Origin of the sequence: Paenibacillus oryzisoli, from assembly GCF_050467285.1 — a bacterium.
GTDB lineage: Bacteria > Bacillota > Bacilli > Paenibacillales > NBRC-103111 > Paenibacillus_E > Paenibacillus_E oryzisoli_A.
Genome location: NZ_JBCMUN010000001.1, coordinates 576716 through 634386, shown reverse-complemented (window position 1 = coordinate 634386; position 57671 = coordinate 576716). Strand labels below are relative to the sequence as shown.

Below are 57671 nucleotides of genomic sequence, written 5' to 3'. Positions count from 1 at the left end.
AATCATACCGTTCCTCTTTAAACGGATCGCCATACATGTGATACCCGTTCCGCTCCCAAAAGCCCGGCTTATCCTTCGGCATAAATTCAATGCCGCGCAGCCACTTCGCGCTTTTCCAGAAATAGAGATGCGGTACGACCATACGCACTGGGGCGCCGTGTTCCGGCGTAAGCAGTGTTCCGTTATGCTTAATGCCGAGGAACGACGTCTCCCGCAGGAAATCTTCCAGCGGCAGATTCGTCGTCCAACCGTGCTCGGCGTGCAGCATAACGTGCGTCGCTTCCGGCTTCAACTTAACTCGACTCATGATCTCGGAAACGGCGATCCCTTCCCACTCGTTGTCCAGCTTGGACCACGTGGTAACACAGTGAATATCGTTGGTAAACTGCCTGCGAGGCAGTGATATAAATTCTTTATAGGTAAACGTGTACGGTTCCTCAACTAGCCCAAACAGGCGCAAATCCCATTTGCTCATGTCATTGTAGTAAGGAACGGATCCGTAGTGCAGCACAGGCCAGTTCTGCGTCAGCGTCTGCCCTGGCGGGACACGGTTGCCGTGCGCCTGCGAGGCGTTTTGAACGTTCTCCATCTCTTGCCCTCCACTACCCTATGCCTGGCCGGTGTATTCGGCGTATTCCGCTGCAGTTAGCAAGCCTTCCAGGGCATCCGGACCGGAAATTTCCACTTCCACCATCCAGCCTTCGCCGTAAGAGGACGTGTTGACCAGTTCCGGCGAGCTCTCCAGGCTGCCGTTCACCGCCGTCACTTTACCGGAAACCGGACAAAAAATGTCCGATACCGTTTTGACCGATTCCACACTGCCGATACTTTCATGCGCTGTAACCGCTGCGCCAACTTTCGGAAGCTCTACAAACACGATATCGCCGAGTTGATCTTGCGCAAATGCCGTAATGCCGATCCGCACCGACGTATCCGACAGCTTTTCCACCCATTCATGCTCTTTCGTGTATAAAAGATTAGCTTGTACGTCACTCATCGTTTCACGCCTCGCTTATTTGCAAATTTTGCTTATAGCTTAATCCAGACGGAATAGCAAAGTCAAGGAGAACAAAGATAAGCAGCTCCGCCGTCCTTTACGGACGGTAGTGCTTACTGATGACATGGAGCCGCTTCGAGGAAATACGTTCTGACATGTTGCAAAATGCGCAATCCGCGCCATTTTCAAAATTTCAGGTTGACATTTTGCACCAGTTTAAGCACATAATGAATATAATTTCATATAGGCGAATGAGGATATAGGGAGAGACCGCAACGCACGCTCGCGGCGCCGAAGGAGTAAGCCGTCACCGGTGAATCTCTCAGGCAAAAGGACCTGTATCGGACGCAACTCTGGAGAGCTTCGAGCCCAGCCATACAGGCGGGGCGTCGGACACCCAAGGGGAAACTTGACGGCAGCTAAAGCCGCGAGGCAACTCTCAGGTAAATAGGACAGAGCAAAAGGTATGTTTGGGCTGCATACTTTTTGCTCTTTTTGGCATTCCTGTAAAAGAGCGCTTTTTAAAATGCGGATGAAGGTGAGGAAGCTACATGCTGAAACGAACGCCGCTTTACCCGGTTTATGCGGAGCACGGTGGCAGAGTGATTGATTTTGGCGGCTGGGAACTGCCTGTCCAGTTCAGCTCGATTCAGAAGGAGCACGATGCCGTCCGGCAGCAAGCGGGGCTTTTTGACGTGTCCCATATGGGCGAGATTCTTGTGGAAGGACTGGGCGCGCAGCAATTCCTGCAAAAGCTGACCACCAACGATGTCGCGAAGCTAGCAGACGGCCAATGCCAATACAGTCTCATGTGCTACCCGAACGGCGGGGTTGTCGATGATTTGCTCGTGTACAAAATGGCCGATACCCGCTACATGCTTGTGGTGAACGCCTCCAATATTGAGAAAGATCTGGCTTGGCTCACGGAACATGCTTCGGACGGTGCCCAACTGACCAATATGTCCGACCAGACGGCTTTACTGGCGCTGCAAGGTCCGATGGCGGAACAGATTTTGTCCAAGTTAACCGATGCCCCCCTGAGCACGCTCTCTTCCTTTCATTTTCTCGAAAATGTTTCCATCGCCGGCATTAATTCGCTGCTCTCCCGCTCCGGTTACACCGGCGAGGACGGTTTTGAATTGTATGTGAGCGCCAAGGACGCCATTCCGTTGTGGCAAAAGCTGCTGGAAGCCGGCGGGGCACACGGCCTGCTGCCCGCCGGTCTGGGCGCGCGCGATACGCTCCGCTTCGAAGCCCGCCTGCCGCTGTACGGGCAGGAGTTGTCGGCGGAGATTACGCCGCTAGAGGCGGGACTCCACTTTTTCGTCAAGCTGAATAAAGGGGATTTCATCGGCAGGGACGCCCTCCTGGAGCAAAAGGAAAAAGGGTTGCCGCGCAAGCTCGTCGGCCTTGAAATGCAAGAGCGCGGCATCCCCCGCTCGCACTACAAAGTGTATGCCGACGGCAAGCCCATCGGCGAGATCACGACCGGCACGCAGTCGCCGACGTACAAGCGCAATGTCGGCCTCGCGCTGATCGATTCGGCCTACAGTGCCCAAGGAACGGAAGTCGCGGTAGAAATCCGCGGCGCGCAGGTGAAGGCCGTCGTCGTGCCCACCCCTTTTCACAAAAAGAAGTAGCCGCCAGGGCGGTTTGAAAGGAGATTGCCTGCCATGTCTTATGCCCATCGTTATTTACCGATTACCGAGCAGGATCAGCAGGAGATGCTGGACACCATCGGCATCTCGTCCATGGAGGAGATGTTTCAGGATATTCCGCAGGCCGTTCGGTTCCAAGGCACCTTGGACGTGTCGCCCGCGCTGGATGAGCAGGGCCTGCTGCGCTATATGCGGAAGCTGGCCGGCCGCAATGCGGATTTTCATCAGTATGCCAGCTTCCTTGGCGCCGGCATTTACGATCACCACCTGCCGGTGGTGATTAACCATGTGATTTCGCGTTCGGAGTTCTACACGGCGTACACGCCGTATCAGCCGGAAATCAGCCAAGGGGAGCTGCAGGCGATTTTCGAGTTTCAGTCGTACATCTGTGAGCTGACGGGCATGGCCGTGGCGAACGCTTCGATGTACGACGGCGCGACGGCCCTCGCGGAGGCCGGCGCGCTCGCCAGCGGCGCTACGAAGCGCAGCCGCCTGCTCGTCTCGCGCGCGGTGCACCCGGAAGCGCGCGCCGTGCTTCGCACGACCGCCCGCGGGCTGAACCTCGAGGTCGTGGAGATCGCCGTAACGCCGGAGGGCGTCACCGATCTGGCCGACCTCGCGGCAAAAGCCGCAGCCGGCGAGCCGGCCGCCGTGATCGTCCAGTCGCCGAATTTCTTCGGCTGTCTGGAGGATCTGGCGGCGGTGGAGCCGCTCGCGCACGGCGCGGGCGCGCTTATGGTCGTGAGCGCGAACCCGCTCACGCTCGGGCTGCTCGAGGCGCCGGGCAAGCTCGGCGCCGACATCGTCGTCGGCGACTGCCAGCCGCTAGGCATCCCCGCTGCGCTGGGGGGCCCAAGCTGCGGCTACTTCGCCGTCGCCGAGAGCTGGATGCGCCGCATGCCGGGGCGCATCGTGGGGCAAACCGTCGACCGCGACGGCAAGCGAGGGTTCGTGCTCACGCTCCAAGCGCGGGAGCAGCACATTAGACGTGAAAAAGCCACGTCGAACATCTGCTCCAACCAGGCGCTTCTCGCGCTTTGCGCATCGGTGTACCTGTCCACGATGGGCAAAAAAGGCATTCAGGACGTCGGCAAGCTCAACGTCCAAAAAGCCCATTACGCGGCTGCCAGACTCGCCGCGTCCGGCAAGCTGCAGCCGGCTTTCAGCGGCAGCTTTTTTAATGAATTCGCCGTCAAGCTGCCAGACGGCGCTAATCCAGAGGAGCTGAACCGCCAGCTCCTGGAGCAAGGCTTTATCGGCGGCTACGACCTCGGCCGCGATTATCCCGAATACGCCGGGCACATGCTGATTGCCGTCACCGAGCAAAGAACGCGCGAAGACATCGAAGGCTTCGCCGAAGCATTGGAGGGTCTTCTATGAGTGAACAACCGAACCTGGATCTGAGCGGCAAAGCGCTCATTTTTGAAATGAGCCATCCCGGCCGCGTCGCGTATTCGTTGCCGGACTCGGATGTCCCGGAGCAAGCACTCGACGAGCTGCTGCCCGCCAAATTCCGCCGCACAAGCGAGCCGGAGCTGCCCGAGGTGTACGAGGTCGATGTGATCCGCCATTACACCGCGCTGTCCCGCCGAAATTTTGGCGTGGATAACGGCTTTTACCCGCTCGGCTCCTGTACGATGAAATATAATCCGAAAATCAACGAAGACGTCGCCCGCTTTCCTGGCTTTGCGCATATTCACCCGTATCAGCCGGAGGCGTCGATCCAGGGAGCACTTGAGCTGCTGTACAACTTGCAGCGTGACCTTGAAGCGATTACCGGCATGGACCGCGTCACGCTGCAGCCGGCGGCCGGCGCGCACGGGGAGTGGACCGGGCTCATGATGATCCGCTCCTACCACGAAAGCCGCGGCGAGAAACGCACCAAAGTCATCTGCCCCGACTCAGCGCATGGCACGAACCCGGCAAGTGCTACGGTTGCGGGCTTCCAGACCGTCACGATCCGCTCCAATGAGCGCGGTCTCGTCGACCTCGACGAGCTGCGCGGCGCCGTCGGCCCCGACACCGCCGCGCTCATGCTGACGAACCCGAACACGCTGGGTCTGTTCGAAGAACAGATCATGGAAATCGCCGCCATCGTTCATGAGGCCGGCGGCCTGCTTTACTACGACGGCGCGAACGCCAATGCCATCATGGGCATCACGCGGCCGGGCGACATGGGCTTCGACGTCGTGCACCTCAACCTGCATAAAACGATGAGCACCCCGCACGGTGGCGGCGGGCCCGGCGCCGGCCCTGTCGGAGTCAAGGAACGGCTCATGCCGTTTTTGCCGACGCCGCTTGTCGCCAAGCGCGAGGACGGCAGCTTCTATTTGGATACGAATGTTCCGCAGTCGATCGGCCGGGTGAAAGCTTTTTACGGCAACTTCGGCATTCTGGTTCGCGCCTACACCTATATTCGCACCCTTGGACCGGAAGGCCTTCGCAAGGTGTCCCAGTACGCGGTACTGAACGCCAACTACATGCTGGCGCGGCTCAAGCCATACTATGATGTGCCGCATCCGCGCTTTTGCAAGCATGAATTCGTTCTCTCCGGCAACCGGCAAAAGAAGCTCGGCGTCCGCACGCTCGACATTGCCAAACGGCTGCTGGACTTCGGCTATCACCCACCGACGATCTACTTCCCGCTCAGTGTTGAGGAATGCATCATGATCGAGCCGACGGAAACCGAGAGCAAGCAGACGCTGGACGCTTTCGTCGACACGATGATCGGGATCGCGAAGGAAGCGGAAGAGAATCCCGAGCTTGTGCGTAACGCCCCTTACACCACGGTCGTCTCCCGGATGGATGAGGCGCTCGCGGCTCGCAAACCGGTGCTGAACTGCTCCTGCGGATAAACGAAAACACCCTCCATCTGCGCACATTCTCACGAGAATGGTGCAGGTGGAGGGTGTTTTATTCAATCTTTAGGGTATGGCTTGCCGTTTTTATCAGGCTATTTGGTTACGACGCCGCTTCTCATGCGCTAACGCATCATCCTGTTCCACCTGCCGCCCGCAGGTGCAAAACCGTGTCCAGTCTCCTTACTCCGCCAGCCGTTCCACCAACTGATGCGAGCTCATCACCAGATCCGCTCGAATCGTACAAGCCTCCGGCCGATCCAGACTATCGATAAAGTGTTTCACAACCCCTGCGAAGCCGCGGCGCTCAAGCACAGTGCTCCAACTGCCGAATCCCCGCAAGCGAGGCTCGCAGCCCCGTTCATAGAACACGGCCGACTCTAGATTCGTCACCTCGACGGAGCGTCCGCTGCCGTGCAGCTCGACCTTTTCCAAATCGACGCCTGCCAGTCTGACCATGCTGTACGTCCCGATTGCGCCACCGGCCCCGAAGCCGAGGCTCCCCGATGCATGCAGCAGCCTGCCTTCGCCATCAACATGTTCATGCGATGTCTTAATCTCATACGGTTCTTCCCCGAGCCATAACAGTAAGTCCAGCATATGAATCAGATCGTCATAGACCGTTTCTTTGGCGCTGTGCCCCTGCTGTTTGATGCGATGCTTGACCGCGGAACACCAATCAAAGCCGCCCCCTTGGGCAAGCCATGCCTTCGCTTCCTGATACAGCGGTGCGAAGCGGCGGTTAAAGCCGGCCGCCAACAAAATCCCCTTTTGCTCGGCATACGAGGCCATTTCAACCGATTCTTTCCAGTCGTACGATAACGGCTTATCGACGTACACGGCAACACCGCGCGCCATGCAGCGCATCGCAATCTCGTAATGCGTCGGCGTCGGACTATGAACGAAAACCGCGTCCAGCCCGAGCGCCAGCAGCTCGTCCAGCGACGTCGTACCGAACGGAATCCGGTACTTCGCCCTCAACCGCTCGACAGTGGCGGGCGTATAACTCATCAAACCGACCACGTCCACGCTTTCATCCACCGTGAGCAGTGGTAGATACACTTTTTGGGCAATGTCGCCAAGCCCGATGATGCCAATTCTTTTTTTCGCCATCCTATACTCAGCCCCTCTTCACTGGTGTCCCCAGCACGTGACGTCCAACCCACAGCCCAAGTATGAGCAAAACCACGCCAATACATGTAGACACACCATAAATTTGTACCCACAGCGGGGCATCCGTAATGAGTGCATAAATTTTACCGCCAGCCACCGGTCCCAGAAAAGCTGCAAACCCAGTAATCGCGGAATACGTTGCAATATACATCGGCCGCTCGCTTTTCGGCGTGTCGCCAATCGTAAATGCAAAAACCATCTGGTTAAAGCCGCCCAATCCGATCCCGAGAATAATATGGGCCGTAAACAAAATCAGCACCGCAGGCAGGAAGGAAATCGCGCCCCACACTAGACACGCCAGTGCAATGACCGGCAGCGACCACAAAAGCAGCGTCTGCGCCGAATGCCGCGCGTTCAGATTGCCCCACACATAGTAGCTCGCCATCATAACCAGCGTATGGACGACCGTAATATAGGAAACCATGCTGTATGAAATCCCCATGAGCTTCAACATGACATACGAGAAAAGCGGTACCGCCAGCCCCTGCACGAACAGAAAAACAGCGAGAAAAACGATCGCTTTCAAAAAGCTCCGATCCAGCAAAGGCTTCCGGATCATCCCCATCGGGTTCGCTTCTGCCGAAGGTTCGAACGGGGGGTTCGGATACCGGCTAAACGCAATCATATTGAGCACGACGCATACGGCGACGATCATGAACACATAGCGAAAGCCCTGCTCCCCCGGAAACTTATCGAGAATTTGCCCGCCGATAAACAAAGCAAGCGAGCTGACGCCGCCCAGAATCGTATTCCGCAGTCCAAAATAGCGCCCACGCACCGCCGTAGGCACCATATCGCTGATCATCGACGTCCACACGACGCCTCCGGCGGCATTGCCGAGATGGGCGACGGTATAGAGGACGATGTACATGAAAACCCACATTTTTTCGGGAAAAAGAAAAGGAATCAGCCCAACGGATGCCCAAAGAATCCGATGCGACGAGCCGAAGATCAGCAGCAGGCGCTTGCGGTTGGTGAATTTTTGCATGACGACGGCCATGCCGATTTGCACGATGTTCACGATGGTCGTGATCGCGAGCACAAACCCGATTTCGGTCGAAGTCGCGCCCAGATTCAGCAAGTATCCCGTCAAAAAAGGCCCGCCGAGCAGTTGGAAAATAATAACCGCCGGAAAGCCTTCGAACACTGCTACGCGCATGCCGCTTCGGTAGGAGGATGGTTTTCTAGATTTGCGAACCAGCTCTATCTTACTCATGGTGCCTGAAACCTCCAATTGTGGGACTTGCTAGGAAAGCGCGATCTGCTAGTTTACAACCTATAGGGCGCGTATGGTAAAATAGGAGTGATTACCTAATCTACCATGTCAGGCGGGATCACCTACTTATTATGAAACCAAAAATGTTTGGTCTACTTGCCAGCTTTCTCCTCTTCGTGATTTTCATTGTACTCTCTCTTGTGTATCAGTCAACCATTTATTTGTATATCGCCAGCGCGCTGCCGATCGTCATCGTACCGTTCCTTCCGGATATTCGGACGGACCAATATGTGAAAGCCAATCGCACGGATGGCAAAGTTCGTCTGATCGCGATGGAAAATAAAAACGGCGCCGACACCGATTTTCTCGTGCTACTCGTTGAGCCTGGCTACCTCCGCTGGAATCGCGGCCGGTTGTATTTCAACCTCGCCGATGTCATGCAGGATGTGTATATCAAGCCCGATCCGATGGCTGCGACGATCACCGTGCTGAAATACGATCTGCACCTGCACCGCCGCAAAAAGAACTGGGTCGGCATCACCCTGCCACAGCTCGCGCAGCGGACTGAGCAGTTGTCCTACACGACAGACGAAATCAACCGCCTGCTCATTTCCGTCTCCGACCTTCAGGAATTGATGCAGGCGTCGGTCAAACGTCCGGCTGCCGTCGGGCAGCAGCATATCGGCGCATAGCGAAGCGAATAGGCATACAACAAAAACACCCGCTTGAACCAGGAACGACTCCTGTGTCATCAGCGGGTGTTTTAGTTATGATCAAGTTAGGCTAGGCAGCAGCTCTTTCGGCAGGCACAGAACGCAGACCACCGACAACAGAACGCTGCCGCAGAGAGCTGACCGTAGGTTAGGCGCATGAACTGGAATTTCTCCTGCTTATTTTCGCATTTTAAGGCCAAATTGGGAGCTGAACTGGAATTTCTCCAGTCTATCAGACCGAATGTGGCGTAAATAGCGAAAATCCGTGAAATGAACGGGAGGTTTTCCAGTTCAGAGAAAGGAAAACCGCCGGACTGGCAGCATGAACTTGAGAAATTCCAGTTGAGCGCCGCGCCGCGACGCCATGCCATGCCACGTCACGCCTTGTCCCTCCGCTCCTCACGTTTTCCTCCTCCTACTCCCAGGAAGCCCCAAGCCCCATCGCCTCGCCGCACAAGTAGGCCGCCAAGGTGCGCACCATGACGCCCGTCGCGCCTTTCGGCTCGATGCCTTTGGCCGACCAGAGCCATGCGGTGCCGCCGGTATCGAGGTGGATCCAAGGCGTTTCCTCGGCAAAATAGCCGATGAACAGCCCTGCCGTGATCGCGCCGGCCCAGCGGTCGGAGGAGGTGGCGTTCTTGATGTCCGCCACATCGCTTTTCAGCATCGCCCGGTACTCCGGATAGTTCGGCAGCTGCCACAGCTTCTCGCCGGCTCCGCCTGCTGCCGTAAGCAGCGGCCGCAAGAACGCGTCGTCATTCGTCACGGCGCCTGTCGCCACATCGGCGAAAGAGATCAGGATCGCGCCGGTCAGCGTCGCGACGTCGATCAAGCGGGTCGCGCCCAGCGATTTGGCATAGGTAATGCCCTCCGCCAAAATAATGCGGCCCTCGGCATCCGTATTCAGCACTTCCACCGAGTGCCCGCTCAACAGCGTCACAATGTCCCCCGGCCGGTACGCCGCGCCGGACGTCATGTTCTCCGCCGCGGGAATGACCACGGTCAGATTCACCTTCGGCTTGAGCTGGCCGACGACATGCAGGGCCCCGAGCAGCGTGGCGGCTCCGCCCATATCGCTGATCATCTCCTCCATGCCGTCCGGTCGTTTCATCGAGATGCCGCCGGTATCGAAGGTGACGCCCTTGCCGACGAGGCCCAGCATGTCGGCGCTGTCCGGATCACCCTTGTACTGCAGGGTGATCATCCGCGGCGGGTGCACGCTGCCCCCGCCGACGGCCAGGACGCCGCCCATTCCGCGGGCGGCGATCTCGTGCTCGTCCAGCACTTCTATGGCGAAGCCGTAGTGCTGGGCGAGCATCACGGCTTCCGCGGCCAGCGAAGCCGGCACAAGCTTATTGCCCGGGAGGTTCGTCAGATCCCGGGCATAGTTCGTGCCCTCCGCCACCGCCTCAGCAGCGGCGATCGTGCTCGCGAGAAGCGCTGCATCCGCAGGCGCTTCCAGCTCAAGCACCGCCTGCCGCAGCTCCGCGCGGGCAGGCGCGTCTTTCCGGTACGCCGCGATGCGGTACGTACCGAGCAAGAGCCCTTCGGTCAGCGCGTATACGGCTGACCGCACCTCCAAGCCGCTTGGCGTCTTCACGGCCAAGCGCTCCAGGCGCAGCGCAAGCATCTTGCGCGCGGCAAACACCGCGGCTGCGCGCAGCGTATCGCGCGTCGGTTGCGGGCCGAGCCCCGCAACCAGGACGTACGCGTACGGCAGCAGCCCGTAGGTCGGCAGCGCCTCAAGTTCGCCTGAGGCGCCCGTAAACACGCCCTTGGCGACGAGGTCCGCCAAGGCACCGTCAAGCTGCGCTTGCCCGAGTACTCCGGGTCCGCGCAGCTCCGCTTTCGTCAGACAGACGAGGATCGCGTCTGCCCCCGCCGCATTATCCGTCAACGCGGTAAACGGCGCCGCAGTAATTTCCATGACTTTTTCAAACATACCCATGTCTCCTCACTGTCTAGTAAAAAGAAGCCGCCCGCTGAATCACCGACTGCATCGGCAGCTCGTACGGACATTTCGGCTCGCACAGCGGATTCACCTTGCACGGATCATGCTCCGCACAGCCTAATAGTTTATCCTTTTGCCGCTCAAAAAATCCGTTCCCCTTCGGCAGCAAGCCGAATTTATCTCTGAACTTCGACGAGATCATCACGTCCGGGATCGCAATTTCCAGCGGACACGAGCAATAATTGCAGCGCCGGCAGTTATGCTGACCGAGCTCCAAAGCGAGCTGCTCCATCTCCTTGCGCTCCGCATCGCCAACTTCCCGCTCCTGCGCCGCAATATTTTCCTGCACTTCCTTAATGCTGACCATCCCCGAAATCGTTACGTGAACGTCCTGACTGTACGGATACCGAATCGCGAGGTCCACCGGTTGAATAAAACCACCCGACAAAGGCTTCATCGCCACTTTCATCAGGTCCATTTCCGTCGCTTTCGGAATGAGTTCATCCAGCGCAAATGGCTGCGCCAAGTTCAGATGGAACAGAATCTGGGAAAACTGCCCTTTGCTGATCCACTTCACAAGCAGATCCGGACGATGACCGGAAATGCCGATAAAGCGCACCTTGCCCTCGCGCTGAGCCTCCAGCGCCGCCTTATAGGCGCCTTCGGGAGCCATCGCTTTTTGATACTCCGTTACGTTGTTGACATAGTGAATTTGCAGCAAATCGACATGGTCCGTCCGCATACGAACCAAGCTTCGCTCAATCTCCGCCTTCGCAGTCTCATAATCCCGCGCTCCCGTCTTGGTCGCAAGGAAATATTCGCTTCTTCGATGCGAGATGCATTCCCCGATAATCTCCTCGCTGTTGCGGTAAGCCGCCGCCGTATCTATGTAATTGATGCCGTGATCGAGCGCGTAATTCAGCGCCTCTCTCGCTTGCTCCAAGGGAACGCTCGGCAAATTCATGGCCCCGAAGCCTAATGAAGAAACCTGATAACCCGACTTTCCAAAAGTTGAATATCTCACAATCCGTTCTCCCCTCCACGTTTTCCCTCAACGATTGCTTGCATGTGCAACTATTTCATTGTAATACAACTTCCCTCTTCTTGCTATGAATGGTGTTTAAATAAAAAACGGCCAAACAGGCCCTATCGCCCTGTCTGGCCACTTCGCAGCAATTCGCTGCGCACCGATTATCTCCGCTTATCCTCATCCTTGTTCGAATCCGAATCCCGATTCCAAGTCCAAGGGAATCCTTTGTTTTTGTCCTCATGCGTCTGAGACGGGGTCGCTTTCTCCGTAGGCTTCACTGTAGGTTTGCTTGAAATGGTCGGCTTACTCGTAGGCTTCGCGGTTATCTTTGGGGACGGTGTAGGCGTCGGCGCCTTCGTCGATGAAGGCTTCTTCGTCTCCTCTACGCGTCCCCTGCCGCCCCGGTCGTCATTGCCTGTTATACCGAAGCGGTTATCGTTCCGGTTGTCGTCGACATTGCCGCCACGGGTGTTGCTGTCTTTACCGTTATCTTTATCGTTATCCTTACCATTGTCCTTACTGCTATTGCCGTTATTGCCATTATTGCTGCGGTCATTGCTGTTGCCGCGATTGTTGCGGTCGTCGTCTTCGCGACCTTTCCCGAACGTTGGCTCGTTCCAACCCATTTTATTCCCTAATGTCGGCAGCGGCTTCACGCTTGTTTTGCCTTGTGCATTGCCGTTGCCTTTGCCATTCTGGCTGTCATTCTTGCCCGGCGTGCTGCCGGTCGCCACACGCTTTTCTTGGGCCTCGCGCATCTTCTCGCTTAACTTTCCTGACTTCTCGTCGTCCAGCAAGCGCTGCAAAGAAGATTTATCGATCTGCTTCTCCGGCTTGACGATGCTGGCAATTCCGCTGTTCTCTTTCGCCAGCTGATGAATCGACGTCGATTTCAAATCGTCGATCGAGACGTCAACTCCGCTGTCCACCGCGTTCAAATAGATTGCATACTTCCCGGCGGAAACCCCACTGGCCTGCGCTTGCTCTCGAATTGCCTGCGGTGCGGCAAAGGCGGTAACTTCGTAATTGCTCACTTGGTCGGGATGGCTCGTTTCGATATGCTTGTCGACCTGAGCTTTGAGCTTCGTGGCAATTTCCTCATCGCTTACCTTCGCTTTCTCGTTCACAACGGTCGAAGAAATGACGATGTCGCCTTCCCCTTTTCCGAGTGCGCCTTGCTCCGCCTTATCGAGAATGTCGGAAGTGACGCTCGTAAGCGACTTGCCCTTATACGCAACGTCCTGAATCAATTGATCCCCATCGCTGTTCAAACCGTGCAGGTCCACAACCACTTCATTCTTATCGATGCCGATTTCGACGCTCGGATTGATGTCGATGGTCACATAAGCCGCTACCATGCCGGATGCGACACCACCGGTCAACGTCGACACAAGGACAAAGCAGACGACTATGGCAGCGGCCAGCCCCGACACGATCGCCGTTTGCGGGATGCGGAGCCGCCTCTTTGCAGGCGTATAAATAATTTCTTCACCGATCTCACAGCTTCTCGTTCCTCTTGGAATCTTATCGAAGCGCCCCTCCGGGTTCATCACGATAATGGAATGCTCGCCAAGTTCCATTACAATTCCCTTGTTCATGCTCGTTCTTCCTTTCTCAAGCTTCCTCATCGCGAATATGTAAGTAATCCCGTAAATACGGATACGGTCCGTTAAAAATAAGTGCAATTGCGATCAGATATTTGCGATTTCGCTCAAGTGTTTTCCTGGATACCTGCACCTGTTCAAGCAGCTCCTTGATCGGCAGCTGCCGCTTCGACAGCAGAATCCGCATCAGCTCAGGGTCCTGTGCCAGCGTGCGGCCGATGCCGAACAGCATTTGCCGGGAATCGTCATGCTTCGGAGAAGCGTCAGTCAAATCGGAAAAGGCAATGCCGAAATCGCTGAGGCAACGATTGAAATCCACAATCTCGCTGCGCCTCTCTTCCGTGCCCTTCTGCTTCTCATAGGCTTCGATCGCCTGATGAACCTCAATCGGATTCATCACATGATCTTCTTCGTCCTCCTGGTCGAAAGAGCTGTAAGGAATTTGTCCTTTAAACCGCTGCTCTTTGCGCAAGAAATCGATCAAGCGCCGCCTGATCACCGTCTCGGCAAATCCAAGAAACGATCTGCCCATGACGGACGAATACTGATTGATCGCCTCGTTAAACGCCGCAAGCGCAATGCTGAATTCGTCGTCTCTTGCGGGATCGATGAATCTTTTACAGAAACGGCTCGTGACTTTGGCGACGTAAGGCTGATAATCGCTGATAAATTGATTCCGAAGTCGCAGGTCTCCAGATTGGATTTGATGTATAGTTACCTCAAGGGAAGAGGCAAGGGGCTCATTTTTTTCTCGGGATCCTTTCTTCCCAAGAAACTTGTTGAATAGTACCAGCAGCACCGTTCCACCTCACAGTATAGTAGTTTCGTCCCGAAGGCATCTAATTAGGGGGGTCCGTTTCGTAAAAAAACAAATAATTTACAGCGACATTATACCATAGAACCCTAAAAGAGCACCTAGTGGCAAATAAATCCTTGGGCACGGTATCAATTTGATTAAGAATCCCTTACAATTATAGTAAAGGAGGGGTCCATTTGGACGCAAACAATCAATTTGGCAAATTCCTTGAATCACTGCGAGGTAAAGCCTCCTTGCGCAAAGCCGCGCTGAAAAGCGGTCTTTCTCATGCTTATATCCGGGATCTGGAACTTGGGCGCAACCGGAGCACCAATGATTCGATCAAACCCTCCCCGGAAACGCTGCGCAAGCTCGCCGCCGCTTATCAGTATCCTTATACGGACTTATTAAAACGAGCTGGCTACCTGGAAGAAGCCCCTCCTGTCCGTGCGTTGCTGGATACGCCGTTGGATGATGTGTGGTACGTCGAGTTCGGCGTACAGTCCATTCGCTTCGTCTCCCAAGAAAGCAGGAAAGAAGAATATGTCGATTCGCTGCTCGCGTTAACCAATTTTATTGAGGCGCTTACCGAGCACCAATTTGTCAAAGTTGACGCGCATCTTTTCGTAAATCTGAACAAAATAAAAAAGTATGCCCCTTTTGAGGGCAAACTTTATTTTGACTTATATCAAGACGAGCCGTACATGCTAGTTGCAGCCGTAGCCCAACGAAAACATCATCAGCTGTTTATGGAATATATCTCCCGCCATAACGGTATTGTGCTCGAGACGGATTCGGACATCAATCATTTCTCATCCAAGAGGCCAAGCTCTTTGCCAAGTGCAACATAAATGAAAATAGCCGCAGACAGCGCCAGGATTGGCACCGGCATGAACACGCTAAACACGCTGTATGTAAAAACAGGGCGAAGCAGAATGCCTGCTAAGACGACGAAAATAAGCAGATACGTTCCTGCATTTTGCGGAATCGGCGGTATCCTGGAATAGGAGCACAGGAACGTGAAGCCCAGACGCTTACGGATAAAGGCTCTGATCACAACCCATTTCGTCATCAGCACAAGCAGTATCGTCAAGAGGAATGTCGGAGAAGTCCCCTTGATTTCCTCGAAATTCACCGACGGCATACCGTCAATGAGGACGAAGATCAGCGTTGAGATGATCACCGAGAGCATATAGCCCGAAACCGCGATCAGCAGCGCGGGAACAATATGATATTTCCAGGTTCTCCACAGCAGCAAGGTGGTCACACCGATATATATGAATTGCGTTCTATGAAACATCATAAGCGCGGCGCCGAGCACGACCGCAACGGCAATTTCTTTCCAGAACGGTTTGATTTTTTGGCGGAACAGCACCAAGGAACATAAGATCATCATGCCGAAATCTATACTTAAGAGCAGTACATGCATCCAAGACAACACTGACAATTGACAATTCCCCTCGTTTCTATCTTGCACTATACAAAAAACTATACAAGAAAATGACTGTTTTGCCTTCAACGTGGCGCAAGTTGGCAGTTTCTTGGCTCAAGTTGTCACAGACGACAGTTCAAAGAGGGAAAGGATAGGAGCGCGATTACCGAATGAGGCACCGTTTCACCGTGGCCATTGTGGAAGACAACTATTGGATTGGCGAATTATTGCAAAGCTATTGCCAGCAATGCGGCCTGGACGTCATCAGTGTGAGCGCGGACGGTGAGCAGTTTCTAAAGCAATTTGGCGTCCATCTGCCAGACATCATCCTGATGGATATTGGCCTTAAAGGCGACCTGGACGGGCTGACTGTCGTCAAAACCTTGCGTATGGCCGGCTATAAGCAGAAAGTCATTATGGTGAGCGGAACGACCAATTTGGAGCATATTTTGACGGCGTTCCACGAGCTGGATTCCGTCTATTTCTTGTCCAAGCCTGTCGCGATGCCGAAATTCAAAGCTGCAATCGATAAAGCCATTGCCGAGATTCAACTGGAGCGCTCGCGGATGACACAGCCTCTCGTGAAACATACGGTCACGTGGATTACCGTCAAGAACCAAAAATCGCACTTGCCAATTTCCGAGGATTCCATCCTTTTTGCAGAAAAAGAAAACAGACGGCTGACGCGCATCCATCTCATTAACGGCGAGCAAGTTGAGTCCAGCACCAATTTATCCGATATTCTAGCTCAAAGCACTTCACATCTGTTCAGCCCGTTCAAAGGCTTTCTCGTCAACCTGAAGCATGTCACTTCCTACAGCAAAGAGGGAGGATTTCCGACCTCGCGCCGTTTTTTGATTCACTTGAATTATACAATGGTCAAAGTGCCGCTCAGCCGTGATTTGCAGAAGGATTTTGCGAATTTGCTGAAGGAACTGGAATAAACGTAAACATAAAAAACATGCCCCCTCCGGATAACCATTTCGGAAGATGCATGTTTTTTTATTGGGATTCATTCGGCTAGCTATTTTTTTGAAGTTTTTTTATTTTTCAACTTGTCGCGGCGGGCACTGAGCATCTTAAGCCGTTTCATCAGCTGCTCCTCCCACTCCTGATCGTGCAGCGACTTGGCCACACCAAGCAAATCAAGCGCCATATCAATCTGACAGCGCACAATTTCGATCGGCTCCTCGCCTTCGTGATTGACGCAGTTATCGTGCAGCAGATGGTCCTTGCCGTCGACATAGTCCATAAAATCCACTTCAGCTGCGCCGTCGCCATGCGCGTAATCCGCAAGGATGTCATATTCATTTTCAATGAGATAATGAACTTCAATGCGATGACAGACCGGACAGAAGAGAATCGGTACATTATGAATTTGTGTGCGAATATGCTTCAAGGTCCCTTTCGTTCCAATCATGCTGGCTCCACAGCAAAAGCTCATGGTATTCCCTCCTTTGGATGCATAGGCGAGCAGTTCGCCGTAAGGCGAACGTCCAGCCCTGTGTGCAATCCGGATTAACTGAGTATATTCGCCTTGCGCCCTGCAAATTCCTTTAATGCCCGTGCTGATTTCCTCTGGGAGCACCCCCATATTCTGGTTCAAACCAACCTCATTCTAAAAGCGCGCCTGAACGCATAAGGATAATAAAGAACGTTCCGAGACGTGTTTACCGAATATTGATGGAGAAGGGGAGAGCGGCGTGAATATGATTCCGAGTGTTTCCAGACAGATCGCTTTTGTGCAGTACGACGATCAATCATCCTCTATGATAGTCCAATATCATACCGGATTCAAAGCCTCTTACACCGATGTGAAGCAAGATGAATATCAATTGATATTCCGATCCGTCAATCGGTATGATTCGCTTATGCGGTTAACGGAAAGCAGATTCAAACACGTCCAGCATCCTTCCACGTAGCTGCGGACAACTAGCGATCTCCCCCCTTCATGCAAGGGAGGAGATTTTTGGTTTGTAGGCGCATATGCTACAATCGGAGATAAGTCAGAATATGTATTTCCTGAACGCTTATACCCTAAGAAATTTGGAAAAGGTGAGCCCCATTCTTACGCCTGCATGCGCTAATTCCCTGCAACCGAATACACTCCGCCTCCTTCTGCAGACGCCCGATGTCCTGTTCGCTTACTGGCAGCTCTCCGCCGTGAAAGAGCGCATGATCGAGGTTCATTTTGACAAGCCTTGGCGCGAACTCGCGCCAGCACTGCGTTTCTGCATGGAAACGGCTGAAGAGGCTAGCTGGCTCGAACTACCGCTGCCAGACGGAGAAGCCTGTTTCCTAACGGGCTTCCATGCCGGCGCGTTCGTCTCGGCTGACCTCGGCATCTATAACACAGAGGGGCAGTTTCTGCCGCTTCTGCGCTCGAATCGGCTTCAACTGCCGGGAACCGGCTCCGTTAAGGCCGCAGCGCAGCATGCGCAAGACGGGCGCCTCACTGTGCTGTATACGCCGCAGCCGCTTTCCCTTGCGCAGGGCAAGCCCCTGGCATCGGAGTTTTTTTCAGCTTATTCGGTTTATTACCCGACATCTCCTCAGCAGATTTGATCATCCGGAGGCGAGCTCATGCATTCACAAGCTCATGGTTATGTCGCTGTGCTTTTACACGCTCACATGCCTTATATCCGCCACGACAAACGAGACGTTACCTTGGAGGAACGCTGGTTCTTCGAGGCGGTCACCGATACGTATCTCCCCCTGATCGCGATGCTGGAGCGGCTCATGCAGGATAACGTTCCGTTTCAGCTCACGCTGTCGCTGTCGCCGCCCCTGCTTGCTCTGCTCGGAGATTCTAAGCTAAAATCCCGCGTGCGCAAACATCTATCCCAGCTCTGCGAACTTGGTGGACGCGAGGTCATTCGTTTGTGGGGCCAGGAGGAGCTTGCCCCGCTCGCCAAGCTGTACACGAATCGCTACCATCAACTCTTGCAGTTGTTCGACCGTCTGCAAGGCGACTTGATCGGTACATTTCGCAATCTCAGCCTGACCGGGCAGCTGGAATTGATTACCTGCGGGGCTACGCATGCTTTTTTGCCTTTGGTTAAAAATAAAACCTTTCTCCGCGTGCAATTGGAAGCCGCCGTGCAGGAGTTCAAGCGGCATTTCGGCCGCGGGCCGGCCGGCATCTGGCTGCCCGAGTGCGGCTACACCCCGGAGGTGGAGCCGCTGCTCGCGGAGCTGGGCCTTCGTTACTTCGTCGTCGAAGGCCATGCGCATGCGCTGGCGCGCGGCCCGCAGGGCGCGCCGCTGAAGGGCCGACCGCTGCGGACGCCAAGCGGCGCCGCCAGCTTTGCCCGGGATGCAGAAGCCGGCGCTCAGGTCTGGAGCGCCGGGATCGGCTACCCGGGCGACCCCGATTATCGCGAATACTATCGCGATATCGGGTTTGACCTCGGCCACACCGATGCGGCCGAGTGGGCGTACTTGAAGCCCTATGTGCTGCCGGACGGCGCACGCATCCCTACGGGCTTTAAGTATTACCGCGTCACCGGGGAGGGTGACGCCAAAGCGATCTACCACCCGGCCCGGGCCGCCCAGAAAGCTCAGCTGCATGCTGAGCATTTTGTGGCCTCGCGGGTGGAGCAGCTGCGCCGCCTCGCGGAGCCCGCGGTGGATGCGCCGCCGGTCATCGTATGTCCCTACGATGCCGAGTTGTTCGGCCACTGGTGGCACGAAGGCCTCCAGTGGCTCGAAACCATGCTGCGCGGCTTCGCAGCGCAGCATGCCGACAGCGTAGTCGTGCACACGACTACGCTCGGCCGCTACGCCGCTGCGCATCCCCCAACCACCGAAGCGGAGCTTCCGGTGTCGAGCTGGGGGCGCGGCGGCTACGCCGCAGTCTGGCTGCAGCCGCGCAGCCAGTGGGTCACGCCGCGGCTGCACGCGGCGGAGGATCGCCTGCTGCAGGCGGCGCGCCGCTACAGGCAGCCTGACGCGCTGAAGCAGCGCGCGCTCAGCCAAGCGCTGCGGGAGTTGATGCTTGCGCAGAGCAGCGACTGGACGTTCATCCTGGATGCGGGCACCGTCACGTCCTATGCCGAGCAGCGTCTGCATGACCATCTGGCCAACCTCGGCCAGTTGCTCGAACGGTTGGAACGCTCAGATTCCGCAGAGCAGCCGCTGCGCGAGCTGGTGGATCGCTTAGAGCGGCGGACGCCGTTTTTGCCTGAGCTGAACGCGCTCGCCCTCCTCCAATCATCGTTCGAGGAGGAACCATCAAACGTCAAGGATACCGTTCTTTCGTCGAGCACACGCTTCGCCGATCCGCCGAGCGGCGATCCCTCCGCCCGCTGCATCCTGATGCTGGCCTGGGAATACCCGCCGCATGTGATCGGCGGACTGGCGAGAGCTGTCTGCGAGCTTGCCAAACAATTAGCCCTGATGGGGCATTCTATTCATGTAGTTACCTGCTTAACGCCGGAAACCGAGGCCTATAGCTTCCCAGACGGCGTACACGTTCACCGGGTCGCGGCTTTGCCGGGCGGCGAGGAGCTGCCTTTTCTCGATCGCGTGTTCCACGTCAATCTGGCATTTACGGACAAAGCGCTTGCGCTTGCCAAGCAAGGGCTGCGCTTCGATGTCCTGCATGCCCACGATTGGCTTGTCGGCTATGCGGCGCTGGCATGTGGCCAGGAGCTTCGGCTGCCGCTTGCCGTCACGCTGCATGCCACAGAGCATGGCCGCAACCGCGGAACATTGGTCTTTCCCATGCAGCACCGCATTCATGAGCTGGAAGGCAGGCTGGCGTCGTCCGCGGACGCCGTGATCGTCTGCTCACACTATATGGCACGCGAAGTACGGGAGTTGTTCCCTTTGGACAGCATCCCTGTTCACGTCATTCCGAACGGAGCACCAACGCCCGGCGTAATCGAACCCGCACGCGCTTACGCCGCTGCTCAGCCGCAGTTAGCCGCCTTATTACAGCAGCAGGCCGAAGCCTCCTTCCCACTGCTCGTTTTTCTCGGCCGGCTGGTCTACGAAAAAGGCGTTCATGTGCTCCTGACTGCCTTCGAGCAGGTGCTGGCCGCCATGCCGGAAGCCCGGCTTGTGATTGCCGGCACAGGCCCTGAGCGCGAAGCGCTGGAAGGCCAGGCTGCCCCGCTGAGCGAGCATGTCGTGTTCACAGGCTTTATTGAAGGAGAAGATAAGCTTCGGCTTCTGCAGTCGGCTTCGCTCTGTATCTTCCCAAGCCTTTACGAGCCGTTCGGCCTTGTCGCACTGGAAGCGATGGCAAGCGGAGCGCCGCTTCTCGTCTCGGACACGGGAGGGCTGGCGGAAATCGTCCAGCATGAAGTCACTGGCTATCTCAGCCCGCCGGGAGATGTCGACAAGCTGGCGGCAGCGATTCTCCATCTTGGGCAGCATCCCGAGCAGCGTCACAAGCTCGCCGAACGAGCGAAAAAAGCGGCAGCCGAGCTCTTCACCTGGAAGAAGAACGGCAGCTTGACCCTAGACGTATATACCGGCGTTATGCGCAAGTCGACCACGCAACCAGAGCTGAAACAGGAAAATTATTGAAATTTTACTGCCCTTACCAGATGTAAGCGCGCCCAGCAATAATTTTCAGAATTTTTTCAAAGAATCATTGATTCCTTTGTCATAATTAGGTAACCTAGTTGCAGGACTTGCGCTTTTTCAAAACGATTTTCATCGGACGGTTAGATCGCGCGATCAAACAAACAAGTGGGGAAGTGATTGTTTTGCCAAGACATCTGGTCATCGGAAACGGACAATTTCTTATTAATCTTGATCAGCATTCCTACATGCGGGATCTGTACTATCCTTTCGTCGGCCAGCTCAACCACATCGGTGGCTATCAGTGCCGTGTCGGCATTTGGGTAGATGGCGACTTCGCCTGGCTCAACGCCCCTGAATGGCAATTCAAGCTTGCCTACGTCGAAGACTCTTTGGTCACGGAAGTTACGGCTACGCATCCCGGGCTGGGGATTACCCTGCTGATGAATGACGCCGTCCATCAACGTGAGGACATTTACCTCAAGCGCATCCACATTACGAATCACAAAAGCACCGTACGCGAGGTTCGCATGTTTTTCAATCAGGATCTGCTCATTAACGAGACCGAGGTTGGAGATACAGCCGCTTACTATCCCGCGAACAATACGGTATTTCATTATAAAAAAGACCGCTACTTCATGTTCAACGGCAGCACGGGTACGGAAGGCATCTACCAGTTCTCAACGGGCGTCAAACGGTTCTACAACGCCGAAGGCACTTGGCGTGACGCAGAAGACGGCCATCTGATGGGCAACGCCATCGCGCAAGGCTCTGTCGACAGTACGATTTCGTTCCGGCTGTTCGTGCCGCCAAACGCCAGTCAGACGCTCTACTATTGGATGGGCGCCGGTAAAAACCTCGAGGAAGTCAAAAAGCTCGATGCTTACGTCAAAGACAGCCATCCGGGCAAACTGCTCGATCGAGTCACAGTGTACTGGCAGCGCTGGGCGAACAAAATTGAGCGCGACTACTACGATTTGAACCCGTCGGTGCAGCGCCTATTTAAGCAGAGTCTACTGATTGTCCGAACGCAAACGGATGCGAACGGCGCCATTATCGCCGCCAACGACTCCGATATCATGCAGAGCAACCGGGATCACTACAGCTATATGTGGCCTCGGGACGGTGCACTGATCGCTTATGCCATGTCGATGGCTGGCTACCAAGGAATGATCATCCCGTTCTTCAACTTCTGTGCGAACGTGTTATCGCCGGAAGGCTATCTGCATCACAAATACAACCCGGATGGAACAGTCGGTTCCTCTTGGCATCCTTACATCCATTCGGGACGCGTCCAGCTGCCGATTCAAGAAGACGAGACGGCGCTCGTGCTGTTCGCGCTTTGGCAAGATTTTCAGAAAAACGGAAGTCTCGAATTCGCTCAATCGCTCTATCGCAACTTGATCCGCCGCGCGGCCCGCTTCATGTCGACCTACATCGACCAGGAGCTGAATTTGCCGAAGCCGAGCTACGATCTGTGGGAAGAGCGCTACGGCATCTATACATTCACGGCTTCTGCGGTGTATGGCGGTCTAATCGCCGCGTCGAACTTCAGCAACCTGTTCGGGGATGAAGAGCGCAGCAACCGCTATAAGCATACCGCGGAAAAAATCAAAGCCGGTATCCTCAAGCATCTCTGGGACGAGAACGAGCAGCGGTTCGTTCGCGGTCTGTATATGGAGGACGGTGAATGGGTCAAGGATATGACTTTGGAAAGCTCTGTGTACGGCATCTTCGAATTCGGCGTACTGCCGGCGGACGACGAGCGCGTTGCCAGCACGATGCGCGCCAATAAAGCCGGGCTGATCGTGAAGACCGACATCGGCGGCTCCGCCCGTTATCACCATGATTACTATTTCCAACGTTCTACCGATATTGAGAAAGTGCCAGGCAACCCGTGGATCATCTGTACGCTCTGGATCGCGGAATGGGAGATCGAATCGGCCAAATCACTTGAGGATTTGGAAACGCCGCGGCAGACGCTTGAGTGGGTCGTGAAATATGCGATGGAAAGCGGCGTGCTCTCCGAGCAGCTCGATCCGTTCAACGGAGATCCTGTCTCTGTTGCTCCGCTGACGTGGTCGCACGCTACTTACGTGCTCACCGTGGTCAAATATTTGAACAAATACAAGCAGCTTGCAGGGAAACAAAGATAAACGGCTCCGATGTCCTTTCATGGACGTGAGCGTTTACTGATGGCATAGAGCAACTTCGAGGATATACTTACTGATATGCTAACATTGTGCAGTGAGGACAAGAGGCTTCTTGTCCTCTTTCTTTAGCCGAAAACAGGGGGAACACGCTTGGGGAACTTGAATTTTTACATACTGTGCGCCATTATCATCTATCTCGTCTATCTAGTTGTCTCACGCAGCCGAAGGAAAAAGAAAAATGTAAATCCGAACCCTTGGAGCAATCCTGGCATTCCCAAAAAACGGGGCGACAGCACGAGCGATAGTTACTACTACGATACACCCGATACGCCCGATACTCACCATCGCCATCATCACCATAGCGGCGGCTCGCACCACCACAGTCATCATCATAGCGACCATGGCGGAGACAGCGGAAGCAGCGGGGATTCCGATAGCGGCGGCGGATCCGGAGATTCCGGAGGAGACGGGGGCGGCGGCTCGGATTAAGCTTTTTCCAGGCGAAGCAGCCAGCCTTTCACAGTTGGGGATGCGTACAGCAGCTCGGTCGAACGCTCCAGCAGCAGGTTCACGGATGTCACCTTGCCGCTTATGGGTGCGCTTAGATCCCATTCGCTTTCAGCGGTCTCGACCAGCCCCATGTACGCACCTTCCTTTAATTCCGCGCCGACTTCCGGGAGCTCGATGAACAAAATCATCCCCCACCGCTCCAACGCCGCTTCCGTTAACCCGACCACGGCATGCGTGCCTTCGTCTCGAATCCAATATAATGCGTCATCTCGATCGTTGGCCGATTCGTTATCTATCATTTCTTTTGTCTCCTCCTTTCCTGAACGAACAACCAAAAAAAGACCCCTTCGCCGCAGCTCATGCAGCCAAGGGGTCTCTCTACAACCCTGATTCGGATTAAACCACCAGGTTTTTGTCGCCTGGTTTCCAGTTCATTGGGCACAATCCGCCGGATTGAAGCGCTTGAAGCACGCGAAGCGTTTCTTCTACGCTGCGGCCTACGTCGTTGTGGTTCACAACTTCGTATTTCAATTCGCCTTCTGGATCGATGATGAACAGACCGCGCAGCGCGATACCTTCTTCTTCGATCAGAACGCCGTAGTCACGAGCCACGGATTTTGTAATGTCCGCTGCAAGTGGGAACGCCAGCTTGCCAAGGCCATTGCTATCTTTCGGCGTGTTGATCCATGCTTTGTGCGTGTGGATGCTATCGATGGAAACACCTAGAATTTCAGTGTCCAATTCAGAGAATTGAGCCGCTGCTTCGCTAAGTGCTGTAATTTCTGTAGGGCATACAAATGTGAAGTCCAGCGGATAGAAGAAAAGAACTAACCACTTTCCTTTGTAGTCGGACAATGAAACTTTGCCAAATCCTGTACCGTCACCTGTTGCTGTCTCCATTGTGAAATCTGGAGCTTGCTTACCAACCAAACGCTCTGCCATGGGTATAATTCCTCCTCTAAATATCTATCATATTCGTTTAAAATGGTAACACTCGTCTACCTGAAAGTCAATATTAGATTATATATTAAATAATAATTATTTTAAAATAAGAAAAGTTCATGACAAATGGAGCATTCCCTTTTTCTACGGATTTTTGAACCATCTGCTTCCCCTGCCAGATTCCCATCAAGGGCAGCTCCCATTCTGAACAAGCCCCGCTCATTCAACCTCTTTCCAGCGCTTGCGGATCGCATCCTGCGGGACGCTTAGGGCTTGGCCGCCTAAACCGCCTAAAGAACGTTTGTCATCCACGAACTGGAATTCCTTCTGTTCACTTCACCTGAAATCTCCCCTCGCTCCCTATCAACTGGAAAAACTCCAACTCATTTCAGCAGTTTTCGGGGAGAGCCGCCAAAAGTGGGATATGCTATTGGGATAGCATGGAGCCCCTCCGAGGGTATACTTTCCGGCGCAACCCAAAGCGCCTGTTTCAGCCGGAGAACGTGTCCGCCATCCTGCCAAGCAGCCGTTCCGCCTGCTCCATCGTGCGGCGCACCACATCGGCCGCGGCAGCTTCGCCAGCCAGCCGTAAGCCTTGCCCCGCCCACAGCGACATATACGCCGGCCTGTTCGCCCTCGCCGCAGCCTGCCGAATGTCCCGCGTCATCGCGTTCTGAAGCGGATACGCCGGAATCGCTCCCGGATAACCCTGCATTTCGCGCATAAAATCCGTGCGAATCCCGCGGGCCGCTTTGCCCGAGTATGCGGTGGTAATCTGCGTCGCGTCTTCCTGCGAAGTCACAACCATCCGCTTATACGCCGCGTGGGCACCGCTCTCAGGGCTGGCCAGAAAAGCCGTGCCCATTTGCACGGCGGAAGCCCCCAAGGCCAGCGCGGCAACCAAACCGCGGCCATCCATGATGCCGCCCGAGGCGATCACCGGCAGCTTGACGTGATCCGCCGCTTGCGGCACAAGCGCCATCGTGCCGATCAGCGCATCGGACGCAGTGGACGCGAACGTGCCACGGTGCCCGCCCGCTTCGCTCCCCTGCACCACGATCGCGTCAACGCCGGCGGCCTCGAGCAGCTCCGCCTCGCGAACCGTGGTCGCCGTGCCAATGACCGCCGTACCGCGCTGCTTCAGCGCACGAATCACGCCCTGCGGCGGAATGCCGAACGTGAAGCTGACGACATTCACATCCTCCTCCAGCAGCGCCTGCACCTGCTCTTCAAAGTTCTCCGCTGCCAGTGGAATCTCCGGACTTCGCGTAATGCCCAGTTCATCCCGATACCGGTCCAGATACGCGTTCATCCGCGCAATCGCCTCCGCATCCTCTTGCGGCTGCTCCGGTACGAACAAGTTCACGCCGAACGGCCGGTTCGTGCGTACCCGAACCTCCCGAATGGCGGTGCGTATTTGCTCCGGCGTCAAATAGCCAGCTCCTAAGCTGCCCAGCCCGCCTGCGTTCGAAACGGCCGCTGCCAGTGCAGGCGTCGCGGGACCTCCGGCCATAGGCGCCTGCAGGATCGGGTAATCGATATTTAGCATACGTGTGAGTGTGGTTTTGAACATACGAGGACCTCCTATGGGTTAGCTAAGTGAGCTTATGGGAGCAGCATCACGCATACCGCGCCTCTGCATTTGCCCCCATATTCGCCAATAATCGCGGCGTTATTTCCACACCCAGCTCCTTCAAAGCCATCAGCACCGCACCGGCAGCCGGCGAAAAAGCGGGAGCGGTAAGGCGAAGCTTTTTCCGATTCCCCTGTTCCATGCGCAAGGCTAGTTGTTCCCCAAAGTATGCGCTGTTCACAACACTCCCGACCAAGGCAACCTTCACCTCCGGCTCTGCAAAATAAGCGGAAAGCATATTAACGCCCACCGCGATCTGATGAATCGCCCGATCACATACGAGTTGGGCTAACGGAACGTGCTGCTGCGCGAAATCCGTCAGCGCCGGAGCCAGCTCAGCAAACTTGCGATTGCGCTCGCGCGGATCGGCGATAAAACCTTCGACAGCCAGCTGCGCCAGCTCTTCCACCGTGGACACGCCCCAGAAGCGGAACATCGCTTCAACGAGCTCTGCATCCTCCTCTTGTGCGTTACCGGCCAGCACTTCATAAGTAGCATCATAAGCCAGGAACCGGGCTGCACTTGCCGCATAATGATGAAGATCATAGTTTCGAATGTGTTGCCCAGCCTCGTTAACTGCCACAATGATCGACCCCGTCCCTGAAACAACGATAATGCCGGGTTCGGAGAGCAATGCGCCGCTATGGGCGACCACCGCATCGTTCACGTGCTGCCTCGGGCAATGGAGCTCCGGAACATCAGTGAGCGGTTCAACCCAAGCCAAATCCGCTTTGGCATCAAACCCTGCAACTCCGGCCGTCAACGCCGCTACATCACCTGCCTGCTTCCCCGCTTCGCGCAGCGCATCTCCAATCGCTTGCTGCACGTTGTCTTTCGCATGCACATCCTTATGAATCGAAGAGGCCCCCCGCTCCACATAAGCAAGCAAGCGCCCTTCGAGATCCGCCACCATAACCCTTGTGTGCGTACCGCCCCCGTCTATGCCCATCACGACACAGCTTTGATTCTCCACACTGCTCACCCTCCCCTATTCCTTCTTCCGTACAACCCCATTTCTCAATTCAAGTCTACCATATTCTGTCACCCACGATCTATTCCTTCTATAAAAGGCGTCCACTCCCCCACTGCATACAGCAGCAGCTTGTGCATAGCACGGGTACACACCGTGTAAAAAAGCTTCCGCTCACTCTCTCGGCCATACACGTCCGAAGACGCATCATAGACCAGCACCGCATCGAACTCAACGCCTTTGGCCAAGTAAGAAGGAATGACCGCGATCCCCTTTTCAAAAGAAAGCGTCTCTTTCGTGATCAGCCGCAGCGATTCGCAGCCTTGTTCTGCCAACAACCCGTAAGCCTCAGAAGCTTCGGCTGCGGTTTTCGTGATCACAGCGACGGAGCCCAAGCCTTCGGCGGTCAGCGCCGCCAAATCCTCCGCCATTCGCGCCGCCCGTGCCGCGCTGCTGCTTAGCTGGAGGAAGCGCGGCTTTTCACCGCTCCTCTCAAACGGGACAATGTCCCCGCCCCAAGGCAGCAGCGACTTTGTAAAGCTTATGATCTCCTGCGTCGAACGATAGCTGCGGACCAGACGGATCAATCTCGTTTCCTCCTCGCCGTACAATCGCACCAGCGGAGAAGCCTCTTCCTGCAGATTGGTCGCCTGCGCAAAAATCGCTTGATTAAAATCGCCAAGCACCGTCATGCGAGCGCGTGGGAACAGCTTTTTCAGAAAAGCGTACTGAAACGGCGAGTAATCCTGCCCTTCGTCCACGAACACATGGCGGACCTCCGTATTGACGCGCGTCCCTTCGATCAATTCCTTCACATACAGATACGGCGTCGCATCTTCATAGAACAACATCTTCCCGTTCAGCTTCTCCTGTGTTTGGCGGCAAATCGCAGGCCACGAGGCTGGCACCTCCGTCTCGCCCGTCATGCGATGGAAGGTGTCTTCGTCCTCAAACAACTGCTCATACAGCCCGATGAAATCGATAAAATGCAGCCGTCTCACCTCCCGCTTCAACGGCTCGGCATGCGCCTTCACGATCATTTCTCGCAGAAGTTCCTCTTCCTGATCGGCAAAATCGAACAAGCTCTCCTCCCCCGGCCCCTGAGTACGACGATCACCGTCATATTGATCGGTAAAATCAAACACCGCCTCCTCCCGCCGATACTTGCGCAGCACCGTGCGGTAGGCTTCGTCATAGCTCTCAGGATCGAGATAGTTGACCTCATCCTGCACCCAATCCGCCTCCCGCTCGCGGCGCTCCCATCGCGACAATTCCTTGAGCAACCAATCCCGAAGCAGAATCACCCGATTTGCCAAACGAACGCCCAGATCATAGCTGTAAAATTGCTCCCGCATCCGCGCCGCCGAGATCAGCTCGCGGTTCTGGAACCGGATGGGAACGAAACGCATCCCTTCCTTGCCCAGCCACAGCGCGTATTGTTGAAGTGCATGGAGAAAGCGCTCCGACGCCTTATAAGCGATCCCGGCCATACGCGCTTCGTAATCCAGTGTTTGCGGTGCCGTCAGCACATACTCCATCTGCTCGAACGGGTCTTCCAGCGCAAGGCTGCCTTCCAGCCAGTACGACAAATACTCCTGAAAAGTCGTCTGCTGCATATTCTCTTCGCCCAGCTCCGGCAGCACCGTAGCAACGTAACTGTTGAACATCGGATTTGGCGAAAAGAGGACGAGCTGATCCGCCCTGAGTTTATCGCGGTTTCTGTACAGCAGGTACGCCGCCCGCTGAAGCGCGGCAGACGTCTTGCCGCTGCCGGCCGCCCCTTGCACGATCAGCATGCGGCTCGTTTCATCGCGGATGATGGCATTTTGCTCCCTTTGGATCGTCGCCACAATGCTTTTCATCTGCGCATCCGCACCTTGCCCCAGCGCCTGCTGAAGCAACTCGTCGCCGATCGTCATGCTCGTATCAAAAACATGACGCAGCTCGCCGTCCCGAATCTGATACTGCCGCTTGCGCGTCATCTCCCCGTCAATCCGCCCGCCAGGCGTTTCGTAATGCGCAGGGCCAGGCATGTAATCGTAATACATGCTGGCAATCGGCGTGCGCCAGTCGTACACTAGAAAGCTCAGCTCCTCTTCATCTGTCAGCGAGGCAACCCCGATATACACGGACTCGCTCTCCTTCGTTCCCTGTTCCGTAAAATCAATACGGCCAAAATACGGCGACGGCAGCAATCGCTTCATCCCGTTCAACCGCTGAAGCCGTTTAAGATGACTCCGCTCCCGTTCGGATAACAGCGCCTCCTGCTGCTTGATGCTGTAGAACGTCTCCTCGAAATCCTCGTGCGTACTGGTGTTCAGCGTCACATCTTCCCAGAACCGCTTCCGAATATCCGTCACTTGGCTCCGCAGCCCCGACACCTCCGGCTCCAGCTCAGCGATGCTCGCCTGAATTCTCAGCTTCACCCGTTCCAATCGCGCTTGTTCCTCTTCCCGGTTGATTTCGTTTGCCATTCTTGACCACACTCCTGCCTCGTATTTTGAATACAAATACTGTTTGACAATCGGCTCATCCACGTGCTATACTTGTAATGTAGATAAAATAATCTATTTATGTTTATTTTGATAAAAGAAAATAAGTTTCCTAAGCATAACATATTGCCATTAGGCATGTAAATAGCATCAGTGAAATAAAAGAACCGGCAAATTTTGCCGGTTCTTTTTATGTGTTCAACCTCTATGGGCCTCATCAAGGAGTCATTAATAAATGGTCGGCACCATGCCCCCGTCCATGCGGATTGGAGAACCTTTAAAAGCAGAAGCATAAGGGCTGCATAGAAAAGCTGCCAGTCGTCCGATTTCAAAGGGTCTGATAAATCGCTCAATCTCAGACTGTGGCAGGTTGGCGGCCATAAATTTTTTCTCTTTTTCGGGGAACGTGATATTCTCATCCCTGTAGATACCGTCAATGATCTGATGCACATTCTCAGAAAGTGTTGGTCCGGGCATGATCGTATTGACGGTCACTTCCGTCCCTTTGGTTAATTTAGATAAGCTTTTTGAGAGTGAGAGCAGCATCGATTTGGTCATCGCATACTGCGGCATTTGCCCCGAAGGCATTATAGCTTCCTCGCTCGCGATAAAAATGATGCGGCCCTCCTTTTTTTCTAGCATGGTAGGCAGATAAAATTGACATAGTCCATTTGCGGCAAGGACATTCGTACGGAAGTAGGTATGCCATATGTCATCGGTTATTTCGTCGTAACGCATCATTTCATAGATACCCATATTGTTAACCAGAATATCCACATGAGGATATTTCTCAAACAAAGCTTTTCTCTGTGCAGGATCGGCCATATCTGCAGCAGCATTTTGAGGCGAAGTAGCGGGAAATTTCGAGCGGATTTCGTTTACCGTCTGTTCTGCCTCTTGATTGTTTCTTCCATTAATCAGCACGTTCACGCCTTCTTTGGCCAGTTCAATCGCAGTGGCTTTCCCTATCCCCTTCGTTGATCCTGTAACTAAAGCTGTTTTATTGTGCAATCCCATATCCATTCTGCATTTCTCCTCCTAAGTTCTGGATAGGGACAATACTACCTTGTCTGGAGCGTTCAGTAACTAGCCCGCGGCGCCAATCTTCTTGCCTCACACGCCAACCCCTTTACTCTTTACCATGTTGAAAGCCTAAGTTCTCCGATCGCCAATGCGAGGGTGTCTCCCCTTCCCATATCCGGAATGCGCGATAAAACGAATTCTGGTCCTCGTACCCAACCAGACAAGCCACTTCTTTAATGTCTAGTAGCGGGTCGGCTAAATACGCCCTTGCCTGCTCATGCCTAGCCTGCGTTAACAGATGCTTGAAATTCGTACCTTCTTCCGTTAGCCGTCGCTGCAGCGTCCGGTCACTCATCGCAAGCTCTTTTGCGACAGACTGTATATCAAGATGTCCGGCCATCAGATTCCTTTTGATGATCCATTTCACGGTCTCGGTCATGGAGAGGGGGACTTGTTTTTCACCCAACTTCCGGTCCAGAACAGGTGTCAATATGTCCAGCAACTCTGAATTATACGATGCAAAAGGAATATCCAAATCTCGGCGCAGCAGCGTGAGCCGGTTCCTGTTGGTGCCGATGCGAATCGAACAGCCGAAATAAGCCTCCAACACCTGCACGTCACCCATAGGGTACGCAAACTCAACGCTTCGTGCGCGCAAAGCTTGCCCAGTTCCCCGGCGCCCAAGCTCCAGAAGCTGGGCCAGCGTGACCCCAACCAATATTTTCGGAACAAGCTCTTCCGCATGCTGCCACTTGAGCTCGATGGTACATTCCTGTCCCTCCTCTGTGATTAGCAATTGCTCAGGAGGGCACATTTGTTTATATCTAGCCATGCGGCAAAGCGCATCCCGATAATCACGGGCATGATAAATAGCCAACATATCCGGCGGGTATTGTGCCGTTTCAAAAACAGTTACAAGTCCAAATAATCCTTTGGCAATATCACCGATGAGGTCCGAAAAAGCCTGCCAGATCGCAAAGTACACTTCCGTGGTTACTTGGGTTTCCGTAATTACAGTCACCGGCAGCTGCGCTTGCCGAGCTATATCCTTTGGAGCAATACCTAATTGTTGTATCCCGGACCAAAAGCCGAAAGGAAACTTAATCATCCGTTTGGTGGCAGGTGCATTCATATCTCAGTCTCCTTGCAGATGCTGGGGATGTGTCACGATATTCATCGTAACCAATCCGATTTCCAAGTGCAACTGGCGTCGTCACTCGCTCAAACGCAAAAAAGCCTGCTCTCCGCAGACTTACGGAAGCAGGCTTTTTATTATTTACGCATCGCGTCAACGATCAGTTGGCCCATCGCAATCGTACCGATCGCTTTGCTCTTATCAACCGCGATGTCGCCTGTGCGGTGACCCGCATCCAACACTTCCTTCACCGCGCGCTCGATGGAATCAGCAGCGTCGTGGTAGCCGAACGTCAAGCGGAACATCAACGCGACGGACAGGATGGTCGCGATTGGGTTCGCGATGCCTTGACCCGCGATATCAGGTGCAGAGCCGTGCACCGGCTCGTACAGACCGAAGCTGCCTTCGCCCAGGGATGCGGAGGACAGCATGCCGATGGAACCAGTCAGCATAGCCGCTTCGTCGCTTAGAATGTCGCCGAACATGTTCTCGGTAACGATAACGTCGAAGGAAGACGGACGACGCAGCAATTGCATCGCGCAGTTGTCAACCAGTACGTGCTCCAGCTCAACATCCGGATAGTCAACCGCGATGCGGTTAACCGTTTCGCGCCACAGGCGGGACGTTTCCAGGACGTTCGCTTTGTCGACGGAAGCCAGTTTTTTGCGGCGTGTGCGTGCAATATCGAACGCTTGGCGAGCGATGCGCTCAACCTCAGCCACTGTGTAAGTGCAAGTGTCAACCGCTTGTTGACCGTTCTCTGTCTCGCGGCGGAACTTCTCGCCGAAGTAGATGCCGCCAGTCAGCTCGCGCACGACGATCAGGTCTGTGCCTTCCAGCACTTCAGGCTTCAGCGTGGAAGCTTCTTTCAGGCAGTCGAAGATCACAGCCGGGCGAATGTTGGAGAACAAGCCCAACGCTTTACGAATGCCGAGCAAACCAGTCTCAGGACGAAGCTCCTTCGAGTTGTTGTCCCATTTCGGGCCGCCTACTGCACCAAGCAGAACCGCGTCGGAACCTTGGCACACTTTCAGCGTTTCTTCCGGAAGCGGCGTGCCTTTCTCATCGATTGCAATACCGCCGAACAGCGCGTGCTCTGTTTCAAATTGATAACCGAACAGTTCTTCGGTACGTTTCAATACTTTTTCTGCTTCTGCAACGACTTCGGGACCGATACCGTCACCGGCGATTACAGCAATTTTTTTCACATCTGCCATGTTGGTTACACTCCTTCTATTGGTCAAACCGCTTATAAACACTACGGATGATTCATTTCCTACGCCCTATTGTACCATATCTCGCATTCGCACATTAGATATAAAAGCTATCGCTTCCATAGGCAAATCCTATAGATGCTCAGTTTCCAGCGGCATTCGGCTCAGGCCTTTTTTCCGTAAGATAGTACAAGAATGCCAACACCGGCAAAAGAAATCCAACCATCGAAGCCAGCCCCCACCCGCCTTGCGCGTAAGCCCAGCCTCCAACCGAGGAACCCACCGCTCCGCCCAGGAAAAAAATCGACATGAACAGGCCGTTTAAGCGGCCTCTCGCTCCACTTCCAAGCGCGTAAATCGCCCGCTGTCCGAGAACCAGATTGCCGGACACCGCCATATCGAGCACAATCGCTGCAATGGTGAGCGCGATGAGCGCAGCGATGGAGTGGCTCGGCAGCAGGAAAGCTAGCAAGAACGATAGCGCGGCAATGAGCATAGCCATGCCCGTTAACAGGCGCGTCCAGCCTTTATCTGCCAGCCTGCCGGCAATGGGAGCCGCCACCGCTCCACCAACACCAGCCAAGGCGAACCAGGCGATCCCCTGCTGGGATACGTCGAATTCCTTTGCCAGATGCAGGGGAATCACGGTCCAGAACAGACTGAACGCGCCAAACAAAGCAGCTTGGTACAATGCACGGCGGCGCAGCACAGGCGTTGCCTTGAAAATGGTGCCAAGTGAAACGATCAGTTTGCCGTAATTCGGTCCGGGTGCCGGCTGCCGCTTCGGAAGTGCAGCAAACAGCACAATCGCCAGCAGCGCGACAAGCACAGCGGACACGATGAAGATCGCCTGCCAGTTGAGGAAGCTGGCGACAAAGCTCGCAACCGGCCGGGCAAACATGATGCCCAGCAGCAAACCGCTCATGACGTTCCCGACGACGCGGCCGCGTTCTTGCTCCGACGATAAATATGTCGCATAAGGCACCAAGATCTGCGCGACGACTGCGCCTAAGCCGATCATAAAAGATGCTGTAAGAAAGACACCTGCCGTATGGGAGAACGCAGCCGTCAGCAGTGCCAATACGACGACGATCAAAGCACCGACGGACAGAATTCGATTTTCCACAATATCACTAAGCGGAACAATAAACAATAAGCCGATGACGTAACCGATTTGCGTTATCGTGACGATCAGCCCGGCCGCAGCGGCGGACAACCCGGTTGCTGCGCTAATGGGTCCGACCAGCGTTTGCGCGTAGTACAAATTCGCTACAATAATGCCGCAGGAGATCGCCAATACAAACATCAGCCAACCCGGCATGCTCACCTTTTTCTCAACGTTTTGATTCATACAAACCAGTCCCCCTTCATATTGTACCTGCGTTTACGCGAGATGTAGAAGTAATAAACGCTGCATTTAAATAGTGAACGTTTAGTTCAGTAATTATATAGAATATAATATACTGAACGTATCGTATTGTAAATAGGCAAAGCAATTTATTTTTCACTAAATTATTTGTATAATAAACGTATCGTTTAGAAATGTACGAACAACTTCCAAAGGAGGAACCATCATGAGTACTGGGAAACGCGGCCGTCCCCGCAATCTCGAAACGCAGCAGGCCATTTTGCAGGCCGCCTACGATTTGCTGTTTGAGATCGGCTTTGCAGACATCACCGTGGAAAAAATCGCCGAACGCGCCGGCGTCAGCAAAGCCACCATTTATAAATGGTGGCCGGGCAAAGCTGCCGTTGTCATGGACGGCTATTTGTCCGCCGCTTCGCAGCGGCTGCCTGTACCCGACACCGGCAACGCCTTTGAAGATTTGCTCGCGCACGCCACCAATTTAACCCGCTTTCTGGTCAGCGGAGAGGGTCGCGTGATCACACAGCTCATAGGCGAAAGCCAGACCGACCCCGGCGTCGCCGACGCTTACCGGAGCCGGTACGTGCAGCCGCGGCGCAAAGAGACGCGCCAAATAATTGATCGGGGCATTCAGCGGGGCGAGCTGCGCCAGGATGTCAACCCCGATCTCTTCATCGATCTGCTCTACGGTCCCATCTTCTATCGATTGACAATGACCGGCGAACATCTCGATGACACTTTCGTCAAAGACATCGTGACGCTGGCCTTTCAGGGGATTGGGCAGCCTCGGCCTTCAAAAGCTACGTGAAACGTTACGTCCTTGCTTATGGGCTACTCAGGAGTTACTTAAGGGGGGACTTGGGCTGATTGGGCTGATTGAGGTGACTTGGAGCTGCATGGAGCTGCGGGATATACGGAGCTACTCTGTTTGGCTAAAATCATCGCAGCTCGCAATAGGAACCTGCATTTCCTACATCAAATCTTGAGAAATACACCGATTTGACAAGGAATCCTGTACTTCCTACAGTAAATTCGCCGTCTCCCTCCCGATTTTCGAGGTAAAGAGGCCGGAAAGCGAGATCTTGCTGTAGGTTTTGCAGGATTTTCAGCATTTTGGCCCCTTCCGTGAGAATAACCTGTAGTTTTTACAGGAAAAGGGGGAACAGTGGGACCATCTCCTCAGTCTTCGATGAGCCCCATTCGCGCAGTAGAACTTCCCGGTGAACGGAAAATGACAAGCGGACGAAGCCATAGCCTCCCTCTCCGCTTCCTGAAACATAAAAACAGCACGTCAGGCTCTCGCCCGACGTGCTGTTTTTATTTACACTTTTGCTACTTGCTGCAAATAGGATTCCATCGCTTTGTTGAGCTTCTGCATGCCGAGCACAGTTGTTTCCCGGTCCGTATGCGTATAGTTCAAACGCATGGTGTTGTACTGCGGATTCTCCGCAAAGAACGTCGACCCCGGCACAAACGCCACGCCTTCTTGCACCGCAATTTTCATCAGATCTTCTGCGCGGACGCCTTCCGGCAGCTCCACCCAGATGAACATGCCGCCTTTCGGCTCTACATATTTCATCCCTGGCCATTTCAGCTCGGAGAGCAGGCCGGACATGAACTTCATTCGGTCATAGTACTGCTCGCGGATCAGCTGAATGTGACCGTCCAGATCAAAATTCTCCAGCACATGATACAGCGTCTGCTGATCGATCGAGGAGGAGTGCAGATCCGCCGACTGCTTGAATCGAGCAAGCTGACGGATAACTTCAGCGTTCCCCATGATCCAGCCTGTGCGGAACGCAGGCGCTACGGTTTTCGAAAACGTGCTCGTATACATGACCACGTTGTCTTCCGCTTTTCCGCCTAGGGAGTAGATCGTCGGATACGACGCGTTCGGGTCGAATTGGATCTCGCCGTACGGGTCGTCTTCCAAGATCAGTACTTCCTGCTCGCGGCACAGGTTCACGAGACCTTGACGGCGCTCGAGGCTCCATGCACGGCCAGCTGGGTTGGAGAACGTCGGAATGACGTACACCAGCTTCGGATTGTGCTTCTTGATTTTCGCCGCCAGATCGTCCAGCAGCATGCCGTCATTGTCGCTTTCGACGGAGTAGATTTTCGCGCCTTTGGCCTGGAACACTTGGATCGCCGCCAAATACGTCGGACGCTCAACCAGAATCACGTCGCCTTCGTCGATGAACACGCGCGTCATGAGGTCGATCGCTTGCTGCGAGCCTGTCGTAATCAGCATCTCATCCGGCGTGACGATCATGTTCTTCTTCGCCATCCGCTTGCAGAGCGATTCGCGCAGAGGCTTGTAGCCCTCAGTCAGCCCATACTGCAAAGCGGACTTGCCGCCTTCGACCACTTTTTTAAACGCATCGCTCACCGCATCGATTGGAAAATATTCTTCAGCAGGCAGTCCGCCAGCGAAGGAAATGATCGAGCTGCCTTGGGTCAGCTTGAGAATTTCCCGTACCGCCGAAGATGAGAAGCCTTCCAGCGATTTTGAAAACCGATATTTCATACATGTACGCATCCTTTCGCTATGGTAGAAAGCACTGGCAGCTTTCCGAAATAAAGTGCTGCTAATTTCGGAAAGCGCACTTAGATCAGCGTTACATTGCTGCGGTTGCTGGTAGGGGTTTTGCGTTTTTCGATCAGACGGTTAACGGCATCCAGATACGCTTTCGCGCTCGCTTCCAAAATGTCCGTAGAAATGCCGCGGCCCTGTACGGACACTTCGTTCTGTTTCAGCACGACATGCACTTCGCCCAGCGCGTCTTTCCCGTGCGAAACGGATTTGATGGAGTAGTCGTCCAGCTCCACTTCTTCTTTGGTCGCTTTGTCGATCGCGTTGTAGATCGCATCTACCGAGCCATTGCCGACTGCGCTCTCCGCCACTTCGCTGCCGTCTTGATGACGGACGTGGACGGTCGCCGTAGGCGTCATTTGGTTGCCATATGCCACTTGAAGCGTGCCAAGCGCAAAAACCTCCGGCGTATCGATCAATTTCTCCTCGATTAAAGCACGGATGTCTTCGTCTTCGACTTGCTTCTTGCGGTCAGCCAGATCCTTGAACTTGGCGAACGCCGCGTTCACCTGCTCGTCGCCCAGATCGTAGCCGAGGTCGATCAGCTTCTCGCGGAACGCATGGCGGCCGGAGTGCTTGCCCATGACGAGCTTGCTTGCCTTTACGCCGATTGTTTCCGGGGAAATGATCTCGTACGTCGTTTTCTCTTTCAGCATGCCGTCCTGGTGAATGCCAGACTCGTGCGCGAACGCGTTGGCCCCGACGATCGCCTTGTTGCCCGGCACGACCATGCCTGTCAGCTTGCTGACCAAGCGCGACGTGCGGTAAATCTCGTTCAGCACCAGCGACGTCTTCGCTTGGTAGAAATCCTGGCGCGTCTCGAGCGCCAGCACGACTTCTTCGATCGACGTGTTGCCTGCGCGCTCGCCGATGCCGTTGATGGTGCCTTCGATTTGATCGGCGCCGTTCAATACCGCTGCCAGCGCATTCGCTGTCGCCATGCCGAGGTCGTCATGGCAGTGCGCGCTGAGCTGGATTTTCTCAATGCCGGGAACCGTTTCCTTCAGCATTTTGAAAATATTGCCGTAGTCATACGGGGTCATGAAGCCAACCGTGTCCGGAATGTTCACAACGGTTGCACCCGTGCGAATCGCCATCGCCGTCACTTCCGCGATGAAGTCCAGCTCCGTACGACCTGCATCCTCGAGGGAGAACTCGATTTTGCTAAAATATTTCTTCGCATATTTAATCGCCGCTTCCGCCGTTTCCAGCACCTGATGCTTCTCCATGCGCAGCTTGTGCTGGCGGTGGATCGGAGAAGTCGCAAGGAACAAGTGAATGCACGGGTCCTGCGCGCCTTGGAGCGCTTCGCGCACCGCTTCAATGTCCTGCTCTCGGGATCTGGACAAACCGATGACAGATGCGTTCTTCACCGCTCTCGCTACCGCGTTGACGCCGGCCAAGTCCCCTGGAGATGCCGCCGGAAAACCGGCTTCCATCCGATCGACGCCGAGCTTCTCAAGTTGAAGCGCGATTTCGACCTTCTCCTGCATATTCAGGTTCACACCCGGCGACTGCTCTCCGTCTCTGAGCGTTGTATCAAAGATGTAAATCTTGCGCACCCTGGCACCTCCTAAAATAATTCTCGTCTAAATAGTATTCACAGGGAGCGATTGGGAAATTCTCCGCAATGCACTCCCTGTGAAAGGTTTGACGCTATATAAGGTCAGTTATTATTTTTTGATCCAGTGCATCATTTCACGCAGTTGGGAACCAACCACTTCGATTGGGTGCTGCGCTTCATTACGACGTGTAGCGTTCATGAAAGCAAAGTTGGATTGGTTCTCCAAGATGAAGTCGCGAGCGAATTTACCTTGTTGGATGTCAGCCAATACAGCTTTCATTTCTTTTTTCGTTTCAGCTGTGATGATACGAGGTCCAGTTACGTAGTCGCCGTACTCAGCTGTGTTGGAGATGGAGCTGCGCATCGAGGAGATGCCGCCTTCGTACATCATGTCAACGATCAATTTCAATTCGTGCAAGCACTCGAAGTAAGCCATTTCCGGCGCATAACCAGCTTCAACCAACGTTTCGAAGCCTGCTTTAACGAGCTCGGAAGCACCGCCGCACAGAACTGCTTGCTCACCGAACAGGTCAGTTTCTGTTTCTTCACGGAAGGAAGTTTCGATAACCCCTGCGCGTGTACAGCCAATACCTTTTGCATAAGCAAGACCGATGGCTTTTGCATTGCCAGTGGAGTCTTTCTCAATAGCGATCAGACCAGGAACGCCGAAGCCTTCAACATACGTACGACGAACCATGTGACCTGGGGATTTAGGCGCTACCAGGAATACGTCTGTACCTTCTGGAGCCACGATTTGTCCGAAGTGGATGTTGAAACCGTGGGAGAACATCAGGGCTGCGCCTTTTTTCATGTTCGGTTGGATAGATTCACGGTACACGCGAGCTTGCGTTTCGTCCGGCATCAAAATTTGGATCACGTCAGCGCGACGAGCTGCTTCTTCTACGGAAACAACTTCGAAGCCGTCGTTTTTCGCTTGATTCCAGGAACGGCCTTCACGAAGACCGATGATTACGTTAAGTCCGCTGTCACGCAGGTTTTGTGCTTGCGCGTGGCCTTGGGAACCGTAGCCAATCACAGCAATCGTTTTACCTTTAAGTACCGCTAAGTCTGCATCTTTTTCGTAGTAAGTCGTAACTGCCATTTGAATAAATCCTCCTTTGATATGATGAATCCGTAATATCTACCCCTTGAGTGGGTGTTTCAGCGTTTTACCGTGGTAAACCATTGAAACCCCCACTCAAGGGGAACCCTTGTTTCGTACAAAAGAACCTATAAAGCTTACTTCACGGAGCCGCGAACCATCGCGGTTACGCCTGTGCGGGAAAGCTCGCGAATGCCGTAAGGACGAAGCAATTCGACCATTGCGTCGATTTTCTCGGAATCCCCAACAACTTGAACAATCAGGGATGCAGGTCCGATGTCGACGACTGCGGCGCGGAACGTTTCCACAATGCCCAGAATCTCAGGGCGCATGATCGGCTCAGCCGCTACTTTAATGAGCGCCAGCTCTCTCGCCACCATCGGGTTCGAGCTGAGATCGACAACCTTAATCACGTCGACCAGCTTGTACAATTGCTTGGAGATTTGCTCCAAAGTGCTATCGTCGCCTGTCGTCACAATGACCATCCGGGAGAGTCCGGTTTCTTCGGACTCCCCAACCGTGATGCTTTCAATATTGAAGCCGCGGCGTCCGAACAAGCCGGATACACGCTGCAGAACGCCGGGCTGATTGTTTACGAGTACGGAAATTGTATGTTTTGTCATGCTCAATCCCCCATTATCATATCACTAATCGTATCGCCGGCTTTAACCATCGGGAACACGTTCTCCCCTTTAGGCACGACGAACTCGACAACGACAGGCCCCGGAGTATCGAGCGCTTCCTGCCATACTCTTCTCGCTTCTTCCTTCGTCTTCGCGCGCAAGCCTTTTACGCCGTAAGCTTCTGCCAGCTTCACGAAGTCCGGGCTGCCCGCTAGGTCGATATGGCTGAAGCGGTTGTCGTAAATGATTTCCTGCCATTGGCGAACCATCCCAAGCACCTGGTTGTTGATGATAACAACCTTAACTGGAATGTTGTTGATCGCACAGATCGCCAGCTCCTGCGCACACATCTGCACGCCGCCGTCACCGTTGATGGAGACAACCAGCTTATCCGGGTTGCCCATTTGAGCGCCGATCGCCGATGGGAAACCGAAGCCCATGGTGCCTAGTCCGCCGGACGTTACGATCGAGCGAGGGTTCTTGAAGCGGTAGAACTGCGCTGCCCACATCTGGTGCTGACCAACGTCCGTCGTAATGATCGCTTCGCCTTTCGTTGTCTCGCTAATCAACTCGACGACGAATTGCGGCTTAAGCTCGTTATCCGTTTGATCATACTTTAGCGGGAACTTCTCTTTCATCTCTTGCAGCTCTGCGATCCAAGCCGCACTCTTCGCGGAGAGAGCTTTGGTGTTCGCGTAAGCAAGAACCGCTTTGACATCGCCTACGCAGGGGATGTCGGTCTTCACGTTCTTCCCGATCTCTGCCGGATCGACGTCGATGTGCGCGATCGTCTTCACCTTCGGCGCGAAGCCGTTCAGGTTCATCGTCACGCGGTCATCGAAGCGCGAACCGATGGAGATGATCAGGTCGGCGTTCTGAATCGCCGTGTTCGCCGTGTACGTGCCATGCATCCCCGGCATGCCGAGCCACAGCTCGTGCGCGCTTGGGAAGCCGCTGAGACCCAGCAGCGTTGTCGCAACCGGCACCTGCGTCGCGTTCACGAACGCGATCAGTTCTTCGGAAGCATCTGCATAAACAACCCCGCCGCCTGCGATAATGATCGGGCGCTCTGCCTCTTCAATCGCTTTGAGCAGTTTGTCGACTTGCAGCTTGTTCGGCTGCACCGTCGGATTGTAACCGCGGATGCTCACTTCGTTCACCGGCTTAAATATCGTTTTATGAGCGGAGACATCCTTTGGTATGTCAATAAGAACCGGCCCCTTGCGACCTGTGTTCGCAATATGGAACGCCTCGTGAATGATGCGCGGCAGATCATTGACATCTCTTACCAAATAGCTGTGCTTCGTAATCGGCATCGTAATGCCCGTAATATCCGCCTCTTGGAAAGCGTCCGTTCCGATAAAGTTCGTTGCCACGTTGCCGGTAATGATCACCAGCGGAACCGAATCCATATATGCTGTAGCAATCCCCGTGACGAGGTTGGTCGCCCCCGGTCCGGAAGTTGCGATACATACGCCAACTTTGCCTGTGGAACGTGCGTAGCCGTCAGCCGCGTGAATGGCGCCTTGCTCGTGACGCGTCAGCAGGTGGTTGAAATCGTCAAACCCGTGCATCGCATCGTAAATGTACAAGACCGCGCCGCCCGGATAACCAAAGACGCAATCCACACCCTCCAGCAATAAGCTTCTCAGCAAAATCTCAGAGCCTGTGATCAGGTCCGGCTGCGTCAGCTTCTCAATTAGTTCTTCTTTAGAGCGTTTTGGTTCTGTTTGAACATTCATTGTGATCCTCCTCTCGAAAAGTCAATCCATTAAAGGTAGTACGAACTTACCTCTTAAAAACAAGAAAAACTCCGTTCATCCCTGACGCGATGATCGCGTTCAAAGGGACGAAAGGAGTTTAAGCTTCCGTGGTACCACCCAAATTTGCTACATGCCTTACAGCATATAACCTTAGCAGGCATGTTCGTTCCCGAATCAATGCCCTCAGCACGATAACGTGTGCTCTTCCGATTCCCCTTAATCATCGGCGCCAATGCGTCACTTTCAGGAGAATAGCTCCGAGGCGACTTCGTACGTAAGGGATTAAGGCGATGGTTTCAGCTAATCCAACGCTCTCTGAACATAAGTGCCCTTAAGACTTTTTCCTCTTCATAGCGATTCATTCGATATGATTAAAGATTATTATATGCATCCCTCAGGCAATAGTCAATAGGGAATCGAATAAAACATTTCAGAGTGAGAGAAGATAATACCAATTTCTATGAAAAATGGGAAGGAGACTGTCCATGAAAGCAGGTCTGCAGGAATCGTTTCTTTTGTCTGCGAGCCTTCAGCACAATGTCAGCTGGTTCAAGCAGCAGCTCGGCGACAGCGCTGACATCGTGTACCGGCAGATTGAAGTCGGCTGCTATCCCGACACGAATCAGGTCGCTCTCTTTTACATAGAAGGCATCGTCCAGTCCGACATCGTTAATGAACATATTCTGCAGCCGCTCTTTTTCACGCAGGAGAACAGCTCCTACTGGGAACAGGATCTTTGCTTCCACGATCTGCTGTATCAAGCCATCACCGTCGTTGAATTGATCCTCAGCAAGAACGGAGCCGAGGCGCTCTCCGCCCTGCTCAGCGGCAGTACGGTCATTTTTGCCGACGGTTATGACGAAGCGATCATCGCCGGCACCTCAGGCTGGGATAAACGCGCGATCGACGAGCCGCAGACGCAAACCGTCGTGCGCGGCCCGAAGGAAAGCTTTACCGAAGATATTCGCACCAATACGTCGCTGCTGCGCAGAAAAATAAGATCAGCCGACCTGCGCTTAATCCCACTGCAGATTGGCAAATATTCCCGTACGGAAGTTATTGTCGCCTATATTCAAGGCGTAGCCGACGAACGGATCGTCCAGCAGGCGCTGACACGGCTTCAAGCCATCGACACCGATGCGGTGCTGGAAAGCGGGCCGCTCGAGGAGTATCTGGAGGACTCGACCTACTCCCCTTTTCCGACCATCATGAATTCAGAGCGGCCGGACGCCGTTGCCGCCGGGCTGCTGGAAGGGCAGTTCGCCATTGTCGTAGAAGGAACGCCCTTTGTTCTACTTGCGCCTGTCACGTTTTTTAACTTTTTGCATTCCAGTGAGGACTATTACCAACGGTATGATATAGCGACCTTTATTCGACTCATCCGCTACATGTCCTTTCTCATCTCCATGTTTCTGCCGTCTCTTTATATTGCCATCACGACGTTTCACCAGGAAATGCTTCCGACGACGCTGCTTATCTCCATTGCCGCCCAGCGGGAGGGCGTGCCCTTCCCAGGGCTTGTCGAGGCGTTTCTGATGGAAATCACGTTTGAGGTGCTGCGTGAAGCCGGGGTTCGTATGCCGCGTGTGATCGGCTCCGCGATCTCCATCGTCGGCGCGCTCGTGCTCGGGCAAGCAGCCGTACAAGCCGGGCTTGTGTCTGCCGCTATGATCATCATCGTATCGTTCACAGCCATCTCGAACTTCGTGACACCGGCTTTGAACATGGCGATTGCAGCCCGTCTTATCCGATTCGGATTGATGATCCTGGCGGGGACGCTCGGCTTATTCGGCATCTTGGCCGGATGCATGGCGATTCTGATTCATCTCGTTTCGCTTCGCTCCTTCGGTCTGCCGTACTTAACGCCGATTGCACCGCTGGATCTTGAGAAGCTGAAGGACACGATACTCCGGGTGCCCAAATGGCTGGCGCGCAAGCGGCCATTCAGCACTAAGAATCCCATCCGGGAGCAGCCTTACAAGAAGCCGTCCATCCATAAACGCAATTCATAGTTCAACATAGAGGAGGTCGGAAAAGGATGAAAATGTCACGGGCTCTTCTGCGGCGCGTCCGCCTCGGTATGCTGACGGCCAGTTTATCCTTCCTCCTCACCGGATGCTGGGACCGCAGGGAACTCAACGATCTCGCCATTACTTCCGCCACCGCAATCGACTGGGACGGGAAGGAATGGACCATTTCCTATCAGGTTGTCATTCCCCAGGCGATTGCCAATCCGAATACAGGCGGCAGCCCTGGGCAGCAAGCCCCTGTGATGGTCTTCTCGACCAGCGGAGGCTCGATCCGTGGCGCCGTGCAGAAATCGAGCCAGGAGATGCCCCGCTCGCTCTTTTTCTCGCACTCCCGCATTCTGGTTATCGGAGAGAAAGCGGCCGAGCAAGGCATCTCGCAAATGATGGACATTTTTCTGCGCAATTCCGACTCCCGCGAGACAATCACTCTCCTACTTGCGGAAGGAGAAGGCAAACGGATATTGGAGCAAGTCATTCCCCTTGAAAAAATGCAGGGCACTGCCATTAAAAATCTTGTGGAAAACGAGAACAAGCATAGCTCGAATTATAAGCAAGTAAGGATGTACGAATTCATGATGAACAATACAAGTGATTCCCCGTACACCTTGATTCCCGAAATTCGCATTTCCGGCAAAGGGGAGAACACCACGATTTCTTCGCTAAGAGCGACTTCTTTTGAAAACAAACTGAAGCTTGGCCGCATCGGCATATTTAAAAAAGACAAACTCATCGGGTACTTCGATAAACTTGTGCAGTACGGCATCACCTTCATCAATAATTCCGTCGACGGCACGACCTACTATTTCGCCTGCTCCCAGGACAGCACCGATTACAAAGCTGCGCTGCTCGTCAACCATAGCAAAAGCAAACTCAAGCCGGTCTTTGATCAGAACGGTCACATGTCAATGCGATTAACTGTGGATCTGCAGGGGGATCTCGTGGAGAACGGCTGCAAGGAAGACCCTTCCAAGCCGGAGGAATTAAAAAAGCTGGCTTCTTATGTTAGCGCGGATTTGAATAAGCTGATTCTTCATGCTTTTGAAACAGCCACCTCACGGCAACTCGATGTGTTCGGAATCGCGGATTTGCTCCACAAACATTACCCTAAAAAATGGAAGGAATTCAAAGAGGATTGGCCCGAAAAATTCGCCAAGCTCAGTATTGAACCGGAAATTCACGTCGACATCGCCCGCATCGGGATGAGCAGCAAGCCGTTCGGCGCCCAAATCGAGGAATCAAGCGAGTGACATCAAGGAGGAGCTACTCATGGATCGCACCAGCAATTATCAGTTGGCTGTCATGATGATTCTGTTTGAAATCGGCAGCACGCCGATTTTTGCGCTTGGCAGCAGCGCGAAGCAGGATGCCTGGCTGGCCATGCTCGCGGCAGCTATCGTCGGCTTTATTTTGCTGAACATGTTCTTATTCATCCAAAATAAAGCGCCTGACGAGGACCTGATCGGCCTGCTGCGCCTCTGCTTCGGCAAATGGCTCGGCGCCGGCATCGGCATCTTGTTCGCCCTTTATTTTGCCTATGAATCCATGCGCAATGTCCGCGATTTTGGAGAAATAGCCAATCTGACTTTGCTCAAAGTTACGCCGAAGTCCGTTACGATGTCCGTAATCGTGCTGCTTGCGATCTATGCGATTTCGATGGGCATCCGTACGTTGTTCCATATTACCGAGGCCCTACTGCCGATCGTGATAATCAGCTATATGCTGCTGACGTTTCTCATCTTTCTGGCCAAGCTCGTTCAACCCGGCAATCTCCTGCCTGTGCTGGAGCACGGCATCGCTCCCGTTCTGAAAGCGGCCTTTCCCGATATCATCTCTTTTCCGTTCGGACAAACCGTGATTTTCTTCATGCTCTGGCATCTGGTCCCGGACAGGAAAAAAATGAAAAAATTCAGCCTCATCTCGTACACAATCGTTGCCCTATTTCTCGTTTCTATGAACATGCTCAATATTACGGTGCTCGGCGTTACCCTCAACGGCCTCAGCATTCTGCCCTTTCTGCAGGCGGTTCAGCTCATTGAAGTCGGCAATATTTTGGAACGGCTGGACGTCATGGTCACCTTGCTGCTGTTTCTCGGGCTGTTTGTTAAAATGATGACCTTTTACTGCGGCTCCGTCTACGCGTTCGCTCATCTCTTTCCGCGCATACCAAGAGGCGTATGGCTCATCCTAATCGGCGTCGTCATTTATGCAACTTCCTTTCTCGAACCGAATTATACGGTCCACGCCTGGATCGGCCTCGTCGTTGTCGTCAAAAAAGTGTTTCCGATCTTTCAGATCGTCATTCCGGTTATCATGTTCATCATCCTGCTGTTCCGCAAGCTGCCCGCAGGACAGAACGCCCTGCCGTCAGGACCGCCATCCGGAGGCAAGCAATAGGGAGAGTATAAAAAAACTCGCCCCATGATAAGGGCGAGTTTTCTATTTCCACGCGAAGCGAAGCTTACGCGTTTACTTTTGCTTTAGCAGCTGCAGCCAGGTCGTTGAATGCTTTCGCATCGTTAACAGCCAGGTCAGCCAGGATTTTACGGTTTACTTCGATGCCAGCCAGTTTCAGGCCGTGCATCAATTTGCTGTAGCTCAGGCCGTTTTGACGAGCGCCAGCGTTGATACGCGTAATCCACAGTCTGCGGAAGTTGCGTTTAGTTGTGCGACGGTCACGGTATGCGTATACCAGGGACTTCATCACTTGTTCTTTTGCTGTTTTAAATAAACGGTGTTTGGAACCGAAATAACCTTTTGCGAGTTTCAAAATTTTCTTGCGACGGTGAGCGCGAACGAATCCGCCCTTGACTCTTGCCATTGTGAACTACCTCCTGGAATTATATATGATGTTCGATTAGTGATCTCTTAACAATTAACCTTTGATCAATGTCAATTGTTGTTGCAAACGACGTACATCGCCAGGAGCCATTACTGGGTTTGTGGACAGTACGCGTTTTTGCTTGGACGATTTACCGGAAAGCAAGTGGTTCTTGCCTTGTTTGTATCTCACGACTTTGCCAGATCCAGTAATTTTGAAACGGCCTTTCAGGCTGCTGTGTGTTTTCATTTTCGGCATGGTGTTGTTCCTCCTAATTTAGTATACCGCCTAAGAAGTTACCTTTGGCGTTAAGATCATGATCATGCTTCTTCCCTCAAGCTTCGGAGCGCGCTCCAGCGAGGAGATTTCGGCTGTTTCACTAGCTAGACGCTCAAGTACTCTGCGGCCGATTTCCGAGTGCGCAATTTCGCGACCACGGAATCGAACGCTGGCCTTCACTTTATCGCCTTCGCCAAGAAATTTGACTGCATTGCGAAGCTTCGTTTGGAAATCATGCTCATCAATCGTCGCGCTCAGGCGAATTTCCTTGATGTCCACGATCTTCTGATTCTTACGAGCTTCTTTCTCTTTCTTCTGCGTTTCGTAACGGAACTTGCCGTAGTCCATAATCCGGCATACCGGCGGTTTCGCTGTCGGTGCTACGTTAACCAAGTCAAGATTTGCGTCCTGTGCAATTTGCATCGCTTCGCGGATCGGCGTGATGCCGAGCTGTTCTCCGTCCGCCCCGATCAGGCGTACTTCTTTCACGCGAATTTCATCGTTAATCATATGATCTTTGCTAATTGTGTTCCACCTCCATAAAGTATGTAACGCTCTCTTCTCTAATAAAAAAAGATGCGGGCGCAAGTCAGCCCACATCTTCATCAATAACAGGTTCAGTTCCAAACCTATTGCATGTTCATGATGATTCATTCAGACCAGCTAACGCGGAGTTAGTCAGGTGAGAAGCGGGCGCCTCTGCTTTTACTTGAAGTATAATATCATTTCACGCAAGGAATGTCAACTCACTTGTTTGCTTTTCATTTCATCCAAACGAATGACACGGGTATGCTCGGTGTGGCTCCATTGCTTGTTGTTTTGCGTGAAGAACGCATAGAACGTAATCGGCCACCACGACAGCATAAAAATCGGGTACAGCAGCAAATATTTATACGTCTTCTTATGCGCCTGTTCAACCAACATGGACAGCGGCAGCAGGACGTAAATCGCCACGCTGAGCGAGTTGATCACGACCGGATTGATATGTACCAGAGCCGAATGATCCGCAGGCCCCATCATCGAGCGGACCCAAAGTAAGACGGAGAGTATCGCACCGAAAAAATAGTTGTACACATTCGCCGAGTAAATCGCCGCGTCGATCTTGACCCAGCTCGCTTGCTTAATTCCCTGCCACAAGAGCGGGAAGAAAAAACGCTTGGCCACTTCAAAGTGTCCCTGCATCCAGCGCAGGCGCTGCTTGGCGGACGCTTTGAACGTGAGGGGCTTCTCATCATATACGCGCGTATCGTAGTTGTACGTCGGCTTAATGCCCATTTGCACGCACATCATGGAAAACTCAAGATCTTCGACGAGACTCGTCGCATTCCAGCCGACCTGCTTAAGCAGTGCGGAGTCAAAACACATGCCCGTGCCACCAAGGTAGTTGGCGAGGCCGAGATTGGAGCGCGGCGTTTGCACGAAGCGGTTCGCATAGAAGAACGAAATCGCAAAGGAACCAGTGATCCAGGAATCGTTCGGATTTTTCGTATCCAGATACGCTTGAATCACGCGGGAGCCGTTGCACAAGTCATTGTTCATATGTGTCAAATAATCCGGGCTGACCAGGTTATCCGCGTCAAACATCACGATGCCGTCATACTGGCGCTCACGCTTCCACAGCTCTTTGAGCATCCACTCGATCGCGTAGCCCTTCCCTCTCAGGTTCGGGTTATGACGCTCCATGGCGTATACGCCATGGCCGCGGGCAATGTCCGCCGTTCCATCCGTACAGTTGTCGCAAATTACGAAAATATCGTACAGCTCTCTCGGGTAATCCAGTTCTTTCAGGTTTTCGATCAGCGCGCCGACAACTTGCTCCTCGTTGTGGGCCGCGATCAGCACGGCAAACGATTTTTGCGGTGCATGCAGCTTCTTCGTTTTGGGACGATACCAGCCAAAAAACGTTAGTAACAATTGATACGCACCGACCAAGGCAAGAAAAATTTGAACGGCAAGCAATATCTTGTCGAGCATGAAGCCAAGTCCCCCTTTTTTATTGCACAGGAAGCTTCTCTTTTTGTATCGCTTCTGTGTCGATTATTTACAAGACCACACGTATATGTACAATCGTTAATGATTTTCCCTTACTTCCCTTCGTTTGTCAAAGTCTGCAAATAACGAAATTTGCGCAACTATAGATCAAATTAGAGAAGTTGACTCATAAGGGAATACGCGATCTTGACCTGAGATCAAGAAATGTCTTGTTTTCATCGTTTTTCATTTATTGTGTACCAAATGTTCACCATTTAGACGAACTAACGCGCCAATGAGTTCAGCGGATCATCCGGTGAGTGACAATCGACGGTTCAAGCTCGGTGCTACGCTGAACAACTTCTTCATAACTGGCTAGCAGCCTGCTGAAAATAGAATCCCACGATTGGCGCTGCGCATAGGCCAGCCCCTCCGCGGCAAGCCGGCGTCTATCGGCTTCCGACAGGTACAATCGCTGCAGCGCTTCCGTGAACGCCGCGACATCGCCGGGCGGGCATAGCAACCCTGTCTGCCCGTGTGCGATCGTGTCCTGCACGCCGCCGGCTGCAGCGCCGATGACGGGCGTTCCCGACGCCATCGCCTCCAGCACGACGTTCCCGAACGTTTCCGTCGCGGACGGGAACAAGAGCACATCAGCCGCCGCATACAAATCGGCCAACTGCCGGCCTTGCACGAATCCGGTGAACGTGACATCCCCTCCATCTTCACAGGATTCGCGCAGAAGCGCTGCAGAAGGTCCGTCGCCTGCGATAATCAGGCGGCTGTTCTCCCGGATGTCCGCAGGGAGCGATCGGAAGCTTTCGATCGCAACTTCCACACTTTTTTCGGGGGCCAAACGTCCGACATATAGAATAACGAAATTTTGGGAGGAAATACCATATGCCGCAAGCACTGACTTTCGTTCGACATTCGGGTGAAACTGCGCCGTGTCGACACCGCGGCTCCATATTTCGAGATTGCGCATGCCCTTGCTCTCCAAATGGTGCAAGGTCGACTGGGAAGGCACATACACTTTCTCGCAGCTGTGATGGAACCACTGCATGTACTTCCACAGCGTGGGCTCTGCCCAAGGAATTTTATAGTGGCTCAAATATTGGTCGAAGTGCGTGTGGTAGGAGGCGACAAGCGGGGTTTTATATTTACGGGCGTGATGTAAGCCGAAAAGTCCCAAATTGAAAGGGGTTGCACAGTGGACTAGCGTAGGCTGAAAGGCATGGAGGGTTCTGCGAAGCTGCAGCGGATTCGGGATGGCCAGCCTGCATTCGGGATATAATAGCAAAGGAATACTGTAAAATCGTTCCACACGAAACGGATCGTGATCCTTCGCGTGGAGACTGCCCGGTGCGAATACTTTAATCTCGACCCCTTTGGCTTCCAGAAACTGCGTCCATCTTCCGAGCGTTTTCGCGACACCGTTGACATCCGGCAGGAACGTGTCGGTAAATAAGGCGACTCTCATCCTCATCAATCCCTTCATCCCATGGTTCCTTCCATTGTAGCTTGGGATTGTTATCGACAGATTAGAAGGACGTAAATTTCCACGTCAGCCAAAATTAATGTTGCGTTAATCTTCCTCTAATAAATCCTCGCTATGCTTAAGAGGCAAGGCAATTTGTCGTGAAGGAGGCCATCCTTATGAGCCGTGTCGTGCTTTGGCTGCAGCAACATGAAACACGTGTCTTTCATTTTGTCAATCAGCGGATTCAGCACTTCTTCCTCGATCAAGTTTTCACTAAAATTACGCATTTGGGCGGCGCCACAGCCTCCATTCTCATTTCGCTCTGCATGGCCGTGTTCGGTCATGGCGCATTGCGGGTTGCAGGCATGCAGGCTCTCGTGGCCTTAACGCTTAGCCATATTCCTGTAGCCATTATGAAAAAGAAGTACCCTAGGCTGCGCCCGTATCTCGTTCTTCCGCAAACCAAAACCTACAAAAACCCGCTGACCGATCACTCCTTTCCTTCCGGGCATACGACCGCTATTTTTTCCGTCATCTATCCGTTTATTTATGCGTATCCCGCAGCCGGGCTTGTGCTGATTCCGCTTGCGCTCATCATCGGCATGTCCCGCATGTATCTCGGACTGCATTACCCCTCGGATGTCATCGTTGGCTGCGTGATCGGAACCACCGTTTCCCTCTCGACTCTCGCTTTCTGGGGATAAAAAAAAAGGCTATCCACTAGACGCCGCGGCATCTGTGGACAGCCTTCTTGTATTTACGCTTCTTCCTTCTCTTCAGGTTCAGGCTTCGCTAAATTCGCCACATGCGCGGCGAGCGCATCTTCCCCGATCATCACTTCTACACGGTGAATGGGCATACCCTGGCCTGCAAACTTCGTTTCATATTCCGTCATCACATGATCCGGATGAAAACCGTCGCTGTGCAAATTAAGCGAAATGTTCCGCATTCTCAGCCCCATGTCAGCAAACGAATTCAGCGAGAATTCAAAAAGCGACACGGAATCCGTTTTGAAATGAATTTCGCCTTTTTCATTCAAAATTTGTTGATATTTTTCGACAAATCCCGGATGCGTCAGACGACGGCGGGCATGTTTCTTTTTCGGCCACGGATCGCTGAAGTTCAAATACACTCGCTCCAGTTCGTCCGGCGCAAAAGCTTCTTCAATCTTCTCGATATTGAACAGCATCAGCCGCAGGTTCGGAATGTTGATCAGCTCCTCGCTGTCCTCACCCTCTGCCAAACCGTGCGCCGCTCTCGCCTTCTCGCTCGCTTTGCGAATCAATTCGTCGTACATATCGACGCCGATGAAATTAATGTGCGGATATTTCCGGCTCATTTCGCTGATAAAACGTCCTTTGCCCATGCCGAGCTCGGCATGAATCGGGTTGTCGTTGCCGAACAATTCCGCCCATTTGCCTTTATAGTTCTTGGCATTCAGGACGACGAGTTCCTTCTGGCGCTCAATGTCTTCCCGGATTCCTTTTCTTCCCCGTAAACGCATCTATGATTGCCTCCTACACGTACATGCTATTCGAATACAAATCATAGACGATTCTATGAAAAAAATCAAAGTGATTTGGCTTCCAAGTTGATGAAAAAGGAAGACACCCTCCAAAGTGGAAGGTGCCTCGTTCCTTGGGACGGCTGTCCGTTATTTGTAGCTTTCGTCTCTTCTGCGGTTGCCGCTTCTCAGTCCCGCAAGACCGATCAGACCGACAAGTCCTAACCAGCCCCAGTTCCCAGAGCTAGTTTTTGTTGTCGAATAAGCGCGGTAATTGCCAGAAAGGGTTGTTGGCGTTGTGGTAGCGGTGCTTCGGGTCGTCATCCGATTCACCATGTTATGACCGGCGTTATTCACGTTCTCCGCCACATTGCGACCTGTGCTGTTAATATGCTCCATTACACCTGTCGTATTGTTCGGATAAGTGCCGGTCGTTGTTCGGTTCGTGCTGTAAGTACCATAGGTGCTTGTACCATTACCTGCACTTGTGCCAGTAATCGGGCTTGTTACCGTGCCTGTTCCCGTCATTCCTGTGCCAAGTCTTGTCGTTGCATCATAATTGTTCCCCGTGTACACGCCGTTCGTGTAGCCATTCGTCGTAGTGCCTGTCGTATAATCCGGTGTAGATATCGCAGACCCCGTTGCCGTTCCATACGTTCCCACTGTCCCCGTCGTCCCTGCGTTCCCCGTATCCATATTGGTCGCAAAGGCACCTGTCGCTCCCATCGTCAAAGCTGTTGTCAATGCTGCGGAAAGCGTCAGTACTTTAAACTTGTTCATCGTCCATTGCCCCTCTCCAGTAGTGTAATGGTGATGCACGTTTATATTGCGCTGTTCCGCCGTCTTTTAACGGGGGACTTGTTGGAAAGGCAGGGGTCGCTTTCATGCGAATTTTTCGCTACAATAGAGGGAAGGAAGGAGTCTGCTGTAATGTCTACGATTATTCAGGAGTCCCCCCTCTTGTGGGGCGACAAACGTTTCCATACATGGAATTATGAAATGCGCGAAGCTTTTGGCGGAAAAGTGTTCAAAGTCATGCTCGACGCCGGATTCACCTGTCCGAACCGGGACGGCAGCATTGCAAAAGGCGGCTGCACGTTCTGCAGCGCGCGCGGTTCCGGCGATTTCGCCGGAAGCCGCCGCGACGATCTGGTGACGCAGTTCAACAACATTCGCGACCTCCAGCACAAAAAATGGCCGGAAGCCAAGTATATCGGCTATTTCCAAGCCTATACGAACACATACGCGCCTGTTGAGGAACTGCGTGAATATTATGAAGTAATTTTGCAGCAGCCGGGCGTTGTCGGTTTGTCCATCGCTACGCGGCCGGATTGCCTGCCGGATGACGTTGTCGAGTATTTGGCCGAGTTGAACCAGCGCACGTATCTCTGGGTCGAAATGGGGCTGCAGACGGTCCATGAATCGACGTCCACGCTTATTAACCGGGCGCACGATACGCAGTGCTACCTGGATGCGGTCGCCAAGCTGCGGAGGCATGGCATCCGCGTCTGCGCGCACATCATTTACGGGCTGCCTGGCGAAACGCACGAGATGATGATGGACACCGGCAAAGCCGTTGCTCAGATGGATGTGCAGGGCATCAAAATCCACCTCCTTCACCTCATGCGCAAAACGCCGATGGTCAAGCAGTACGAAGCCGGCCTGCTGCGCTTTCTGGAGCAGGATGAGTACGTGAAGCTGGTCGTCGACACACTGGAGCTTTTACCGCCGGAGATGATCGTACACCGCCTGACCGGCGATGCGCCGCGGGACTTGCTGATCGGGCCGATGTGGAGCCTCAAGAAATGGGAAGTGCTTAACAGCTTCGACCGTGTTATGGCAGAGCGGAACACATGGCAGGGGAAGTATTGGCAGGGGTAGATTTCAAAAGAATTACATCACATGCAAGATGCGTAAGAGCTGCGAACCGACAGGGGCAGCTCTTTGCTATGTCAGGAGGTCAGGAACTCGAATGGGATTCGTTTCGGTTTTAAGTTTTGTGCACCAGCTGCTGGCGCAGCGCGTGCAGCCGGGGGATGCGGCGATCGACGCCACGCTCGGAACGGGCGTCGACGCTTTGTATTTGGCGAAGCTGGTCGGCCGCCGCGGCCGCGTCTATGGCTTCGACATTCAAGCAGAGGCGCTGGACCGCACGCGCCAGCGCCTGGAGAAAGAGCTGCCGGCGGAAGCCGCGGCAGCGGTGGAGCTTCATCTCCGCTCCCATGCGGAGATGGAGGCGGCTGTGCCGCCAGACCGCCACGGGCAGGTCGCAGCGGTCACGTTCAACCTCGGCTACCTGCCGGGAGCCGAGTCAGCCGTGATCACGCAGCAGGCGTCTACGCTGGCTGCGCTGGAGGCATCGCTCCGCCTGCTGCGGCGGGGCGGGATCGTCAGCATCGTGCTCTATACGGGGCACGATGGCGGCTCAGAGGAAGCCTCAGCCGTTGAGGCGTGGGCTTCTGGATTGCCATTGGGCGCATACCAGGTGCTGCGCTACCAGTTCGCGAACGGGAATAGGACGGCGCCCTACCTTTTAGCGGTAGAAAAAAGGTAGACCCGTGATATAATGCTAGAGAGAGAACCATCCAATTTTTATAAGAGACTAGAGAAAGTAGGGATCGTCTTGCAAGCATACCCGCTTCAGTTTCAACCTGAAATGAAAGAACGTGTCTGGGGAGGCCGCACGCTTGAGAAATTCGGCTTCCAATTGCCGGAAGGCGCCATCGGCGAAGGCTGGATGATCGGCGACCATCCGAATGGCACGACGAAAGTTATCAACGGCGAATTAGCAGGACTTGGGCTGGACGAGATTCGCGAGAAATATGGCAAAGAGCTGTTCGGAACCAAAGGCTTCTCCGAGAAAAACGGACGTTTCCCGCTGCTGATCAAGCTGCTGGACTGCGAAGACGATCTCTCGGTGCAAGTTCATCCGAACGATCACTATGAAAGACTGGCGGCCGGCGAGCTGGGCAAAACCGAAATGTGGTACATCCTGGACGCCAAACCAGGCGCCAAAATTATATACGGCATGAAAGACGGCGTCACGCGCGAAAGCCTCGCCGCGGCGATTGAAGAAGGCCGCATCATGGACTGCCTGCAAGAAGTTCCGGTCGAAGCCGGCGATTCTTTCTACATACCAGCCGGTACGGTTCACGCGCTGGGCGCAGGTGTACTCGTCGCTGAGATTCAGCAAAACTCCGACACGACGTATCGATTGTACGACTATAATCGGCCTGGCCTCGACGGCAAGCTGCGCGAGCTGCATATCGAGGACTCGCTCAATGTCATTGCGTACGAAGGCTCCGGCTCCACGCGGATGAAGACCGGACAAGAAGCGCCGGGCACATGGCTGACACTCGCGCAATCCCCTTTCTTCACCGTGGAAAAAGGGCTCGTCGGTCCGCGCTGGGAGCTGTCAACAACGGCGGACAGCTTTGTCATTCTGGTTGTGGCCGAAGGCAGCGGGATGCTGCAATGGGCGGATGGCGAAATTGCCGCGAAGCCTGGCGACTGCTTCCTGCTGCCGGCGAACCTCGGCTCCTATGCGCTGGAAGGCGGCATGACGGTGATTCGCAGCTATTTGCCTTAGAATCTTAGAATGAAGGTGAACTTTTTTAAGTTCATCGCATACAGAAATGAAGAAAGGCAGCGATTGCTGCCTTTTTTTTATTTTCGTCTTTATTTGGAATTTACTTTTTATTACATAAGTGATATCATACTAATATGAAAATGATTTGACTTACATTTTGGTTAAGGGGGCTTCTTATGAAAGAACAAAAATCATTTGCCATGAACGGCTTTTTCGGCATCCTGCTGATGGTCCTTTTAGTGATTAGCGCCATTTTTTCATTTATGAATGCGAATTTGCTCGTCGGCATTCTTGCCATCCTCGCCTTCTTGCTTGTCTGGAGCGGACTTACTGTTATCCAGCCGAATCAGACGGCTGTCGTTACGTTTTTTGGTCGTTATTTAGGCACGCTCCGTCAGAGCGGATTTTGGTTCGTCGTGCCTCTCTCTTCACGCAAACGCGTTTCAATTCGCGTTCGGAATTTCAACAGTGTCAAGCTGAAAGTCAATGACGTTGCCGGTAATCCGATCGAGATCGCAGCCGTTGTCGTCTTTCGCGTGATTGACCCGGCCAAAGCCGTGTTCGATGTCGACAGCTATGAGAAATTCGTCGAGATCCAAAGCGAAACGGCCCTGCGGCACGTCGCGAGTAAATATCCTTATGATGACTACCAAGGCGCTGTCCAATCCCTGCGCGCCAACGCGGAGGAAGTGGCTGCTGAACTTGCTGCCGAGCTCCAGCATCGCTTATCCTTGGCCGGTGTTGAAGTGATGGAAGCGCGCCTGACGCATCTTGCCTACTCGACGGAAATTGCCAGCGCGATGCTGCAGCGTCAACAAGCCGACGCCATTATCGCCGCCCGCCAAAAAATCGTCGAAGGCGCCGTCGGGATGGTACAAATGGCGCTCGCCCAGCTCCAGCAGGAAGGGATTGTCGTGCTGGATGAAGAGCGCAAAGCCGCGATGATCAACAACCTGATGGTCGCCATCGTGTCCGATCGGTCCGCCTCGCCGGTCATCAACACAGGAAGTCTGTACTAGCTGTCAGCAAATGGCTAAAAAAAACTTCGCGCTGCGTATTGACCCAAAGCTGTACGAGGCGCTGGAGCGATGGGCACAGGATGAATTTCGCAGCGTTAACGCCCATATCGAATATGTGCTCCGTGAAGCGACTCGCAAGGCAGGGCGTCTGTCTGGTCCGAACGTTGCCGCTCCGCAGGAGGAAGAACTGCCCACTGATCGGTCGTGAGATCATAGAAACGCCAAAAAACTCCCCCACCGTCCAACATGGGACAGCGGGGGAGTTTTTGCATGCGGCATAGTCTGGATTACGACTCTTCCGACAAGCTGCTTTCTTTCAGAATCACGTCGTGCGCGCCGCCCTCGACAAGGCTTGTCGCGGAGACGAGCGCGATGCGGGCGTTCTGTTTCAGCTCGTCGAGCGTCACGGAACCGCAGTTGCACATCGTGGATTTGATTTTGCTGAGCGTCTTGTCGAGGTTCTCTTGCAGGCTGCCTGCATACGGAACGTAGGAGTCGACACCTTCCTCGAAGACGAGCTTGCTTTTGCCGCCAGTGTCGTAACGCTGCCAGTTGCGCGCCCGGTTGGAGCCTTCGCCCCAATACTCTTTGACGAAGTTGTTGCCAACTTTGAGCTTGCGCGTCGGGCTTTCGTCAAAACGGGCAAAGTATCTGCCCAGCATGACGAAGTCCGCACCCATAGCCAGCGCCAGCGTCACGTGGTAATCGTGCACGATGCCGCCGTCCGAGCAGATCGGAATGTACACGCCGGTTTCTTTGTAATACTCGTCGCGCGCTGCGACGACTTCTATGATGGAGGAGGCTTGTCCGCGGCCGATGCCTTTTTGCTCGCGGGTGATACAGATCGAACCGCCACCGATGCCGACTTTCACGAAGTCCGCGCCGGATTCGACGAGGTACAGGAAGCCTTCGCGGTCGACAACGTTGCCGGCGCCGAT

Annotated in this window: 53 protein-coding genes and 2 riboswitches (2 of these 55 running past the window's edge); of the genes, 21 read left to right on the top strand and 32 right to left on the bottom strand. The window is 53.9% G+C overall.

All coding sequences use genetic code 11. The features are described 5' to 3' along the window. Both ABE504_RS02530 and gcvH read right to left on the bottom strand, forming a co-directional pair. On the bottom strand, positions 1-589 hold the 5' portion of the coding sequence (locus ABE504_RS02530; protein ID WP_430084021.1) for a sulfite oxidase-like oxidoreductase. The gene continues 8 nt to the left of window position 1, outside the view; 589 of the gene's 597 nt are visible here — the first part of the coding sequence; the start codon lies at positions 587-589; the stop codon falls past the left edge of the window. A gap of 18 nt (positions 590-607) precedes the next feature. Next, the gene (gene gcvH / locus ABE504_RS02525; protein ID WP_430084018.1) at positions 608-997 is read right to left on the bottom strand and encodes a glycine cleavage system protein GcvH; all 390 of its coding nucleotides are present in this window, start codon (positions 995-997) and stop codon (positions 608-610) included. A 251-nt stretch (positions 998-1248) separates the two neighbouring features. Beyond that, a riboswitch (glycine riboswitch) is annotated at positions 1249-1345 on the top strand. 3 nt (positions 1346-1348) lie between these two features. Further along, positions 1349-1455: riboswitch (glycine riboswitch) on the top strand. Between the two features lie 93 nt (positions 1456-1548). On the opposite strand from gcvH, the gene gcvT reads away from it, so the two are divergent. From gcvT to gcvPB, 3 genes are read left to right on the top strand one after another with little or no spacing between them, the layout of a single operon-like run. Further along, a complete protein-coding gene (gene gcvT / locus ABE504_RS02520; RefSeq protein WP_430084015.1) occupies positions 1549-2637 on the top strand; it encodes a glycine cleavage system aminomethyltransferase GcvT in 1089 nt (362 codons plus the stop codon). Between the two features lie 33 nt (positions 2638-2670). Further along, entirely contained in the window at positions 2671-4035 is a 1365-nt protein-coding gene (gene gcvPA / locus ABE504_RS02515) for an aminomethyl-transferring glycine dehydrogenase subunit GcvPA (protein WP_430084012.1), read from the top strand. Beyond that, positions 4032-5510 (top strand): aminomethyl-transferring glycine dehydrogenase subunit GcvPB, encoded by a 1479-nt coding sequence (gene gcvPB / locus ABE504_RS02510; RefSeq protein ID WP_430084009.1) that lies wholly within the window; start codon positions 4032-4034, stop codon positions 5508-5510. Before gcvPA ends, gcvPB begins: the two co-directional genes overlap by 4 nt. A 186-nt stretch (positions 5511-5696) precedes the next feature. Here gcvPB and ABE504_RS02505 read toward each other — a convergent pair whose 3' ends face one another. Continuing rightward, the gene (locus ABE504_RS02505) at positions 5697-6626 is read right to left on the bottom strand and encodes a Gfo/Idh/MocA family protein (RefSeq protein WP_430084006.1); all 930 of its coding nucleotides are present in this window, start codon (positions 6624-6626) and stop codon (positions 5697-5699) included. Positions 6627-6633: 7 nt separating this feature from the next. Continuing rightward, complete coding sequence (locus ABE504_RS02500; RefSeq protein WP_430084003.1) at positions 6634-7902, bottom strand: MFS transporter; 1269 nt, start codon at positions 7900-7902, stop codon at positions 6634-6636. Positions 7903-8033: 131 nt separating this feature from the next. Here ABE504_RS02500 and ABE504_RS02495 point away from each other — a divergent pair, with 131 nt between their 5' ends. Further along, positions 8034-8594 carry a hypothetical protein gene (locus tag ABE504_RS02495; protein WP_430084000.1) on the top strand — a complete coding sequence of 187 codons (561 nt, stop codon included), beginning with the start codon at positions 8034-8036 and terminating at the stop codon, positions 8592-8594. A gap of 436 nt (positions 8595-9030) precedes the next feature. Here the strand turns inward: ABE504_RS02495 and ABE504_RS02490 are convergent, their stop codons facing one another. From ABE504_RS02490 to sigI, 4 genes are all read right to left on the bottom strand, one after another. After that, positions 9031-10557, bottom strand: coding sequence for a leucyl aminopeptidase (locus ABE504_RS02490; RefSeq protein WP_430083997.1), 1527 nt, complete (start codon positions 10555-10557; stop codon positions 9031-9033). Between the two features lie 19 nt (positions 10558-10576). After that, positions 10577-11590, bottom strand: coding sequence for an aldo/keto reductase (locus tag ABE504_RS02485; protein ID WP_430083995.1), 1014 nt, complete (start codon positions 11588-11590; stop codon positions 10577-10579). 167 nt (positions 11591-11757) lie between these two features. Beyond that, positions 11758-13194: an anti-sigma factor domain-containing protein gene (locus ABE504_RS02480; RefSeq protein WP_430083992.1), complete on the bottom strand. Its 1437-nt coding sequence runs from the start codon at positions 13192-13194 to the stop codon at positions 11758-11760. 16 nt (positions 13195-13210) lie between these two features. Further along, complete coding sequence (gene sigI, locus ABE504_RS02475; RefSeq protein WP_430083989.1) at positions 13211-13999, bottom strand: RNA polymerase sigma factor SigI; 789 nt, start codon at positions 13997-13999, stop codon at positions 13211-13213. A gap of 194 nt (positions 14000-14193) precedes the next feature. Here sigI and ABE504_RS02470 point away from each other — a divergent pair, with 194 nt between their 5' ends. Next, positions 14194-14847: a helix-turn-helix domain-containing protein gene (locus ABE504_RS02470; protein WP_430083986.1), complete on the top strand. Its 654-nt coding sequence runs from the start codon at positions 14194-14196 to the stop codon at positions 14845-14847. Here the strand turns inward: ABE504_RS02470 and ABE504_RS02465 are convergent. Next, positions 14802-15443 carry a hypothetical protein gene (locus ABE504_RS02465; protein ID WP_430083984.1) on the bottom strand — a complete coding sequence of 214 codons (642 nt, stop codon included), beginning with the start codon at positions 15441-15443 and terminating at the stop codon, positions 14802-14804. The genes ABE504_RS02470 and ABE504_RS02465 overlap by 46 nt on opposite strands. A 155-nt stretch (positions 15444-15598) precedes the next feature. Here ABE504_RS02465 and ABE504_RS02460 point away from each other — a divergent pair, with 155 nt between their 5' ends. Then, on the top strand, positions 15599-16372 hold the full coding sequence (locus ABE504_RS02460) for a LytR/AlgR family response regulator transcription factor (RefSeq protein WP_430083981.1): 774 nt from the start codon (positions 15599-15601) through the stop codon (positions 16370-16372). Positions 16373-16452: 80 nt separating this feature from the next. On the opposite strand, the gene ABE504_RS02455 is transcribed toward ABE504_RS02460, so the two are convergent. Then, positions 16453-16872 carry a hypothetical protein gene (locus tag ABE504_RS02455; RefSeq protein ID WP_430083978.1) on the bottom strand — a complete coding sequence of 140 codons (420 nt, stop codon included), beginning with the start codon at positions 16870-16872 and terminating at the stop codon, positions 16453-16455. A 265-nt stretch (positions 16873-17137) separates the two neighbouring features. On the opposite strand from ABE504_RS02455, the gene ABE504_RS02450 reads away from it, so the two are divergent. From ABE504_RS02450 to ABE504_RS02430, 5 genes are all read left to right on the top strand, one after another. Then, the gene (locus ABE504_RS02450) at positions 17138-17350 is read left to right on the top strand and encodes a KTSC domain-containing protein (RefSeq protein WP_430084741.1); all 213 of its coding nucleotides are present in this window, start codon (positions 17138-17140) and stop codon (positions 17348-17350) included. A gap of 133 nt (positions 17351-17483) precedes the next feature. Continuing rightward, entirely contained in the window at positions 17484-17993 is a 510-nt protein-coding gene (locus ABE504_RS02445) for a DUF4912 domain-containing protein (protein WP_430083975.1), read from the top strand. 18 nt (positions 17994-18011) lie between these two features. Next, complete coding sequence (locus tag ABE504_RS02440) at positions 18012-20963, top strand: 1,4-alpha-glucan branching protein domain-containing protein (protein ID WP_430083972.1); 2952 nt, start codon at positions 18012-18014, stop codon at positions 20961-20963. Positions 20964-21145: 182 nt separating this feature from the next. Continuing rightward, positions 21146-23116 carry a glycoside hydrolase family 15 protein gene (locus ABE504_RS02435; RefSeq protein ID WP_430083969.1) on the top strand — a complete coding sequence of 657 codons (1971 nt, stop codon included), beginning with the start codon at positions 21146-21148 and terminating at the stop codon, positions 23114-23116. Positions 23117-23263: 147 nt separating this feature from the next. Beyond that, a complete protein-coding gene (locus tag ABE504_RS02430) occupies positions 23264-23602 on the top strand; it encodes a hypothetical protein (protein WP_430083966.1) in 339 nt (112 codons plus the stop codon). Here ABE504_RS02430 and ABE504_RS02425 read toward each other — a convergent pair. The 9 genes from ABE504_RS02425 to ABE504_RS02385 all read right to left on the bottom strand — a co-directional run bounded on the left by ABE504_RS02425 (position 23599) and on the right by ABE504_RS02385 (position 34383). Beyond that, complete coding sequence (locus tag ABE504_RS02425) at positions 23599-23922, bottom strand: glycine cleavage system protein H (RefSeq protein ID WP_430083963.1); 324 nt, start codon at positions 23920-23922, stop codon at positions 23599-23601. The genes ABE504_RS02430 and ABE504_RS02425 overlap by 4 nt on opposite strands. 97 nt (positions 23923-24019) lie before the next feature. Continuing rightward, a complete protein-coding gene (locus ABE504_RS02420) occupies positions 24020-24565 on the bottom strand; it encodes a peroxiredoxin (RefSeq protein WP_430083960.1) in 546 nt (181 codons plus the stop codon). A gap of 490 nt (positions 24566-25055) precedes the next feature. Further along, a complete protein-coding gene (locus ABE504_RS02415; RefSeq protein WP_430083958.1) occupies positions 25056-26138 on the bottom strand; it encodes an NAD(P)H-dependent flavin oxidoreductase in 1083 nt (360 codons plus the stop codon). A 46-nt stretch (positions 26139-26184) separates the two neighbouring features. Further along, positions 26185-27171 carry a BadF/BadG/BcrA/BcrD ATPase family protein gene (locus ABE504_RS02410; protein WP_430083955.1) on the bottom strand — a complete coding sequence of 329 codons (987 nt, stop codon included), beginning with the start codon at positions 27169-27171 and terminating at the stop codon, positions 26185-26187. Between the two features lie 68 nt (positions 27172-27239). Beyond that, a complete protein-coding gene (gene helD, locus ABE504_RS02405; protein ID WP_430083953.1) occupies positions 27240-29642 on the bottom strand; it encodes an RNA polymerase recycling motor HelD in 2403 nt (800 codons plus the stop codon). 246 nt (positions 29643-29888) lie between these two features. Then, positions 29889-30683 carry an SDR family NAD(P)-dependent oxidoreductase gene (locus ABE504_RS02400; protein WP_430083950.1) on the bottom strand — a complete coding sequence of 265 codons (795 nt, stop codon included), beginning with the start codon at positions 30681-30683 and terminating at the stop codon, positions 29889-29891. Positions 30684-30789: 106 nt separating this feature from the next. Beyond that, positions 30790-31815: a helix-turn-helix domain-containing protein gene (locus ABE504_RS02395; RefSeq protein WP_430083947.1), complete on the bottom strand. Its 1026-nt coding sequence runs from the start codon at positions 31813-31815 to the stop codon at positions 30790-30792. Between the two features lie 140 nt (positions 31816-31955). Next, the gene (gene leuB / locus ABE504_RS02390) at positions 31956-33035 is read right to left on the bottom strand and encodes a 3-isopropylmalate dehydrogenase (protein ID WP_126143390.1); all 1080 of its coding nucleotides are present in this window, start codon (positions 33033-33035) and stop codon (positions 31956-31958) included. Positions 33036-33174: 139 nt separating this feature from the next. Next, positions 33175-34383 carry an MFS transporter gene (locus ABE504_RS02385; RefSeq protein WP_430083944.1) on the bottom strand — a complete coding sequence of 403 codons (1209 nt, stop codon included), beginning with the start codon at positions 34381-34383 and terminating at the stop codon, positions 33175-33177. 223 nt (positions 34384-34606) lie between these two features. Here ABE504_RS02385 and ABE504_RS02380 point away from each other — a divergent pair, with 223 nt between their 5' ends. Next, on the top strand, positions 34607-35206 hold the full coding sequence (locus tag ABE504_RS02380; RefSeq protein WP_430083941.1) for a TetR/AcrR family transcriptional regulator: 600 nt from the start codon (positions 34607-34609) through the stop codon (positions 35204-35206). Positions 35207-35719: 513 nt separating this feature from the next. Here the strand turns inward: ABE504_RS02380 and ABE504_RS02375 are convergent. The 5 genes from ABE504_RS02375 to ilvB form a co-directional block, all read right to left on the bottom strand. Continuing rightward, positions 35720-36925, bottom strand: a complete 1206-nt coding sequence (locus ABE504_RS02375) for a PLP-dependent aminotransferase family protein (RefSeq protein ID WP_430083938.1) — start codon at positions 36923-36925, stop codon at positions 35720-35722. A gap of 80 nt (positions 36926-37005) precedes the next feature. Further along, positions 37006-38553: a 2-isopropylmalate synthase gene (locus tag ABE504_RS02370; protein WP_430083935.1), complete on the bottom strand. Its 1548-nt coding sequence runs from the start codon at positions 38551-38553 to the stop codon at positions 37006-37008. Between the two features lie 111 nt (positions 38554-38664). Then, complete coding sequence (gene ilvC / locus ABE504_RS02365; RefSeq protein WP_126143383.1) at positions 38665-39657, bottom strand: ketol-acid reductoisomerase; 993 nt, start codon at positions 39655-39657, stop codon at positions 38665-38667. Positions 39658-39794: 137 nt separating this feature from the next. Beyond that, positions 39795-40280 carry an acetolactate synthase small subunit gene (gene ilvN / locus ABE504_RS02360; RefSeq protein WP_430083932.1) on the bottom strand — a complete coding sequence of 162 codons (486 nt, stop codon included), beginning with the start codon at positions 40278-40280 and terminating at the stop codon, positions 39795-39797. Between the two features lie 2 nt (positions 40281-40282). Beyond that, complete coding sequence (gene ilvB / locus ABE504_RS02355; protein WP_430083929.1) at positions 40283-42022, bottom strand: biosynthetic-type acetolactate synthase large subunit; 1740 nt, start codon at positions 42020-42022, stop codon at positions 40283-40285. Between the two features lie 506 nt (positions 42023-42528). Between ilvB and ABE504_RS02350 the strand changes: the two genes are divergently transcribed. Genes ABE504_RS02350 through ABE504_RS02340 form a run of 3 tightly spaced genes read left to right on the top strand, consistent with a single transcriptional unit; the run spans position 42529 to position 46467 of the window. Further along, entirely contained in the window at positions 42529-44055 is a 1527-nt protein-coding gene (locus ABE504_RS02350) for a spore germination protein (RefSeq protein ID WP_430083925.1), read from the top strand. Positions 44056-44081: 26 nt separating this feature from the next. After that, positions 44082-45320, top strand: coding sequence for a Ger(x)C family spore germination protein (locus ABE504_RS02345; protein ID WP_430083922.1), 1239 nt, complete (start codon positions 44082-44084; stop codon positions 45318-45320). 19 nt (positions 45321-45339) lie between these two features. After that, positions 45340-46467, top strand: a complete 1128-nt coding sequence (locus ABE504_RS02340) for a GerAB/ArcD/ProY family transporter (protein ID WP_430083919.1) — start codon at positions 45340-45342, stop codon at positions 46465-46467. A 64-nt stretch (positions 46468-46531) separates the two neighbouring features. Here ABE504_RS02340 and rplT read toward each other — a convergent pair whose 3' ends face one another. From rplT to ABE504_RS02315, 5 genes are all read right to left on the bottom strand, one after another. Then, the gene (gene rplT, locus ABE504_RS02335) at positions 46532-46891 is read right to left on the bottom strand and encodes a 50S ribosomal protein L20 (RefSeq protein ID WP_126143377.1); all 360 of its coding nucleotides are present in this window, start codon (positions 46889-46891) and stop codon (positions 46532-46534) included. 54 nt (positions 46892-46945) lie between these two features. Next, positions 46946-47149 carry a 50S ribosomal protein L35 gene (gene rpmI / locus ABE504_RS02330; protein WP_126143376.1) on the bottom strand — a complete coding sequence of 68 codons (204 nt, stop codon included), beginning with the start codon at positions 47147-47149 and terminating at the stop codon, positions 46946-46948. A gap of 30 nt (positions 47150-47179) precedes the next feature. Next, a complete protein-coding gene (gene infC / locus ABE504_RS02325; protein WP_430083915.1) occupies positions 47180-47680 on the bottom strand; it encodes a translation initiation factor IF-3 in 501 nt (166 codons plus the stop codon). Between the two features lie 231 nt (positions 47681-47911). Further along, the gene (locus tag ABE504_RS02320; RefSeq protein ID WP_430083912.1) at positions 47912-49144 is read right to left on the bottom strand and encodes a glycosyltransferase family 2 protein; all 1233 of its coding nucleotides are present in this window, start codon (positions 49142-49144) and stop codon (positions 47912-47914) included. 298 nt (positions 49145-49442) lie between these two features. Continuing rightward, positions 49443-50621: a glycosyltransferase family 4 protein gene (locus ABE504_RS02315; protein WP_430084738.1), complete on the bottom strand. Its 1179-nt coding sequence runs from the start codon at positions 50619-50621 to the stop codon at positions 49443-49445. A 176-nt stretch (positions 50622-50797) separates the two neighbouring features. On the opposite strand from ABE504_RS02315, the gene ABE504_RS02310 reads away from it, so the two are divergent. Beyond that, the gene (locus ABE504_RS02310; protein WP_430083909.1) at positions 50798-51325 is read left to right on the top strand and encodes a phosphatase PAP2 family protein; all 528 of its coding nucleotides are present in this window, start codon (positions 50798-50800) and stop codon (positions 51323-51325) included. A gap of 53 nt (positions 51326-51378) precedes the next feature. Here the strand turns inward: ABE504_RS02310 and trmB are convergent, their stop codons facing one another. Both trmB and ABE504_RS02300 read right to left on the bottom strand, forming a co-directional pair. Continuing rightward, positions 51379-52125: a tRNA (guanosine(46)-N7)-methyltransferase TrmB gene (trmB, locus tag ABE504_RS02305; protein ID WP_430083906.1), complete on the bottom strand. Its 747-nt coding sequence runs from the start codon at positions 52123-52125 to the stop codon at positions 51379-51381. A 150-nt stretch (positions 52126-52275) separates the two neighbouring features. After that, positions 52276-52905, bottom strand: coding sequence for a WGxxGxxG-CTERM domain-containing protein (locus ABE504_RS02300; protein WP_430083903.1), 630 nt, complete (start codon positions 52903-52905; stop codon positions 52276-52278). 150 nt (positions 52906-53055) lie between these two features. On the opposite strand from ABE504_RS02300, the gene ABE504_RS02295 reads away from it, so the two are divergent. The 5 genes from ABE504_RS02295 to ABE504_RS02275 all read left to right on the top strand — a co-directional run bounded on the left by ABE504_RS02295 (position 53056) and on the right by ABE504_RS02275 (position 56941). Beyond that, a complete protein-coding gene (locus ABE504_RS02295; RefSeq protein ID WP_430083900.1) occupies positions 53056-54006 on the top strand; it encodes a TIGR01212 family radical SAM protein in 951 nt (316 codons plus the stop codon). A 91-nt stretch (positions 54007-54097) separates the two neighbouring features. Next, positions 54098-54679, top strand: coding sequence for a class I SAM-dependent methyltransferase (locus tag ABE504_RS02290; protein ID WP_430083898.1), 582 nt, complete (start codon positions 54098-54100; stop codon positions 54677-54679). A 69-nt stretch (positions 54680-54748) separates the two neighbouring features. Continuing rightward, a complete protein-coding gene (locus ABE504_RS02285) occupies positions 54749-55714 on the top strand; it encodes a type I phosphomannose isomerase catalytic subunit (protein ID WP_430083896.1) in 966 nt (321 codons plus the stop codon). Between the two features lie 176 nt (positions 55715-55890). Further along, positions 55891-56733: an SPFH domain-containing protein gene (locus ABE504_RS02280; protein WP_430083894.1), complete on the top strand. Its 843-nt coding sequence runs from the start codon at positions 55891-55893 to the stop codon at positions 56731-56733. Positions 56734-56743: 10 nt separating this feature from the next. Beyond that, a complete protein-coding gene (locus ABE504_RS02275; protein ID WP_430083891.1) occupies positions 56744-56941 on the top strand; it encodes a hypothetical protein in 198 nt (65 codons plus the stop codon). A gap of 79 nt (positions 56942-57020) precedes the next feature. On the opposite strand, the gene ABE504_RS02270 is transcribed toward ABE504_RS02275, so the two are convergent. Continuing rightward, positions 57021-57671, bottom strand: partial view of an IMP dehydrogenase gene (locus ABE504_RS02270; RefSeq protein WP_430083888.1) — the final stretch only. It continues 852 nt past the right edge of the window; 651 of the gene's 1503 nt are visible here — the last part of the coding sequence; the start codon falls outside the window, past its right edge — the gene reads right to left on this strand; the stop codon is at positions 57021-57023.

Excerpts from the sequence above, each read along its gene's own strand:
- ABE504_RS02450 (WP_430084741.1), top strand. The coding sequence starts at position 17,138 with ATGATTCCGAGTGTTTCCAGACAGATCGCTTTTGTGCAGTACGACGAT.
- gcvH (WP_430084018.1), bottom strand. The coding sequence starts at position 997 with ATGAGTGACGTACAAGCTAATCTTTTATACACGAAAGAGCATGAATGG.
- ABE504_RS02415 (WP_430083958.1), bottom strand. The coding sequence starts at position 26,138 with ATGTTCAAAACCACACTCACACGTATGCTAAATATCGATTACCCGATC.
- ABE504_RS02385 (WP_430083944.1), bottom strand. The coding sequence starts at position 34,383 with ATGAATCAAAACGTTGAGAAAAAGGTGAGCATGCCGGGTTGGCTGATG.
- ABE504_RS02275 (WP_430083891.1), top strand. The coding sequence starts at position 56,744 with ATGGCTAAAAAAAACTTCGCGCTGCGTATTGACCCAAAGCTGTACGAG.
- ABE504_RS02310 (WP_430083909.1), top strand. The coding sequence starts at position 50,798 with ATGAGCCGTGTCGTGCTTTGGCTGCAGCAACATGAAACACGTGTCTTT.
- gcvT (WP_430084015.1), top strand. The coding sequence starts at position 1,549 with ATGCTGAAACGAACGCCGCTTTACCCGGTTTATGCGGAGCACGGTGGC.
- ABE504_RS02500 (WP_430084003.1), bottom strand. The coding sequence starts at position 7,902 with ATGAGTAAGATAGAGCTGGTTCGCAAATCTAGAAAACCATCCTCCTAC.
- ABE504_RS02340 (WP_430083919.1), top strand. The coding sequence starts at position 45,340 with ATGGATCGCACCAGCAATTATCAGTTGGCTGTCATGATGATTCTGTTT.
- ilvB (WP_430083929.1), bottom strand. The coding sequence starts at position 42,022 with ATGAATGTTCAAACAGAACCAAAACGCTCTAAAGAAGAACTAATTGAG.
- ABE504_RS02290 (WP_430083898.1), top strand. The coding sequence starts at position 54,098 with ATGGGATTCGTTTCGGTTTTAAGTTTTGTGCACCAGCTGCTGGCGCAG.
- trmB (WP_430083906.1), bottom strand. The coding sequence starts at position 52,125 with ATGCGTTTACGGGGAAGAAAAGGAATCCGGGAAGACATTGAGCGCCAG.
- ilvC (WP_126143383.1), bottom strand. The coding sequence starts at position 39,657 with ATGGCAGTTACGACTTACTACGAAAAAGATGCAGACTTAGCGGTACTT.
- ABE504_RS02300 (WP_430083903.1), bottom strand. The coding sequence starts at position 52,905 with ATGAACAAGTTTAAAGTACTGACGCTTTCCGCAGCATTGACAACAGCT.
- ABE504_RS02505 (WP_430084006.1), bottom strand. The coding sequence starts at position 6,626 with ATGGCGAAAAAAAGAATTGGCATCATCGGGCTTGGCGACATTGCCCAA.
- infC (WP_430083915.1), bottom strand. The coding sequence starts at position 47,680 with ATGATTAACGATGAAATTCGCGTGAAAGAAGTACGCCTGATCGGGGCG.
- ABE504_RS02455 (WP_430083978.1), bottom strand. The coding sequence starts at position 16,872 with ATGAGCTTTTGCTGTGGAGCCAGCATGATTGGAACGAAAGGGACCTTG.
- ABE504_RS02400 (WP_430083950.1), bottom strand. The coding sequence starts at position 30,683 with ATGGATATGGGATTGCACAATAAAACAGCTTTAGTTACAGGATCAACG.
- ABE504_RS02345 (WP_430083922.1), top strand. The coding sequence starts at position 44,082 with ATGAAAATGTCACGGGCTCTTCTGCGGCGCGTCCGCCTCGGTATGCTG.
- gcvPB (WP_430084009.1), top strand. The coding sequence starts at position 4,032 with ATGAGTGAACAACCGAACCTGGATCTGAGCGGCAAAGCGCTCATTTTT.
- ABE504_RS02425 (WP_430083963.1), bottom strand. The coding sequence starts at position 23,922 with ATGATAGATAACGAATCGGCCAACGATCGAGATGACGCATTATATTGG.
- gcvPA (WP_430084012.1), top strand. The coding sequence starts at position 2,671 with ATGTCTTATGCCCATCGTTATTTACCGATTACCGAGCAGGATCAGCAG.
- ilvN (WP_430083932.1), bottom strand. The coding sequence starts at position 40,280 with ATGACAAAACATACAATTTCCGTACTCGTAAACAATCAGCCCGGCGTT.
- helD (WP_430083953.1), bottom strand. The coding sequence starts at position 29,642 with ATGGCAAACGAAATCAACCGGGAAGAGGAACAAGCGCGATTGGAACGG.
- rpmI (WP_126143376.1), bottom strand. The coding sequence starts at position 47,149 with ATGCCGAAAATGAAAACACACAGCAGCCTGAAAGGCCGTTTCAAAATT.
- ABE504_RS02380 (WP_430083941.1), top strand. The coding sequence starts at position 34,607 with ATGAGTACTGGGAAACGCGGCCGTCCCCGCAATCTCGAAACGCAGCAG.
- ABE504_RS02440 (WP_430083972.1), top strand. The coding sequence starts at position 18,012 with ATGCATTCACAAGCTCATGGTTATGTCGCTGTGCTTTTACACGCTCAC.
- ABE504_RS02420 (WP_430083960.1), bottom strand. The coding sequence starts at position 24,565 with ATGGCAGAGCGTTTGGTTGGTAAGCAAGCTCCAGATTTCACAATGGAG.
- rplT (WP_126143377.1), bottom strand. The coding sequence starts at position 46,891 with ATGGCAAGAGTCAAGGGCGGATTCGTTCGCGCTCACCGTCGCAAGAAA.
- ABE504_RS02350 (WP_430083925.1), top strand. The coding sequence starts at position 42,529 with ATGAAAGCAGGTCTGCAGGAATCGTTTCTTTTGTCTGCGAGCCTTCAG.
- ABE504_RS02460 (WP_430083981.1), top strand. The coding sequence starts at position 15,599 with ATGAGGCACCGTTTCACCGTGGCCATTGTGGAAGACAACTATTGGATT.
- ABE504_RS02315 (WP_430084738.1), bottom strand. The coding sequence starts at position 50,621 with ATGAGAGTCGCCTTATTTACCGACACGTTCCTGCCGGATGTCAACGGT.
- ABE504_RS02495 (WP_430084000.1), top strand. The coding sequence starts at position 8,034 with ATGAAACCAAAAATGTTTGGTCTACTTGCCAGCTTTCTCCTCTTCGTG.
- ABE504_RS02280 (WP_430083894.1), top strand. The coding sequence starts at position 55,891 with ATGAAAGAACAAAAATCATTTGCCATGAACGGCTTTTTCGGCATCCTG.
- ABE504_RS02295 (WP_430083900.1), top strand. The coding sequence starts at position 53,056 with ATGTCTACGATTATTCAGGAGTCCCCCCTCTTGTGGGGCGACAAACGT.
- ABE504_RS02320 (WP_430083912.1), bottom strand. The coding sequence starts at position 49,144 with ATGCTCGACAAGATATTGCTTGCCGTTCAAATTTTTCTTGCCTTGGTC.
- ABE504_RS02480 (WP_430083992.1), bottom strand. The coding sequence starts at position 13,194 with ATGAACAAGGGAATTGTAATGGAACTTGGCGAGCATTCCATTATCGTG.
- ABE504_RS02375 (WP_430083938.1), bottom strand. The coding sequence starts at position 36,925 with ATGAAATATCGGTTTTCAAAATCGCTGGAAGGCTTCTCATCTTCGGCG.
- leuB (WP_126143390.1), bottom strand. The coding sequence starts at position 33,035 with ATGGCAGATGTGAAAAAAATTGCTGTAATCGCCGGTGACGGTATCGGT.
- ABE504_RS02395 (WP_430083947.1), bottom strand. The coding sequence starts at position 31,815 with ATGAATGCACCTGCCACCAAACGGATGATTAAGTTTCCTTTCGGCTTT.
- ABE504_RS02490 (WP_430083997.1), bottom strand. The coding sequence starts at position 10,557 with ATGTTTGAAAAAGTCATGGAAATTACTGCGGCGCCGTTTACCGCGTTG.